Origin of the sequence: Paraburkholderia sp. JPY419, from assembly GCF_050435705.1 — a bacterium.
Classification (GTDB): domain Bacteria; phylum Pseudomonadota; class Gammaproteobacteria; order Burkholderiales; family Burkholderiaceae; genus Paraburkholderia; species Paraburkholderia youngii.
The window spans coordinates 1,898,887-1,955,014 of sequence record NZ_JBNDKV010000004.1 but is presented as its reverse complement, the minus strand read 5'-3'; the positions used below and the strand labels follow the sequence as shown (position 1 = coordinate 1,955,014).

The window sequence follows — 56,128 nt, the reverse complement described above, 5'->3', positions numbered from 1 at the left end:
CCTCTCTCATCACCGCCGGATTGTCGAAGTTCAGATCGGGCTGGTGCGAGTAGAAGCGGTGCCAGTAGTACGCGCCCGCAACCGGATCGTGCGTCCAGTTCGACGGTTCCGAGTCGATGAAGATGATGCGCGTCTCCGCGTACTTCTGATCGGTATCGGACCACACGTAGTAGTTGCGATAGTTCGAGCCGGCCTTCGCGCGCCGTGCGCGCTGGAACCACGGGTGCTGATCCGACGTGTGGTTGATGACGAGCTCGGTGATCACGCGGATGCCGCGCGCGTGTGCTTCCTGGATGAAGCGCCGCACGTCCGCGAGCTGACCGTAGTCGGGATGCACGTTGCGGTAGTCGGCGATGTCGTAGCCGTCGTCACGGCGTGGCGACGGATAGAACGGCAGCAGCCAGATCGCGTTGACGCCGAGCTCGGCGATGTAGTCGAGCTTGGCGATCAGGCCGGGGAAATCGCCGACGCCGTCGTTGTTCGCGTCGAAAAACGACTTGATGTGCACCTGGTAGATGATCGCGTCCTTGTACCACAGCGGATCGTCGCTGAGCGCCGCGGGCTTGCCGCGCCGGCGCGTGCGTACCTTCGCCGCGGTGCCGACGGCCGCGGCCGTTTGCGCCTCGTGCGTGGATTGGGCTGGATCGTCGCGCTTCATGTTCCACCTTCCATCCAGGTTGGGGTGACAGCGTCTGCGGGAAGAGCGCTGTCGTGTTCGTGGTCGCTGTCCTCCGGGCGATCGGCGGGCAGGCCGCCTAGCGGCGCGATGCGCCAGATCGAGAACGGTTGGCCCGAGCCGAGCCGCACGTGCTGCCAGCGTCCGTGCCATTCGAAGTGTGCGCCGGTCATCTGGTCGATCACTTCGAGCGCGGCGTGGTCGTGCAGATGCCAGCGCTGGAACGTGTCCCACGACAACTCGATGTCCGCGCCCTGTTCGTTGAACGGATCGAGATTGATCGCGACGACGATCACGTTGTCGCGCGACTCGGTCGCTTTCTCGAAGAACAGGATGTGATCGTTGTGCGCGGTGAGGAACGTGAGACCGAGATGCGTGTGCAGCGCCGGATTCGCGCGCCGGATGCGATTCAGTGCGGTGATCTCGCCGACGATATTGCCGGGCCGGTGCCAGTCCCACGCGCGCAACTGATACTTTTCGGAGTCCAGGTACTCTTCGCTGTTCGGTAGCGCGGTGGCCTCGCACAGTTCGAAGCCGCTATACACGCCCCACAGACCGGCCAGTGTCGCGGCCAGCGCCGCGCGGATCAGAAAGCCCGTGCGTCCCTGCGATTGCAGATGGCGCGGGTTGATGTCCGGCGTATTGACAAAGAAGTTCGGCCGGTAGAAATCGCGCGCGCCGGTCTGCGTGAGCTCAACCATGTACTCGGTGAAGTCGCGCTTCGACTCGCGCCACGTGAAGTATGTGTACGACTGCGAGAAGCCGATCTTGCCGAGCCGGTTCATCATGCGCGGCCGCGTGAACGCTTCCGCGAGGAAAATGACATCAGGGTGGCGCGCACGCACGTCGGCAATCATCCATTCCCAGAACGGCAGCGGTTTGGTGTGCGGATTGTCGACGCGGAAAATGCGCACACCCGCGTCGACCCAGAACAGGATCACGTCGCGCAACGCGAGCCACAGGTCGGGCTTCGCATCGCGCGCGTAGAAGTCCGGGTTGACGATGTCCTGATACTTCTTCGGCGGATTCTCGGCGTAGCGCAGCGTGCCGTCGGGGCGCCACGCGAACCACGTCGGATGCTCCTTCAGCCACGGGTGATCGGGCGAGCACTGGATCGCGAAGTCGAGCGCGATTTCGAGGCCGTGCGCATGCGCGGCGGCGAGCATCGCCTTGAAATCGTCGAGCGTGCCGAGCTGCGGATGCACGGCGGTGTGGCCGCCTTCGGCCGCGCCGATCGCATACGGACTGCCCACATCGCCCGGCTGCGCGGTCAGCGTGTTGTTGCGGCCCTTGCGGTTCGCGAGGCCGATCGGATGAATCGGCGGGAAGTACAGCACGTCGAAGCCCATGTCGCGGATGCGCGGCAGTTTCGCGGTCACGTCCGCGAACGTGCCGTGGCGCGATTCGTCGTCGCTCATCGAGCGCGGGAAGATTTCGTACCAGCTCGCGAAATAGGCGGCGGTGCGTTCCGCGTCGATCTTGTAGGTCACCTGATCGCGGCTCAGAAACGGCCGGTGGCGCGCGGCGGTCATCGCTGTCGCGGTGGCGGGCGCGAGAATCAGCGCGAGCTTCTGTTCGGCGTCGGCCTTCTGGAAGTCGCGCACGATGTGTTCGAGCTGCTCCTTGTCGGCGCCTTCGGCCGTTTCGACTTCGGCGAGCACGAGCGCGAACAGATGCGCGGCTTCGTCGAGTTCGATCTCGACGGTCTGGTTCGCCTTCAGCTTCTTCTGGATGTGCTCGACGAGCGAAGCAAAGTCGTCGCGCCAAGCGATCACGGTGAATTCGTAGCGGCCGATCCGCTCGAGCGGAATGCGCGCGCTCCACAAGTCGAGACCGGCCGGCGGCGCGGGTGCCATCAGTTCTTCGTGCCACGCGGTTTCGTCGGCCGCGCGCCACAGAACGGCGGCCGCGATCTTGTCGTGACCTTCGGCGAAGATCGCCGCGCGGATCTCCGCGCGCTCGCCGACGCTGCGCTTGGCCGCGAAGCGGCCGTTTTCGACCGACGGCGACACGCTCTCGATCGCGACGCGCGGCGCCTCGATCGCGTCGAGCACGGTCTTGTGGCCGCTGCGCTTGCTGTTCGACTTGTCGATGGGCGGCGCGAGGTAGATCGCCTGTTCCGCGAACGCGCGCAGCAGCCGCACCGCGCCGGGCGCAAGCGCGAACGGCGCGAGGGCCGCGGGTTCGTTTCGGCCGCGTGCATCGAGCGGCACGAAGCGCGTAAAGCTGCCCGGCACGCCCGCGAGGAAGCGCGCGGGATCGACCCGCACTGGCGCGCCGAGTTCGGGATTCACGGCGATCAGGAGTGCTTCGCTGGCGTCGCGCAGATCGGCCGCGTCGGCGCGCAGCAGAACCGCGGCCGATGCCCCGGGTCCGCTCAATTGGCGCAATTCACCGTTGGCGTGCAGCGTCGGCGTATTGCGCGCGAAGTCGTTCGCCTGGGTGACGGCGGCGCTCAGATCGAAGCGGCGTGACTGCACGGCGCGCGCGAACTGCGCGGCGTCGCCGCGCGTTTGCGACATCGGTTCGGCGATGCCGTATTCGAAGCCCATCGGCATCATCCAGCCGCTGCCCACTGCAACCGACGTGAACAGCGCGCGTCGATACGCCCGCTCGACGATCGCCGCATCGTGCACGTCGCTCAACTCGGCGGCGAGGCGCGTGCCGTACGGCGCCTCGGGAAAGGCGATCGGCGCGCCGACGCGCGCGAGCGCCGCATGCTCCTCGGCCATCCAGCTCGAACGGAAGTCCCACCAGCGCACCGACGAAAACGCGCTGTCGAAGCCGGCCGCCTCGAGCCCGGGCAGGTCGCCGCGCGCGAGGCCCGGCGTGGCCGCGAGAAAGCGCACGTGCGGATGCTTCGCACGCACTTCATCGCCGAGCTGACGCCATACGGCAGCCGGCATGCGATGCGGCGAATCGAAACGGAAGCCGCCGACCCCCGCCTCGGCGAGCGCGAGCAGTTGCTGGGTCCACCAGACGCACAGCGAGGCACTCGTCGCGGGGTCGTCGAAATTCGCGTAGGCGACGTTGTCTTCGCGATGCACGTGGCGCGGATCGAGCCGCGCGAGCTCGGACTCGCGCGCGTGAAACCAGTCCGAATGTTCGCTGTACAGCACGCCGTCGGCGGCCACGCGGTCGATCACCAGATCGATCAGCAGCGTCAGATTATTGCGGCGCGCGGCATCGGCGAGCATGCGCACGGCGTCGGGCACCGAATGCTGTGCCTCGAACACCGGATGCAGCCGCGCGTGATTGCCAACCACCTGAGCGTGGCCCGCCTGGCCCGGCTCGAACAGCCCGGCGATCAACGCGTGATCGAAGCCGAGCCCGGCCGCGTGAGCGAACTGCGCGGGCCAGGCATCGAGGGGCCCGACGAGAAGAGAGTGAAAAAAGTAAATCCGCGGCGCGTACCCGTTTGGAGGTTCCATCGGTCGTTTCCAGAGTTGTCCTGCTGCGGTGTGGATGCAGTTGGCATGCGATCACAGCGCTCGTTGGGCTTCCCGAGCCGGATACCGCGCGATGCGTCAGCGGGGGCACGTATTGGTCAATGTAGTGCAAAGATCGTCACCCCGCTGGCCAGTCGCGGGTGCTTTCGCGCCAGACGCCGGTCCGGTGGGACTGGTCGTCACTCGTCGCCGAAAGGGAGCAAACCATGTGCCAACGCGGCGGCCCGCTAGCGGGAAAAGGGGGAGGTTACGTTGAGATGGCGGGTGCCGAAGGTGCGCGCCCGCACGGAGCGCGCGCGATTAAGCGGGCATTGTTACGCACGCTGCGGCTGGCGCGGCATGTAAAACGGGACGACGCGGGTCGGATTTACACAGACGGACGCGCGCAGCCAGGGTGACGCTCGCGTGGCAGCTATGTGGCACGCGCGTGGCATTCGCATGAAATTCATCCGAGCCCCGCGCAATGGCCGAGTCACGAACCCAGCAGCCCCGCCGCGATGTTCACGCACAAGCCGAGCACCGCGACGTTGAAGTAGAACGACAGGACCGATTGCGCCAGTGTCGCGCGACGAATTTCGCGCGAACGCAGCACCACGTCGGAGGTCTGCGACGCGACCGCGATCGTGAACGAGTAGTACAGGAAGTCCCAGTAGTTCGGCAGTAAATGATGATCGGGAAATTTCAACGCGGTCTCTTTCGCGTCGGTGCCGTAGTAGAGGCGCGCGTAGTGCAGCGTGAAGATCGTCGGAATCAGAAACCATGCGCCGATCAGCGTCAGACCGGTCAGCAGGTAGTGCCAGAAGGTCGTTGCGCCGCCCGAGCCCTTGGCCGTCGCGAGTTCGAGCACGATCGCGGCGATGCTTGCGATCGTCGCGACGCAGATCACGACCAGCACGACGCCCGCGTTTTCGTCGTCGCGTATCGCGCGTTCGCGCACGCGGTGCTCGTCGGCGAGAGCCATGTGCACCCAGATCATCAGCAGGTAGCTCCAGATGGCGGCGTCCCAGCCGATCAGTGTGCGCGCCATCGGGCTCGTATGATCGGGCACGAGGAACGCGACGACGATCCCGATCACGAGGCCGATCACCGTGCGGGGCCGATTGCGAAGAACTTGCGGATAGTAGTTGATGGACATGAGTCGAGATGGACGACAAAGTGTAGGGCAGTCGGTGTCGCTGATTCTACGCGTGCAACGAGGACCGATTGTCGAATGGTGGGTCACAGGCTATAGTCTTTCGCAGCGGCCTTGCGCGCCGCTTTCAGTTGAAAGGCGATTGGCAGAAAACGGCAGCACTCGTTGCGCTCATGCATACAGCGCCACACAGGCGGCGCGCGTGAATCGCGCGCACGGATTCGAGACCGCTGAAGCGGCGTCAGACCAGGTTTGGGGAAGAGCAAACGAAGCGGCACGCGAACGGCATCATGCCTTCCCCGCGCAGCTCGTCGAGAACGACTCATCATCTGGAGCCCCCATGACAGATGTTCCTGAGGATAAAGATGCGCATCCCCACATGACGCATCGGCAAGGAGCGAAGTCCTATCGCAGTGCCACGCGTTTCACCGGTTTGTCCCCGTCGTTTTCCGCTTCGCGCAGGGCGTGGGTGCTCGGTTCGTGCGCGGCGGCCGCGGCGCTCGCGTTCGCCGGCGCGAGCCGTTCGCTGTCGTGGATCGCGCCCGCGTTCGCCGCTACGGCGCCAGCCGGCGGCGGACTCGATGCCTTCCTCGCGCTTTCGCAACACCTCACCGGCCGTAGCAGTTTCGACACCGTGCTCGGCCAGCGTGTCTACGATGCGCTGTCGCGTGCCGATAAGCAGTTCGCGCAGAACGTCGCCGCGCTGAACACCTGGCTGCAAGGCCACGGCGGCGTGCCGTCCGATACCGTCACGCAGGCGCTGCAGAGCGACCAGCCCGCGCTCGCAAAAGCGGTCGGCGCGATCATGCGCGCGTGGTATCTCGGACTCGTCGGCGACATGCCGCACGTCCAGGTGATCGCGTATGAAAAGGCGCTGATGTTCGCGCCTGTGCAAGACGTGCTCACGATTCCCTCCTATTGCCGCGACGTGCCGTTCTACTGGACGCAGAAGCCGCTGCAGGCGTAAGCCGCGCGGGCTCGCCAGCGGGCCACGCCAGCAGCGCACGAACCAAGCCCGCAACAGGCAGAGCACCGGAGAGAGAAACGATGGCAAACACACAATCCGCCGATATCGTCGTGGTCGGCTCGGGCGTCGCCGGCAGTCTCGTTGCGCATCAGCTGGCACTGGCGGGCGCGTCGGTGATCCTGCTCGAAGCTGGGCCGCGCATTGCGCGCTGGCAGATCGTCGAGAACTTCCGCAATTCGCCGGCCAAGTCCGACTTCGCGACGCCGTATCCGTCGACGCCTTACGCGCCGCATCCCGAATACGCGCCCGCGAACAACTACCTGATCCAGAAGGGCGATTATCCGTACAACTCACAATACGTGCGGCTCGTCGGCGGCACGACGTGGCACTGGGCGGCCGCCGCGTGGCGGCTGCTGCCGTCGGACTTCCAGTTGCACAAGCTGTATGGCGTCGGGCGCGACTGGCCGTATCCGTACGAAGCGCTCGAGCCGTGGTACGTGGCCGCCGAAGTGCAGCTCGGCGTGTCCGGTCCGGATAGTTCGATCGATCTCGGCTCGCCGCGCTCGAAGCCCTATCCGATGCAGCAGTTGCCGCTGTCGTACATGGATCAGCGTTTCAGCGACGTGCTCAACGCGCAGGGCTTCAAGGTCGTGCCCGAACCGGTTGCGCGCAACAGCCGGCCGTACGATGCGCGGCCGACCTGCTGCGGCAACAACAACTGCATGCCGATCTGCCCGATCGCCGCGATGTACAACGGCGTGATCCATGCGGAGAAAGCCGAGCAGGCCGGTGCGAAGCTGATTCCCGAAGCGGTCGTGTATCGCATCGAAGCGGACGACAAAGGGCACATCAGCGCGGTCCACTACAAGGACCCCAACGGCAATAGCACACGCGTCACCGGCAAGCTGTTCGTGCTCGCGGCGAACGGCATCGAAACGCCGAAGCTGATGCTGATGTCGACCTCGGAAAAATTCCCGCACGGCGTCGGCAACAGCTCCGATCAGGTCGGCCGCAATCTGATGGACCATCCGGGCACCGGCGTCACGTTTCTCGCCAACGAACCGCTGTGGCCCGGCCGCGGCCCGATGGAGATGACCTCGATCGTCAACTTCCGCGACGGTGCGTTCCGCTCCGACTACGCGTCGAAGAAGCTGCATCTGTCGAACGGCGTGCCGACTATGGGCGTTACCGCCGATCTGCTGAAAAAAGGCCTGACCGGCGCCGAGCTCGACCGGCAGATTCGCGACCGCGCGGCACGCACGCTGAGCATCAACAGCTTTCACGAACATCTGCCGGAGCCGCAGAACCGCATCGTGCCGTCGGCGGATCACAAGGACGCGCTCGGCATTGCGCAGCCCGAGATCTACTACTCGATCAACGACTACGTGAAAAAGAGCGCCGCCGATACGCACGAACAGTATGCGAAGATCGCGGCGCTATTCGGCGGCACCGAAGTCTCGTTCGACGACAGCTTCGCGCCGAACAATCACATCATGGGCACGACGATCATGGGCAGCGATGCGGCGAGTTCGGTCGTCGACGCGGACTGCCGCACGCACGATCATGCGAACCTGTTCATCGCCAGCAGCGGCGTGATGCCTACCGCCGCATCGGTGAACTGCACGCTGACGATCGCGGCCTTGTCGCTGAAGCTGGCCGACAAGCTGAAGCGCGAAATTTGAGCGCTGACCGGAGAGCCACAATGCTGAAGAACACCTCTCGCGTACAGCTGGATTCTGCGCGGATGCACTTGGCCCAGCGCCGCCGCTTCGGCGGTGCCGCGCTCGCGGCCGCGTTTTCGCTGTTCGCGCTGTCGATTGCGTGGCACGAGTCGCACGGCCCGGACGCGGTTTCGACCGACGAAATGCCGATCACCCAGGCGCGCGCCGACGACGCGGCGCAGGCGTCGGACGGCGGCCGGGCCACGCTCGACGGCAGCGCCGCGAATGGCGAACTCGTGAAGCGCGGCCAATACCTGACCCGTGCCGCCGATTGCGCGGCCTGTCATACGGCCGACAAGTCGCGCCCATTCGCGGGCGGCCTGCCGATCGGCACACCGTTCGGCACGATCGTGACGCCCAACATCACGCCCGATCCCGACACCGGCATCGGCCGATGGAGCGACGCCGATTTCATGCGCGCGATGCACGAAGGCATCGGCAAGGGCGGCGAGCGGCTCTATCCGGCGTTCCCGTACACGGCCTACACGCGCGTGACCAAGGAGGACGTGCTCGCGATCCGCGCTTATCTGAACACGCTCACGCCGATTCACTACACGCCGCCCGCGAACAGCCTCAAGTTCCCGTTCAATCAGCGCTGGCTGATGGTGTTCTGGAACATGTTCAACTTCACCGAAGGGCGCTTCGTGCCGGACCCGAAGCAGAGCGCCGAATGGAACCGAGGCGCGTATCTGGTCGAAGGGCTCGCGCATTGCGAGGAATGCCATACGCCGCGCAATTTCATGCAGGGTCTGCAGTCCAGCGCGCGTTTCTCCGGTGCGGTGCAGGCCGGCTGGCATGCGTTCAATATCACGCCGGACAAGCTGAGCGGCGTCGGCAGCTGGCGCGACGACGAACTCACGTCATATCTGTCGACCGGCGCGGCGCCGGGCCGCGCGAACGCGGCCGGACCGATGGGCGAAGTGGTCGCGAACAGCACGCAGTATCTGACGCCGGTGGATCTGCGCTCGATCGTCGCATTCTTGCGCTCGGTGCCGGCCGTGAGCGGCGGTGACGCGCGTCCTCGTCATCAATGGGGCAATCCCGCCAACGATGTCGCTGCGCTGCGCGGCACCGCGATCACCGGCGTGAACGGCGCGCAGCTGTTCGTCGCCAATTGCGCGACTTGCCATAACTGGACCGGGCAGGGCGTGGGCGCGAGCGCGCCGGGCGCGTATCCGTCGCTGATCCACAACTCGACGGTCGGCGCGAACGACGCGAACAATCTCGCGTTGGTGATTCTGCACGGCGTGAACCGCACCACCACGCACGCGGACGTGCTGATGCCCGGGTTCGGCGGCCATCTCGACGACGAGCAGATCGCGGCGATCACCAACTACGTGACGAAACAGTTCGGCAATCCGCAGGCGACGATCACGACCGGCCAGGTGGCGAAGCTGCGCACGCTGCAATAACAGGCGAGGCGACTCGGGCGCCGCGGCAGGAGTGACTCGCGAAAATATGCAATCCCGGTAACGCATACCGCGAATGTGTCGTTTCAGCGTCGTTTTTGCGTCGTTCGATGTCTTTCTTGCTCGATGAGGCGTGCGGATACGATAGGCACCCCGCATACGCGGGCGCGTCGGCGGCATTATCATGATGAGATGAATGCCATTCCCGCCAACTTCGTTCAACATCACGACGCCAACGAGGCCGGCCGCGATTTCGTGGTCGGCGATCTGCACGGTTGCGTCGATGCGTTGCGCTACCTCCTGCGTCAGATCGCGTTCGATCCGACGTGCGACCGGTTGTTTTCGGTCGGCGACCTGGTCGATCGGGGCGAGCACTCGGAGCAGGCGCTCGCGCTGCTCGCGAAGCCGTGGTTCTATGCGGTGCTCGGCAATCACGAAGACGCGCTGTGCGCGGTCGCCGACGGCCGCTTGCGGCGGCAGTGGTGGTACGGCATCGGCGGCGGGTGGGCGGCCGACGTGCCCGACGAACGTCTGCGTTACTACGCCGAGCATCTGCGCACGCTGCCGCTCGTGCGCGTGATCGGCAGCGGCAAGACGCGCTTCAACGTTCTGCACGCCGAATTTTTCGGCTCGGATGCCGATCTCGACGCGGGCAATTATTCGGCCGAAACGCGCCAGCAATTGCTGTGGGGTCGCGAGCTCGCGCTCGGTCACGGCGATCCGCTGCGGCAGCGCGGGCTGTCGCTGACCTATTGCGGCCATACGCCGGTACGCGACATCACGCAAATCGGCTCGCAGGTGTTCATCGATACCGGCGCGTTCGGGCCGGACGGCACGCTGACGATCGTGCAGCCGCAGGCGCTGCGTCGCTGGTCGATCTCGGTCGAGGCCGCTCGCGCGGAAGGCGCGGCGGAACTGGCCTTGCCTTGAGCGGCTGAAGTCGCCACGCGGCTGCGCCGCTCCTCTGTCACCCGACCTGGTTCAACTCGAACACCATATCCACGCTCGTGCCGTTCCAGTTGTATTCGAGGTATGCCGCGTGATGGCAGTCGCGCAGCAGCGTCGTGCGGAACGCCGCGAGGCATTCGCCGGCGCTGTCGCGCACCGACGGATAGACGATGCCCGGCGCGCCCGCCTCGCGAACCGCGCGCCCGAGCGCCTGGCCGGCAATGTAGTCGTCGGGCGATAGCACGGCTTCATCGAGCTCGGGGTCGCGACGCAAGTCGACCACGCCGCCTTGCGCGACTACCGTGTAAAGACGCATCTGCTGACGCATCGGCGGCTCGGCGGTCGCTTTGAGGAACTGACCGGTGTGATAGCGCGTTTCGGCGATCGCCGTCTCGCGTGAACGCGCACAGTAGAACACCCCATACGTGCCGTCGGAAAAGCGGCTGCCAAGCGGATTCAGATGCGTAAGCGCGGCCATGATCGGCCCGTAGCCCGGCCCGAAGCGGCGCTCCTCGCGCGGCACCAGATCGAGTTCGCCGATTTCGGTGCGCAGTCGGTCGTTGGTCATCGCTTCGAGCGCGTACAGCGCTTCGAAATCTTCCGGCGACGCGACGCGGTCGAACAGGTTGATGGCCGGAAAGCGCGTCGGAATCACACGATACGCGGGCGTCCAGTCGAGCGCGGCGCTGGTCCAGCGGTCCTGCCATTGCGGTTTTGTCACGCCCAGCCGCCTCGCATTGCGTCGAGATACTGGCGCACGGCCACGAGATCGCTGATGTTGCCCGCCAGCATGCGGTCCAGCGCGCGTTTACCGCCGAACGGCGGCGCGCTGTTGGGGCGTTTGACCCAGGTGTCGGCGGCGCTCGGCTGCGGCAGCAGAATCTGCAGCGCCTTGTAGATGCCAAGCAGCAGCGACAGTCGCTCCAGCGTGTCGTGGCTGAGGCGCGCGGTCTCGGGCGTCGCCCTCCACTTGAAGAACGTCGAGCGGCCCGGCTTGCCGAGCAGCACGATCTGCTCGTCGGCGCTCAGGTCCCAGTCGCGCGCGATGTTGAAGAACGCACGCAGGCCCGCCGCGGACATCTGCGTCAGCGTGGGTTCGGAAAGCGATCGTCGCGGCGATGCCTCGGGCGAGGAAATTCGGGCAGCGTGAGCCATTTCGGGTAAGTCCCTATGTGTACTTTTTAATGATATTAGTCCATAAATGGATTTTTGCAAGAGAATATAATCCCGGCTCGTTTTGGCAGTCGTCGATCAGGAGAGCAGCAGATGCGGGTTCGAGCAGTGGCAGCGGCGCTGGCCGTGTGGTGTGTGTCGGAGGCGGCGTTGGCCGCCGGTTATGCGGAAGTATGGAATCCGCCGGAGGCGAGCGGACACGTTACCAGGCAGGCGCACGCGCGGAACCAGCCCGGAGCGGCGAAGGTGAAGGTGACGGCGGCCACACGGAGCGGCGTCAAGCCCAAGGCCGGTGCGCATGCGCAGCAGGCTACCAGGGTCCGGCACGCGGTGCCTCATGTCGCATCGGCCGGCGCGGGCCACGGCGGCGAGCTCGCGGCGCATGGCGGCGGCGTGAAAGTCGCGGCCTCGAGCCAGTACCGGTCGCACGCCACCGTGACCGCGCGGGCCGCGAAGAACGCGCAGCCGCATGTACAACTGGCGCACGCGAAACCGGCTCCGGGTAAGGTCGTGCATGCCGATTTCGCGGCAGCTCACACCGCGCGTCCGCACGTAGACAAAGTCGCGGCCAAGCCGGCGGTTTCCCGTGCGAATCCGGTCAGGCCCGCGGTGCCGACTTCGCCGGATACGTCCGCAAACGTTAGCGACATTGCGCCGATGGGCTCCGCGCCCAATCCGGCGACTGCCAGCAGCGGTTCGCTGCCGCCGATCATCCACTGAGGCCGCTTCGAGCGGTGCGGCGTGGTCCGGCATCGGTCGCCGTGTCACGCCGCGGCGAGGCCGTTTGCGAGCAGCCGCAGCGTTTCCGCCGAGCGGGCCTCGCGCACGCGCGAATGCAGCGTCACACGCGATTCCGGCAGTGCCGGCAGGCCGAGCCGCGCGCCGACGTCGAGCAGACCGCGCGGCGCGACCCGGCGCGCGAGCGGCGACACGGCGAGCCCGGCGGCCACGGCCGCGCCCACCGCCGCCACACCACCACCCACAAATACCTCCTGCCATGCGACCCCCGCCGCTGTGAGTGTGCGCAGCGCGACGTCGCGCACATTACACGGCGGGCTCAATAGCGCGAGCGCCAGCGGCTCATCGAGTCGCGGTAGCCACGTCGGCGTCGCGAGCCAGCCGAGCGGTTCGCTGAACAGCGTCTGCGCGTCGTCGCGCGGTGGTTCGTCGGCGCCGTAGCGGACGATCGCAGCATCGAGCCGGCGTTCGTCGAACTGCGCGAGCAGCGCCGCCGACGTGCCCATGTGCAACTCGACCACCAGACCGGGATCGTGCGCGTTGAGCCGGCCCAGCAGGTGCGGCAGATCAGGCCCCGCGACGTGCTCGCTGAGCCCGAGCACGAGCCGGCGCCGCTCGACCGACAGCGCGCCGAGCGCGCGCTCGTGCGCGTTCAGCAACTCGCGCGCGGCGCCGAGAAACGCGTGGCCGTCGGCGGACAGACGCACCACGCGCGGCGTGCGCTCCAGCAACTGCTTGCCCAGGTGCGCCTCCAGTCGCTTCAGCTTCAGGCTGACGGCCGATTGCGTGGTGTCGAGCGCGTCGGCGGCGCGCGTGAAGCTGCGCAGATCGGCGACCAGCACGAAGGCCGGCACCGCATCGAGATCGAGGACTTTCATTTCAGATGGAAATGGGTGAAATAGGCATGGATATCTGTTTATTATGGTCTAGCGCGCCTAAGCTGTGTTCAACCCAACACCGCAACAAGGAGCCCGTCATGCCGCTCACCCGAATCTCACTGCGCGCCGGCAAGCAGGCCGACTACCGCCAAGCGCTGACCGCCAGTGTTCAGCGCTCGCTGGTGGACACGTTCAACGTGCCGAAGGACGACATGTTCATGCTGATCACAGAGCACACCGCCGACAACATGATCTACGACCGGCAATACCAGAATATCGAGCGCGGCGACGATCTCGTCGTGATCCAGCTGACCGTCAGCAACACACGCTCGGTCGAGCAGAAGAAGGCGCTGTACCGGCGCATCGTCGATGAACTCGGCAGGTCGCCCGGCGTGCGGCCCGAGGATGTGTTCATCAATCTCGTCGAGGTCGAGAAGGAGAACTGGTCGTTTGGGAATGGGATTGCGCAGTACGCCTCTCCGTTGTAGCCACGCATTGGGCGGGCGCAGATGGCTCACATGGGACGCCCGCCGCTTTAGCGCTGACTGGGCGCTATTCACAGCGAAGTCGCCACCCACCCTTGTTCTCCCGATCCGTCGAGCATCACGATCGACATTTCCACAAATCTTGAAATGTCGAAGCCATTGACGTATGCTCCGCCCATGAACCCGAACCTTGCTGTCCGTGCGCTCGGCGCGCTTGCCCATGACTCGCGACTCGCGATCTTCCGTCTTCTGGTTGTCGCGGGCCGCGAAGGCATGCCCGCCGGCGAAATCGGCCAACAGTTGGGTCTTGCGCCGTCGAGCCTGTCGTTCCACCTGAAGGACCTGTCTCACGCCGACCTGGTGAAGTCTCGTCAGGACGGACGCTTCGTCATTTACACGGCAAATTTCGACGCGATGACGGACCTGATCGGTTTTCTCACGGAAAACTGCTGCGCCGGCGCATCCTGCGCCTCAGGCGATATTCCGAACGTCTGCAGCAGCAGACAATGACCGGAACTCCGTCATGACCACCAACGTTCTGATCCTCTGCACCCACAACCCGGCGCGCAGCGTGCTGGGCGAAGGCATGCTCAATCATTGGGCCCAAAAGCTTGGCAAGGATGTCCGCGCCTACAGCGCAGGCAGCGCACCGAGCGGCCGCCTTAACCCGTTCGCTCTGGAAGCGCTCACGAACGCGGGTATCGATACCGCGGGGTATCGCAGTAAAAGCTGGGATGAGTTCGTGGCCCAAGGCGCTCCGCAAATGCGCGTGGTGATCACCGTGTGCGACAGCGCTGTAGCGGAGGAATGTCCGTACTGGCCCGGTAGTCCCGTCAAGGTGCATTGGGGATACGCCGACCCGTCCAATGCACCGGGAGGCGACGAAGGCAAACGGCGGGCGTTCGAGCTGACGCGCCAGGCGATTGGCTATCGCATGCTGCAACTTCTGGCATTGCCCCTGGATACCTTGAACTATGCCGACCTTCAGCAAGCCCTGAACCGCATCCAGCAAAGCTGATTTCCGTCGAACCGTCGAATGAATACCCCAAACATCGCGTCGCCGACACAAGCGTCGAGGCCCGCCATCAGTTTCTTCGAGCGATATCTGACCGTATGGGTCGCGCTGTGCATCGTCGTGGGCATCCTGCTGGGCCAGGTCTTTCCCGGCGTCTTTCAGCACATCGGGCGGATGGAATACGCCCACGTCAACCTCCTGGTCGGACTGCTGATCTGGGTGATGATCATCCCGATGCTCATCAGGGTCGATTTCGGTTCACTGCATGGGGTCCGTCGGCCCGTTAAGGGAATCGGCGTCACGCTTTTCGTGAACTGGCTCGTCAAGCCGTTCTCGATGGCATTTCTGGGCTGGCTGTTCGTCAAGAATCTGTTCGCGCCCATGCTGCCCGCCGACCAGCTCAATAGTTATGTCGCCGGGCTGATCTTGCTGGCCGCCGCGCCGTGTACGGCGATGGTGTTCGTCTGGAGCCGGCTGACTGGTGGCGATCCGTTGTTTACGCTGTCACAGGTCGCCTTGATCGACAGCATCATGATCATCGCCTTTGCGCCACTGGTCGGGCTGCTGCTTGGCATGTCGGCCATTACCGTGCCGTGGGCGACGCTGCTCACATCCGTCCTGCTCTACATCGTCATTCCGGTCATCCTCGCGCAGTTCTTGCGGAAGGCGCTGCTCGCAAAGGGGCCGCAGACATTCGACGCGTTCATGGCGAAGCTGGGCCCCTGGTCCATTACGGCACTGCTGGTGACGCTCGTGCTGCTGTTCGCATTCCAGGGCGAGGCGATCATCAGGCAGCCGCTGGTCATCGTGCTGCTGGCTGTTCCGATCCTGATCCAGGTGTTTTTCAACTCAGCCCTTGCGTACTGGCTCAATCGTGCGGTTGGTGAAAAGCACAACATTGCCTGCCCGTCCGCGCTGATCGGAGCATCCAACTTCTTCGAGCTGGCTGTCGCGACCGCGATTGGTCTGTTCGGCTTCGAATCGGGTGCTGCGCTCGCAACCGTGGTCGGCGTGCTCGTCGAAGTGCCGGTGATGCTGGTCGTAGTGCGCGTCGTGAACCGTTCCAGGAACTGGTACGAATGTGCCTGAATGGCGCCGGGGAAAGTACATGAACCGCGTTACCCTCTTGCCGAACCCTCAGCGCGGACCGTTCCGCAAGGAAGACGGCGAAGTGGTCATCGATGCCGAGGGCAAACGTGTCTGAGCGCATCGTTGATCTACCCCAACTCGACGCGGCGCTGTTTCGCGTACCCGACATCGACCAGTTGCGGCCCGCGACCGCATCGACTCATCCGCCGCGTATCCTGCTGCTCTACGGCTCGCTTCGCGAGCGTTCGTTCAGCCGCCTGCTGACGGAAGAAGCCGCGCGCCTGCTCACGGCGATGGGCGCCGAGGTACGCACGTTCAACCCGAGCGGTCTGCCGCTGCCGGACGATGCACCGGATACCCACCCGAAGGTGGCCGAACTGCGAGAACTGGTGCAATGGTCGGAGGGCATGGTCTGGTGCTCGCCTGAGCGCCACGGTGCGATGACCGGGATCATGAAGTCGCAGATCGACTGGATTCCTCTTTCGGTCGGGGCTGTCCGTCCGACGCAGGGAAAAACGCTCGCGGTAATGCAGGTGAGCGGCGGATCGCAGTCGTTCAACGCGGTAAACCAGATGCGTGTCCTCGGGCGCTGGATGCGCATGTTGACCATTCCCAACCAGTCGTCTGTCGCGAAGGCGTTCCTTGAGTTTGACGAGGCTGGACGCATGAAGCCTTCCTCCTATTTCGACCGTGTCGTGGATGTGATGGAAGAACTGGTCAAGTTCACCTTGCTGACCCGCGACATTGGCCCGTATCTGGTCGACAGATACAGCGAGCGCAAGGAAAGCGCCGAGGAACTGTCGAAACGCGTGAATCAGACTGGCCACTGACTCCGCCATACGCAATCGCTTTGCTCTCGACTACATAGAAACTACCTACTCAGGAGTTAGCCGTGTCTTCATGCTGCCGCCCGAAGAGCGCCTCTGCGCCCCAGATGTCCAAACAACAGTTCGACTCGTTTTCGCCCGCCGCAATCATCGGTGGAGGCCCAGTTGGTCTCGCTGCGGCCGCTCATCTGATCCAGCAAGGGTTGAATCCGGTCATCTTCGAAGCGGAAGAAACGGCAGGCGCTGCGCCGCTGGCCTGGGGCCATGTTCATATGTTTTCGTCGTGGCAGTACAACATCGACCGCGCTTCGCGTGCGTTGCTCGAACGGCAAGGATGGTCGGCACCTGACGCTGACGCCTATCCGACGGGGCGGGAACTGGCCGAGCAGTATCTGCTGCCGCTCGCGCGCACGCCTGAGATTGCTGGTTGTCTGCGTCTTGGCACGCGCGTCACCGGTATCGCCCGCGTTCGCACGGGCAAAGTCAAGAGCGCGCAGCGCGAGCAGCAGCCGTTCGAAATTCGCTTCGAGGAACGCAATGGCGAAGAAGGGCGCTTCGTTGCGGGCGCCGTCATCGTTGCGACGGGCACGTGGGGGAATCCGGCTCCGGCTGGCGCGTCCGGATTGTCGGCTATCGGTGAAAAGGCGGCTCACGCACATATCCGTTACGGCATGCCCGACGTTCTGGGCTCAGACCGTAGCCGTTACGCGGGCAAAAAGGTGCTGGTCATCGGCTCTGGACACTCGGCTATCGGCACGCTGATCGACCTCGCCAAGCTGGCAACGCAGGAGCCTGGCGCGACGCTCGTCTGGGCGATGCGACGCTCGCAGCCAGGTCAGGTCTACGGCGGGGGCGACGCTGACCAGTTGCCGGAGCGCGGCGCACTGGGTCAGCGGCTCAAGCAACTGGTCAACGCGGGTCGCATCGAACTGCTGATGCCGTTTGCCGTCGACGAAATCAGGGTGAACCGTAGTGCCCTCGAGGTTCGGGACGCTGACGGGCGTGCCGTCGAGGTCGACGAAATGATCGTAGCGACGGGGCTTCGACCGGAACTGCAGATCCTGCGAGAAGTCCGTCTCGATCTCGACGCGGCGCTGGAATGACCTCGCGCCCTCGCCCCGCTGATCGATCCGAATCTCCATTCATGCGGCACGGTGCGGCCGCATGGCGCCGAGATACTGGCGCAGCCCGATGCGGGACTCTACATCGCCGGAATGGCTAGCTATGGCCGCGCTCCGACTTTCCTGATGGCGACGGGCTACGAACAGGTGCGCTCCATTGCGGCATGGCTCGCGGGCGACTTCGAGGCCGCGCGTCGCGTCGAACTCGAACTGCCGGAAACGGGTGTATGCAGTACCGACCGTAACGCGAGCGGGTATGACGGCAGCAAGAGTTCTTGCTGTGCGCCTACATCGGCGCCGGTCGCGGAGAAGGCATGTTGCGCGGCGCCTTAACAGGCAGCGTTAATTCAGGGCAAACCGGGGCACAACGGGGGCATAAGAAGTGACAGCGTTCGCGCAGCAGCAGGATCGAGGTTCGATCGCGACGTGGGCACTAGCCACCGCGCAACTCGTTTCGTGGGGAGCGATCTACTACGCGTTCTCGCTCTTTGTCGTACCGATGGAACATGCGCTCGGTTGGAGCCGGACATCGACCAACGCGGCGCTGTCTGTCGGGTTGCTCGTGTCCGGGCTGGCTGCGTATCCGGTCGGCACCTGGATCGACCACGGACACGGCCGGGCCGTCATGGTGGCGGGATCGCTGCTCGCATCCGCAATGCTCGTGATGTGGTCGCAGGCAAACAGCCTGGCGATGCTATTCGTCGCATGGGTGGGCCTCGGCATCTCGATGGCGGCCACGCTGTACGACCCGGTTTTCGCAGTGATCACGCGAAATTATCCGGGCAGCTTCCGCACGAAGATCACGCTGATAACCCTTGTCGCTGGATTCGCGAGCACCGCATTCATTCCGCTCACGCAGTTGCTCATCAATCTGCTGGGGTGGCGTCACGCGCTGCTCGCGCTAGCGGCGATCAATCTCTGCGTCTGCCTGCCCATTCACGCACTGGCGATCCGCGGAAACGACGCGCGCCATGCTGCTGCCGTCGACAAGGGCGCGGTCAAGGCGGTGAACGCCGCGTCCACCCGGCGCGCGCTACGCTCACCGGTGTTCTGGGCGCTCGCGGTGTGCTTTACCGCCTACTACGTCACGTTCGCGGCATTGACGTTTCACCTCGTTCCGCTGATGGCCGAGCGTCATGTCCAACAGTCCACCATCCTGTTGACGATGGCGCTCATCGGCCCGGCTCAAGTTCTCGCGCGTGTTCTGTGGTTCGCATTTGGACGGAACGTCTCTCCGAAAATCGTCGGCTTGGTCATCACGACAGCATTTCCGGTGTCGGTGGTGATCCTGCTGATTGCCGGGGCATCGCCCGTGCTGCTGATCGTTTTCGCGCTGATCTACGGCGGAGCGAACGGCATGATGACCATCCTGCGTGGAACGATTGTGCAGGACGTAATGTGGGTCGAAGGATTTGGCGCGATCAACGGGCTGCTTTCTACGCCGTCCAATATTGCAAAGGGCGTCGCGCCGATTTCGGCCGCGATGATCTGGACAATCGGGCAGAGCTATTTTCCAGTGGAGTGGGCTGTGCTGTTGGTGTCACTGGTTTCTCTGGCGGCGTTTGGCGTGGCAATGGCTTGCGCGCGTCGAACCAATATTTCCGTGAATCCGGTGACGGAGCGGGCCGGCTAGTCCTTACCCCACCGCCAGCGCGGCGGCTCGCCCTTCAGCCAGCACACGACCGCGAGGGCCACGGTCAACAGCGCGACCAGCAACGCGAACATGAGCGGATGACCCGCGGGTTGAAACCGGAAAGCGACCACCCCGAGCAACACGAGATACGCGAGCAGCGTCACCCATCCTTGCCAGCGCACGGGAAAGCCCCAACCCCAGCCATAGCGTTTGGCCGGGAACCAGTATTTATCAGAGGGTGGCATCGCGGTCTCCTGATTCGGGCGTTTGCTCATTGTCGACGATTCACGGTCGATAAGTGCAAGCATTGGATCTTTCGCGCTGTGTCACGCGTGACTATATTTCGTTGACGGGTTTCAACCCGAGTCCATCGACAGGAAACGCTCCATGCAACCCGCAACCGAACAAAAAACCGTGCTTCTGATCGGCGCCTCGCGCGGCCTCGGCTTCGCAATGGTCGAGGAGTACCTGAAACGCGGCTGGCGAGTCATCGCCACCGGCAGGCAAAATTCCACGACCAGGCTTCTGCAGCTAGCGAAGACGTATGCAGCGCTCGAAGTCGAATCGGTCGACATCACGATTCCCGAACAGGTCATCGCACTGCGCAGCCGCCTTGAAGGACGCCCGATCGACATGCTGTTCGTCAATGCCGGCGTCAAGAACGACGATCGTGAAACGATCGCTGACGTATCGACCGACGAATTCGTGCGCGTGATGGTGACCAATGCGTTGAGTCCGATGCGGGTCGTGGAGGCGCTGCAGGATCTCGTCCGGCCGAGCGGCACGATCGGCGTGATGTCGTCGGGGCAGGGCAGCGTCGCCAACAACGAGAACGGCAACTACGAGGTCTATCGCGGCAGCAAGGCCGCGCTGAATATGTTCATGCGCAGTTTTGCCGCGCGTCATCGAAGCGACACCAAAACCTTGCTGCTGATGGCGCCCGGCTGGGTGCGAACCGATCTGGGCGGGCCGGACGCGCGTCTGAGCATCGACGAAAGCATCCCGAACCTGGTCGGCACGATCGACGCGTACCAAGGCCGCGCCGGTTTGCATTACCTCGACTACCTCGGCAAAGTCGTGCCGTGGTGATCGGCAAGCGCAGCGGCCAGTGGCGCAAGAGCGCGTCGCTATAATGATTTTCCGCCCTACCACGTACTTTCGACCGATGTCAGCCATGACCACCGACCGCCCCGATCCTCCGCGCGACGCCCTCGAACTCGGCGGCTCCGTCTGGTTTCAAGCCGGCACCCAGACGCTCGGCGGCGCGGCCCGTATCGCGCTGCTGGCGGCAATCGGCGAGACCGGCTCGATCACGAGCGCGGCGAAGGCGGTCGGCATCAGCTACAAAGGTGCGTGGGATGCCGTCGATACGATGAACAACCTCGCCGGCGAGCCGCTCGTCGTGCGTCTGACCGGCGGTAAGGGCGGCGGCGGCACGACGCTGACGCCGCGCGCGGTGAAACTGATCGACACGTTTCGCGCGGTCGAGCGCGAGCATCGGCGCTTTCTGGAACGCGCCGGCGCGGCGATCGGCGAGGGCTTCGCGACGGACTGGGACCTGATCGGCCGCATCGGCGTGAAGACGAGCGCGCGCAATCAGTTCTACGGCACGGTGTCGGCAATCGAACGCGGCACCGTCAACGACGAAGTGTCGCTCGCGCTGCCCGGCGGCTACACGATCGTCGCCGTGCTCACGCACGAGAGCACCGAAGCGCTCGGGCTCGCGGTCGGCGTGGCGGCGTTTGCGCTGATCAAGGCGTCGTGGGTCGTGCTGCTCGTGGCGGGCGGCGGCGATGGCGATGCGCCGTTGAAGTTATCGGCGCGCAATCAGTTGCGCGGCACCGTGCAGAGCGTGAAGCGCGGTGCGGTCAACGCGGAAGTGTCGCTCGGGCTCGAAGGCGGCGCGGTGATCACCGCGATCGTCACCAATGGCAGCGTCGACACGCTCGGTTTGCAGGAAGGCGCGAGCGCGGTCGCGGTGTTCAAGGCGTCGAGCGTGATACTCGGCGTGAAGGATTGAGGGTTGCCGGGGCGTAGTGGAGGCGCAAGTTAAGCCGCAAAGCGATGGCGCCAAGCCAGCCGTTCAACGAGGTGACGCTTCGCTGCGCGCATACCCGGTAAAAGGATGATCTTCGCGGCCCCGGCCGTCGCTGATCTGCACGACCTGATCGCCGAATGCGGCAACGTCGTCGGGATCGTGCGTGATCAGCACCATCGGAATATCGAGCCGCGTTTGCAAGTCCGATAGCTCGCGCCGCATGCGCTGGCGCAACTGGCTATCCAGCGCGGAAAACGGCTCGTCGAGCAGCAGCAGGCGCGGCTGCGAAACCAGCGCGCGCGCGAGCGCGACCCGCTGCTTCTGACCGCCCGACAGTTGCGCCGGATGATTGCCCGCCACGCCCCTCAATTCGAGCGCGTCGAGCCAGTAATCGACCTCCGTGCGCGCGCCGCGCGCACGCGGATTGAGCCAGCCCCGGTGCAGCCCGAAGCCGATGTTCTGCCGCACGTTCAGATGCGGAAACAGCGCGTAGTCCTGAAACAGATACGCGATCTTGCGCGCCTGCGGCTTCTGATCGATGCCGACCGCGCTATCGAACAAGATGGTGCCGTGCAGTGTGATGGTCCCTTCATCGGGACGCAGCAAGCCGGCGATCGCCTGCAAGGTCAGGCTCTTACCCGCGCCCGAAGGTCCGAACAGCACGAGCCGCTGCGTGTTCGCGCTGAACGCGATGTCGAGCGTGAAGCGCCGTTCGGCGGTCTCGAAAGTCTTGCGGATGGCGACGTTGAGCGGCATGTCAGCGGGCTCTCAGAAGCGTATGCTGCGGCACGAGGCGTCCCGCGAGCAGCAGGATCGTCACGCACGCGACCGAGGTCACGAGCACGAGGAAGTTGGCGGTGCTGTCGTCGCCGGCCTGCACCGCCGAATAGACCGCGACCGACAGTGTCTGCGTGCGGCCCGGCAGATTGCCTGCGACCATCAGCGTCGCGCCGAATTCGCCGAGCGCGCGCGCGAACGCGAGCAGGCCGCCGGCGAGGATGCCGCGCGCCGCGAGCGGCAGCGTCACGCGGAAAAACACCGCGCCCTCGCTGATCCCGAGCGTGCGCGCCGCGTGCTCCAACTGCGGATCGACGCCTTCAAAGGCGGCGCGCGCCGACTTCAGCACGAGCGGAAACGCGACCACCGTCGACGCGATCACCGCGCCCTGCCACGTGAAGACGAGCTGGATGTCGAAGCGGTCGAGCCACGCGCCGATCATGCCGCGTCGGCCGAGCAGCACGAGCAGGTAGTAGCCGAGCACGGTGGGCGGCAGCACCAGCGGCAGCATCAGCAGCGAATCGATCACGTCGCGCGCGCCGGAGCGCCAGCGCGACAGACCGAGCGCCACCGCGACGCCGAGCACGAGATTGAGCGCGGTGGCCCAGCCCGCGACCTTCAGGGACAGCAGCAGCGGCACCCAAGCCTGTTCCATGAGCGCGTGCTCTCCCGTGAATCAATGCGCCGGCCTGAAGCCGTATTTCGCGAGCACCGCCTGGCCGGCCGGCGACAGCACGAAGTCGATAAATGCCTGAGCGTCGGCCGCGTGATGGCTGCCTTCGACCTGCGCAATCGGATAGGTGATCGGCGTTTGCGTCGGCAGGCTCATCGCGACCTTGACTTTGTCGGGCATGATCGCGGCGTCGGTGCCGAACACGAAGCCGGCGTCGACTTCGCCGCGCGCGACGTAATCGAGGCTCTGACGCACGTTCGACGCAAGCACCGCCTTCGCGTTGACCGCGTCCCACACGCCCGCGGCCTGCAGCGCGCCCTGCGTGTAGCGGCCGACCGGCACCGAGGCCGGATCGCCGAATGCGACGCGCTTGACGTTCGCGGTCGTCAGCGCGTTGAGGTTGGCGGGCGCGAGATGACTGTCGGCCGGTACGATCAGCACCAGCGAGTTGGCCGCGAAGTCGCGCCGCGTCGCCGGCACGATCACCTTTTCGGCGGCGGCCCTGTCCATTGCCTTCTGATCGGCGGACGCGAAAACGTCGACGGGCGCGCCTTTGACGATCTGTTGCATCAGCACGTCGGACGCGCCGAAGTTCAGCAGAACCTTCGTGCCTGGATGCTGCTGCTCGAACGCGTCGCCGACCGCCTTGAACGCATTGGTCAGGCTGGCGGCGGCCGAAACCACCAGTTCATCGGCGTGCGCATTCACGCTGACCATGACGGAGGCGGCGGCTGCAACGCACAGCGCGTATTGCTTCAGATGGCGAGAGAGGGTCATGGCGGACCTGAAGTCGGACTAGAACGGGAAGCAGTGGCCTGAAAACTCTATCGTAATATATGCGCGGTTATAGCGGTGGGCGAAACGACCGATTCGGCGTTGCGTTTCACGCATGGCGCGAGCGCAGGCGAGATGTTACGAAACTGTAAAAGGAAGCTCGAAAACGCGCCGGAAGGGCCGGCGCAGCGTTCAGATGGCCGACCCGCGCATGGGCTCGAGCGTATTGCGCGTTTGCGACAGCGGCGCGGCCGACGGTCGAATGATGCGGGTGGACCGCCATGTTGCGCGGATGAACGGCCGGTCGTGGCCGGACACCTTCAACGCAATATGCGTGACCCAGCGCTGCGTGGGCACGTGCACGCCGTGCATCAAGAGTGCGAGCACCATCATGCTGACGGCGACCGGCAGCGCCGATAGCCGGTCCGCTTCCGCATTCCACGCGATCCGCACGAACACGAGCGCGGCAAGCGCGCCGACGAGGCAGCCAGTCACCGCTTCGGACGGCGAATGCGCACTCAGCACCACACGCGACAAACCCACCGCCAGGCCGGCGGCAAGCCCCGCAAGCACGCCGAGCAGCCGGATGGCGCGGCGCGCGGGCAATAGCATCAAAAATAGCGCGACCGGATAGACGGCCGTGGACAGCATGGAGTGACCGCTGACGCCGGTGAAATCGAACTCGCGCACGCCGACGCCCCAGCCGAGGAAGGCGAGCTTGGTCACGGTCACGACGCCGATCGCCGTACCCAGCAGCGCGAGCCAGCAGGCCGCGAGCCGCCACGAGTAGCCGACCGCCAACCACAGCGCTATGGCGAACGCGAGCGGCAGCGTCAAGCCGGCGCCGCCGAGGCTGGTGATCGAATACCACAGGTGGATCGGTAAATCGGGCATGGGCGAAGCGCGACGGGGTCGCGTGAAATCGGGTTGGTGGAAATCGGCGCGCAGCCGGCATGAAACGCCGATGCGGCCCGGATCGACACGTCGGGAGATCAACCGCCAGTATAGTCGGGTGTCGCGTGAACGGTCTCGCGGCGCGGAGCGCTTTTGCACGCCGAAGTGTGGGCTGCCGAACAGCTATCGACGCAGTTTGACGACAGGCCGCCGGCAAGGTTCGCGGTGGCTGAAATCGGCGAGAAAAGCGGCCCCGTTGTTCAGCAACGCAGGAGGAATGATGTTATTGTGCATTGCACAACTCCATTCTTCCCGCAGTATCTGCGGTCCGCATTTGTCCCTTTTGCGAGGTTATCGCCGATGGCAAAAAGCCTGTCGAAAATCTGGCTGCGCGGTTTCAAGCGCCTGCTCGCGATCCAAACCGAACACGCGCAAAAAACCGCCAAGCGAGCACAGGCGCGACCGGCTCGCGCTGCTACCACCAAACCGTCGAGCAAGGCTCATCCACTGAAGCCGACTGCCGCGCTGCGCGCGCCCGCGAAACGCGAAGCGCCGCGCGAGTCGCGCGTGCGTCCACGCGCGGCCGCATGGGCGAGCGGGGCGTGGACGCGCTCGTTCCATTCCGCGCCGGCCGCACCGGGCCGGCTGGTCAATCATCTGCAGTACGGGCTCTATATACCGTCCGGGCACGCGCACGAGGCGATGCCGCTCGTCGTGATGCTGCACGGCTGCACGCAGTCGATCGACGAGTTCGCCGAAGGCACGCGCATGAACCTGCTCGCCGACCGCTACGGCTTCGCGGTCGTCTACCCCGAGCAATCGAAGCACGCGCACTCGCACCGCTGCTGGCACTGGTACGACGCCGGCGACAACGCGGGCGGCGCGGAAGCGCGTGCGGTCGTATCGCTGGTGGATGCGCTGGTCGAGCAGCACGGCTTTGACCGCGAGCGTGTGTACGTGGCGGGAATTTCGGCAGGCGCGGGGCTGACGGCGCTGTTGGCCGTCAAGTATCCGCAGCATTTCGCCGCTGTCGCGTTGCACTCCGGCCCCGCTTTCGGCGAGGCCCGCTCCGGCGTTACCGCGATGGACGTGATGCGGCGGGGCGCGCGTCGCGAGCCGGTCGAACTCGTCGACGAAACGACCAACGTCGCGCAGTACCCGGGCATGCCGGCTCTGATCATCCACGGTGACGCCGACCATGTGGTCACGCCGGTCAACGCGGATCAGTTGGCGACGCAGTTCGTGCGACTGAACCGCCTCATCGACGCAAACGGCGCGCGCAAAGCGGGCGAGACGCGCGAAGATCGCAAAAATGGCGTCGTGGTACGCGATTATCTGCGCGGCGGCCGGCGTGTGGTACGGGTATGTCGCGTGCAGGGGCTCGGCCACGCATGGGCCGGCGGCGACGATGCGCTGCCGTTTCATTCGTCCAAGGGTCCGGACGCGAGCGCCATGCTGTGGGAGTTTTTCCGGCATCAGCGTCGCACGGACGCGGGCCGCATCGCGGAAGGATTGGCGGCATCGTCGGCCGGCCGGTGACGCCCGAGCAACACCTCGAAAATGAATAGTGGCATGAACTCAGGGTTTTCCCTATAATACGGGTTATCCCTTAGGCGTAAACGCCTAGCTATCATTGCCGAGGTGAACCATGTATCTGCTCAGCCGCCTGTTCCTGTTTTTGACCAAGTCGCCTGACCAGCTCGCAAAAGAGCGCGCTGACGCTTATCTGGCTGAAGCGACCGATCTCTACGACCTCGAATTCCGTATGCGCAAGCTCGATCAGGAATCGAACGTGCGCGCGCCGTCGTGGATGAGTCAGCACTACGGCTAAGCAGCGGGATTCAGCTGCCACAACGCGTAGTTCAATAGCGCTGCATACGCGACCCACACGACGTACGGCGCGAGCAGAACGCCCGCGAGGCGATCGCGCCGCCAGAACACATACGTCAGCATCACGATCAGCAGCAGCAAGATCAAGATGTCGATCAGCGCCATTTCCGGCCGATGCAGGCCGAAAAACAGCCACATCCAAGCAGCGTTGAATAGAAGTTGCACAACCCACAGTACGATCGCCGCACTAGGGCCGTCGCGCTTCCACACGCGCCACGCGGAAAACGCCATCAGCACGTAGAGCACGATCCACACCGGCGGGAAAACCCAGTTCGGCAGATTGAACGCGGGCTTTTGCAGGCTCGTGTACCACGCGTCCGGCAGCGACAGACTCGCGGCCCAGCCGGCCGCCAGCGTCAGAATCAGAAACACGAGCAGCGACGGCAGACGGCGCATCTCCATCCCTCCAGACCTTCTTATTCAATGATGTGAGCGGGCACTCACTTTGCGTATCTGGCCAGTGTGCGCTCGCGGGCCTGGGCGTGATCGACGATCGGCTCGGGATAATTCCCGCCTAGCACCACGCCGAACTCCGCGAGCCGCTCCGCGCCCGCCAGCCACGGCGCGTGAATCCATTTTGCCGGCAACCTGGCGAGCTGGGGTAGATATCGTTTGATAAAGCGTCCGTCGGGGTCGAATTTTTCGGATTGCGTGACTGGATTGAAAATGCGGAAGTAAGGCTGCGCGTCGCAGCCGGTCGAGGCGGCCCACTGCCAGCCGCCGTTGTTGGCCGAGAAATCGAAGTCGTTCAGCAGATCGGCGAAGTAGCGCTCACCGAGCCGCCAGTCAATGCCGAGATCCTTCGCGAGGAAGCTCGCCGTGACCATGCGCAGGCGGTTGTGCATATAGCCGGTCCGGTTCAATTGCAGCATCGCGGCATCGACGAGCGGATAGCCGGTGCGGCCCTCGCACCAGGCGGCGAACGCTGCGTCGGCCGAGGGGCCTTTTTCCCAGCGCAAATGGTCGTATTCCGGTTTGAACGGCGCGCCTTTCGCGATGCGCGGGTGGTGCGCGAGGACCATGAAGTAGAAGTCCCGCCAGATCAGTTCCGACAACCACGTTGCCGCGCCTTTGCCGTCGGGTTGCAGCGACATCTCGTACGCGAGCCGTGCGAGCGTGCGGATCGATACCGTGCCGAAGCGCAAATGCACCGACAGATAGCTCGGCCCCTTCGTGGCGGGGACATCGCGCCGCTCCGCGTAGTTATCAATGCGCGTCAGGAAATCATCGAGCAACTGTTGCGCGCCGTTCATTCCGGCGGGCAGTTGCAAGTCCGTCAGGTTGCTCCGCGCGAAGCCCAGCTGATCGAGTGTGGGCAACCGACGGTCGAGCTTGCGCGGCAGCGCCGCCAGATGCTTCGCGTAGGTCTCCACCGGGTAGGGCTTCAGGTCGAACGCGCTCAATTGCTTGAGCCACGCGTTCCTGTACGGCGTGAAGACCGTGAACGGCTTGCCCTGGCCGTTCAGCAGCTCGTCGCGCTCGAAAATCGTCTGGTCCTTGAACGTCAGCCACTGCCGGCCCGCATCCTTAAGACGCTCGCCCACTGTCGCGTCGCGTTCGATCGCAACCGGCTCATAGTCGTGATTCGCGAACACCGCATCGACGCGCAACTCCGCCGCGAGTTTCGGCACCAGCCCGGCCGGATCGCCGTATTGCACGACGAGGCCGCCGCCGAGCGCGCGCAACGCGCCGTCGAGTTCAGCCAGTGACGCGAGAATGAAGTCGATGCGGCGATCCCGCACCGGCTCGCCGGGTTGGCGCGTCTGCCAGGCATCGACGATCGGCTGCAGGATCGTCGTGTCGAACACGAATACGCACCAGACGCGCTCGCAATGCTTGAGCGCGTAGGAAAGCGCGGCATGATCGGTGCTGCGCAGATCGCGGCGGAACCAGACGAGGCCGGCGTCGAAACTGTCGTGCAGGCGGCGGGCGCGTGTCATCGGGAAGGACAGTCGGGATGAAGGTAGTTGACGACCGGCATCGCACATAGCGTGCCGCACGCGCCAAGAGGATCAGCGCCCGTCCCTGTTGTGCAGAGTGCGGGCGCTGTTCGCGACGGCGCCGGGGAATGCGCCGTCAGCGGTTCTGCCTGGGCATTGCTGATCGGCGCGACGGCCGACCTGACCTCAAGCGACGTGCAGACGAACTGCCACGTTGTTACGCGTGGCGTTCGAGTACGGGCAGACCTGGTGTGCTGCGTCCACCAGTTCCTTCGCTGCTTGCGCAGCGAGGCCCGGCAGCGAGATACGCAGATCGATGTCGAGCGCGAAGCCGCCCTTGTCGTTCGGGCCGATGCCGACGTCGGCGGAAACCTGTGTGTCGGCCGGCAGGGCCTGCTTACGCTGGCCGGCGACGAACTTCATGGCGCTCAGGAAACAGGCCGAGTAGCCGGCCGCAAACAGCTGCTCGGGATTCGTGCCTGCCGCGCCATTGCCACCGAGCTCACGCGGCGCGGCCAGCTTCACGTCCAATGCATTGTCCGACGATACGGCGCGGCCGTCGCGGCCACCGGTGCTCGTTGCGCTTGCCTTGTAGAGGATGTTCATGGTGCAGCTCCTGGTCTTGGGTGTCGGGGTTGGCATGTTTGCCGCTGGCTGCCGGTTCGCCGGTCTGGCGAAGTGCTAGCGAAGCGGCATGTGAGTAAGATAGTACACAAATCATTGGCGTGCAAATGAATTTTGCGGCGAAGCCGGAACTAGTCCGTTTCAGTTATCGCCCTATTGGTCCATGAAGTCGTTGAGCGTCGTGCGCAGGCGTGTGAGGTCGTCGCGCAGACGCAGCAGGAATTCCGGCGACTGCTGCGTCGCGCAGAGGATCTCGCCGGGCACGTCGCGCGCCTGACGCTTGAGCGCCTTGCCCGCGCCCGTCAAGCGAATGTAGACGAGGCGCTCATCGTCAGTGCCGCGCGCGCGCTCGACGAGTCCCTGCGCTTCGAGGCGCTTGAGCAGCGGCGTGACCGTCGCCGGATCGAGATTCAGACGCGTGGCCATGTCCTTGACGGTGACGTCGTCGGTTTCCCACAGCACGAGCATGGCCAGATACTGTGGATACGTGAGTCCGAGCCTTTCGAGCAGCGGCTTGTATGCTTTCGTCATCGCGAGCGAGGTCGAGTAGAGCGCGAAGCACAGTTGCTCGTCGAGCGTGAAGGGGAGAGCGGGGCGCTGGTTCATGATCCACCTCGGCAAAAAAGGAGCGTACAAATGGATTGCACGCAAATTATTGTGCCGCAAATCGATTCGGAATGGCGGGCGTCGAGCAGGTGTTTCGACAGAGAGGCCGGGAAGATGCGTGCGGAACGCGCAGCGCGCGGGCGCCAGAACGGCACCCGCGCGGGAACGAAGGATCAGGCCGCCGGAGTGGTCGGCAGATCCGGCGTTTGCGGCGTCTGCACGCCGAAGCAGCCGCGATAGGTCGCGTAGAACGAGCAGTACAGCATGGTCGTGACGATCATCGTCGCGGGCATCAGGATCGCGAACGCGAAGTCCCCGGCGCCGAGCGCCTGCATCAGCGCGGACAGCCCGATCGACACGACCGTTGCGACTGCGAACCACAGCGCCGCGAACACGATGAAAGCGCCGCGATTCCGCCAGCAACTGACGACGCTGAAGAACATCGCCTTGACGGGCGGCACGTCGTGCCAGGCGGCGAGGATCGGCGAGAACCAGAACAGCATCGCGACCGGCACATAGAACGCGAGCGCGGTGACCACCGCGAGCGGGATATTGCTGTTGGCGATTGCGTTTTCATCCATCGACGCGTTGCCGAGAATCACCTTCAGCAGCATGCCGCCGTCGGCGAGCGCCGAGCCGGCCAGCACGAGCGCCATCGCGATCACATACAGCGCGCCGAGCACGAGCAGCCGCCGCGCAACCACCGAGCCATACGAATGAAAGCCGTCGACGAGAATGGTCGGAAACACCGGTTTGCCCGCGATCGTGTTGCGGCAAGCGGCCATGAAGCCGACCGCGACACCCGGAATGAACAACAGCGGCAACACGCCGCCGACCAACGGAATCTGCGACACGAGCGTCATCACCAGCAAATAGGTGAAGAACAGCGTCAGGAAGGCGAGCGGATTCTTGCGGAACAGCCAGATGCCCTGGCGGAACCACACGTAGCCGGTTTTCGCGGGGACTTCGATCAGTTGCATGGGGTATGGATGCCTGGATTGGCGACGCCCAGCAGGCGCTCGCGCAGAATGCGTTCGAAATGACCGGGGTCGTGCGGCTTCAGCAGTTCCGCCGCGCGCGGCAAATGAAAATCATACAGGCGCGAGACCCAGAAACGGTATGCACCCGCACGCAGCATGTCGCCCCAGTGACGGTTTTCCTCGACGGTGAACGGCCGCACAGTCTGATACGCGCGCAATAGCGCCTCGGTGCGTTCGGAGTCGAGCTTGCCGGTCGCGAGGTCGACGCACCAGTCGTTGACCGTGACCGCGACGTCGAATAGCCACTTGTCGCAGCCGGCGAAATAGAAATCGAAGAAACCGCCGAGACGCACTTCGTGGCCGGTCTCGGGCGCCGCGTGCGCGAACATCGCGTTGTCGCGGAACAGGTCGGCGTGGCACGGACCCGAGGGCATTGCCGCGTAATCGGCGGAGGCGAAGAACGCCTCCTGATGCGCAAGCTCGGACGCCAGCAGATCGCGCTGCTCGCCTTCGAGATACGGCAGGATCGTCGGCACGGTTTCGCGCCACCACGGCAGGCTGCGCAGGTTCGGCTGATAACGCGGATAGTCGCGGCCCGCCAGGTGCATGCGCGCGAGCATGTGGCCGACCTCGGCGCAGTGCTCGACGCCGGGCGCGAGTTCGGGCGCGCCTTCGAGCTTCGTCACGATGGTCGCGGGTTTGCCGAGCAGCATGCCGAACAGCGCGCCATCGAGGCGCGGCATCGGATCCGGTACCGGCACGTGGTGGGCGGCAAGATGACGCATCAGGTCCAGATAGAACGGCAGTTGTTCAGCTGTCAGCTTCTCGAAAATGGTCAGCACGTATTCGCCGCGCGTCGTCGTCAGAAAGAAGTTGCTGTTTTCAATGCCGGACGAAATGCCGCGAAACTCGACGACATCGCCGAGATCGTAGTGACTCATCCATTCTGCGAGTTGGGATTCGTTGACAGCGGTGAAGACGGCCATGCGGAAACGTCGGATCAGGTTGTTGGGGCTGGCGCGGTGCGGCCAGTGCGAGGTGAGACAAGCGAATGGGGTGCAGCGGGCGACGAGTGCGGACCGGCGAAGTGTACGCGTCGCCGCTTTCAGCGCAAGTTCATCGCGCAGCGGCCGCGATCGGTGGAACCGGGGCACGACCGCGCCGCGGCCGCCGTTGCCGGCGTGCCGCTTTCGTAACGATCAATAGTGGAGATTCACCGACGGCAGGCGAGTGCTGGGCTTGCCGCTGTCGTGGACGGTGGGCGACGTGTCGGGCGACGCGCTCATCTGGTAGCGGGTACCGAAATTCGATTGCACGTTGATTTCGACCGGCTTGCCCTTGTCGCGGAATTCAGTGATTTCGGTGCCGTTCGGGCTGACTTCGTGAAAGCTCGGCGTGCGCGGAACGTTGTTGATGTCGACCTTCGAGCTGACCTCTGCGGCTGGACGATTGATCTTGGCGAGATCCGGCAGACCGGCCCGTTCGTTGGCGGACTGGGGCACGCCGGCGGGCGGCGGTTCGTCGACGGGCTGGGCAGCCATCGCGGCGTTGCCGAAGGCGAGAGCCAGCGCAACAGCGATGGGAAGGAGCGGCTTCATGGTGATTCTCCAATTGGGTGCCCGGATTCTAGCAAATCCGGCCTGGCGTACGGGCGCTAAGCCTTATTTTGCGCCGCTTTCGCACAACACGCGCGCGTTCTCGCCTGCGCTGTTGCAAGCGTCGCCGCCGACATTTGGCAACAGCGGGTTCCGTGGTAATGTCGTCTCATCAAAAAGGGTGAACGATGATGATGAACAACGATATCAATCAGCGCACGGTGCAGACTCCCGCCAGCAGCTTCCCGACCGAGGGCTTCGACGACGCGGCCGAAGCCGTCACCCGCCTCGCCGCGATCTACGAGGCGAACACGTCATTCCTGCGCGATGCGTTCGCGCGCTATCGCCGCAACGAGCAGTTCGACCATCGCGTGCGCGCCTGCTATCCGTTCGTGCGCGTGCGTACCGAGGTCAACACGCACATCGATTCGCGCCGCTCGTACGGGTTCGTCGCGGGGCCGGGCGTGTTCGAGACGACCGTCACGCGGCCCGACCTGTTCGGCAACTACTATCGCGAACAATTGCGGCTGCTGGCGAAGAACCATCACGTGCAGATCGAGGTCGGCGTGTCGGACCAGCCGATTCCGATTCATTTCGCATTCGCCGAGGGCATCCACCTCGAAGGCGATCTGGACCGCGAGCGCCTGTTCCTGATGCGCGACATCTTCGATACGCCGGACCTCGCGCTGCTCGACGACCGCATCGTCAACGGCACGTACGAGCCGCTGCCGGGCGAGCCGCATCCGCTCGCGTTGTTCACGGCGGCGCGCGTCGATTTTTCGCTGCATCGGCTGAAGCACTACACAGCGACCTCGCCGACGCATGTGCAGAACTACGTGCTGTACACGAACTATCAGTTCTATATCGACGAATTCGTGAAGCTCGGCCGTGCCATGATGGCCCGTACCGACGACGCGGAGTTGCGCGCCTATCGCAGCGAATACACGTCGTTCGTCGAGCCCGGCGACGTCATCACCTACAACGAGAACCTCGGCGAGCAGGCGCAGGAGGGCACGCCGCCGCCGCGTTTGCCGCAGATGCCCGCGTATCACCTGAAACGCGCGGATGGCAGTGGCATCACGATGGTCAACATCGGGGTCGGGCCGTCGAATGCGAAGACCATCACCGATCACATCGCGGTGCTGCGCCCGCATGCGTGGATCATGCTCGGCCACTGCGCGGGGCTGCGCAATACCCAGCGTCTCGGCGACTACGTGCTCGCGCACGGCTATGTGCGCGAAGATCATGTGCTCGATGCCGATCTGCCGCTGTGGGTGCCGATCCCGGCGCTCGCCGAAGTGCAGGTCGCGCTCGAACGCGCGGTCGCGCAGGTCACGCAGCTCGATGGCGTCGAACTGAAGCGCGTGATGCGCACGGGCACCGTGGCGAGCGTCGACAATCGCAACTGGGAGCTGCGCGATCATCGCGAGCCGGTCCAGCGGCTGTCGCAGAGCCGCGCGATCGCGCTCGATATGGAAAGCGCGACGATCGCGGCGAACGGCTTTCGCTTCCGCGTGCCTTACGGCACGCTGCTGTGCGTGTCGGACAAGCCGCTGCACGGCGAGTTGAAGTTACCGGGCATGGCCGATCAGTTCTATCGCGCGCAGGTCGATCAGCATCTGCAGATCGGCGTGAAGGCGATGGAACTGCTGCGCATGAACGGGCTGCATCGGTTGCATAGCCGCAAGCTGCGGAGTTTCGCGGAAGTCGCGTTTCAGTGACTCGGGCCACTCAGGCCGAAGTGCTGATAACAGCCGGGAGGAGGGTAGTCTTCCTTATCAATCGGTTTCATCAGGTGTCGAGGTGCTACCACCACGGAAGGCCCGGCGGCAACGCGCCCGCCATGTGCGCGACCTGATGTGTGCACAGTGCATCGTGCTACGCGTAATGCGAGGCGCGCAGCGTCATGCGATCACAGGTAGAACATCCGGTCTTCGTCGGACTTGACCGGATGCGCTTCCGCTTCCTCGCGGTCTTCGTAGAACTTGAGCACCGCTTCGAGCACCTGGTCCGGATTGTCGATCACCTGCATCAGATCGATATCGGTCGGATTGATCAAACCCATCGGGATCAGCGAGCTCTTGAACCACGCGAGCAGACCCTCCCAGAACTCGCCGCCTACCAGAATGATCGGCACGTGGCGCGACTTCTTGGTCTGGATCAGCGTGAGTACTTCGGCCAGTTCGTCGAGCGTGCCGAAGCCGCCAGGCATCACGATCACCGCATCCGAGTTCTTTACGAACGTGACCTTGCGCGTGAAGAAATGGCGGAAGCGCAACGAGATGTCCTGCCACTGGTTGCCCGACTGCTCGTGCGGCAACTCGATGTTCAGACCGACCGAGGGAGCCTTGCCCGCATGCGCGCCCTTGTTGGCCGCTTCCATAATGCCGGGGCCGCCGCCGGAGATCACCGCGAAGCCGGCATCCGACAATTTGCGTGCGATCTGCGTGGCGAGTTTGTAGTACGGCGAGTTCGGTTTCAGGCGCGCCGAACCGTAGATGCTGACCGCCGGGCGAATCTCCGACAGGTACTCGGTCGCCTCGATAAACTCTGCCATAATCGTGAACATCTGCCACGATGCGCGGGCTTTTTTGGCCGTTGCGCGCTCTTGATCTGCGAGCGATCGCAGACTCGGAATCACTTTTCTCTTAGTCATAATGCCTGAAGAACGAAGCCTTGAAGGTAAGACCCTGCTGTTGGTCGACGGTTCGAGTTATCTGTACCGGGCCTACCATGCGATGCCTGATCTACGCGGCCCCGAGGGTGGCCCGACGGGTGCGCTCTACGGGATGATCAACATGCTGCGGCGCATGCGCAAGGAAGTCACAGCAGAGTATAGCGCGTGCGTGTTCGACGCCAAGGGCAAAACGTTTCGCGACGACTGGTATCCGGAGTACAAGGCGAACCGTCCATCGATGCCGGAAGATCTTGCCCGTCAGATCGAGCCGATTCACGTCGCGGTGCGTGCGCTCGGCTGGCCGCTGCTGATGATCGATCGTGTCGAAGCGGACGACGTGATCGGCACGCTGTGCACCGAGGCGGAAAAGCTCGGCATGAACGTGGTCGTATCGACCGGTGACAAAGACCTCGCGCAGCTCGTGTCGAACCGCGTCACGCTCGTCAATACGATGACCAACGAAACGCTCGACCGCGACGGCGTGGTCGCGAAGTTCGGTGTGCCGCCGGAGCGCATCATCGACTATCTGTCGCTGATCGGCGATACCGTCGACAACGTGCCGGGCGTCGAGAAATGCGGTCCGAAAACCGCGGTCAAATGGCTGACGCAGTATGAGTCGCTGGATGGCATCGTCGAGCATGCGAGCGAGATCAAGGGCGCGGTCGGCGATAATCTGCGCCGCGCGTTGGACTTCTTGCCGATGGCGCGCAAGCTCGTCACAGTCGAGCGCCATTGCGATCTGACCGGGCACATCGTGTCGATCGAAGCAAGCTTGCCGAGCCTTCCCGAGTCGCGCGAAGAGTTGCGAGATCTGTTCACGCGCCACGGCTTCAAGACGTGGCTGCGCGAAGTCGAGATTGCCGACGCGGTCGAAGGTCCGGAAACCGATGTGCCGCCCGCGTTGTCCGTCGATCACGAGCGCCACTACGAGACCGTGCAAACATGGGAGCAGCTCGACGCGTGGCTGGACAAGATCAACGCGGCCGAGATGACTTCGTTCGATTCCGAAACCACGTCGCTCGACCCGATGATTGCGCGGATCGTCGGCTTGTCGCTGTCGGTGGAAGCAGGCCGCGCCGCGTATGTGCCGCTCGCGCATCGCGGCCCCGACGCGCCGGTGCAGCTGCCGCTCGACGAAGTGCTCGCGAAGCTCAAGCCGTGGCTCGAAAGCGCGGACCACAAGAAGGTCGGCCAGCATCTGAAGTACGACGAACAGGTGCTCGCGAATTACGGCATCGAAATGCGCGGCGTCGAGCATGACACGCTGCTCGAATCGTACGTGCTCGAATCGCATCGCACGCACGACATGGACAGCCTCGCGCTGCGTCATCTCGGCGTGAAGACGATCAAGTATGAAGATGTCGCGGGCAAGGGCGCGCAGCAGATCGGCTTCGACGAAGTCGCGCTCGACAAAGCCGCCGAATATGCGGCCGAAGACGCAGACATCACGCTGCGTTTGCATCAGGCCTTGTATCCGCAAATCGCCGCGGAGAAGTCGCTCAATCACGTGTATCGCGAGATCGAAGTACCGACTTCGCGCGTGCTGCGCAAGATGGAGCGCACCGGCGTGCTGATCGACGCGGAGAAGCTGCGTCAGCAGAGCAGCGAGATCGCCACGCGTCTGATCGAGCTCGAAGGCAAGGCATACGAACTGGCCGGCGGTGAATTCAACCTCGGCTCGCCGAAGCAGATCGGGCAGATTTTCTTCGAGAAGCTCGAACTGCCGGTCATCAAGAAGACGCCGAGCGGCGCGCCGTCCACCGACGAAGAAGTGCTCCAGAAGCTCGCCGAAGACTACCCGCTGCCGAAGATCCTGCTCGAACATCGCGGCTTGTCGAAGCTGAAGTCGACGTATACCGACAAGCTGCCGCGCATGGTCAATTCGCAAACCGGCCGCGTGCATACGAACTACGCGCAGGCCGTCGCGGTGACGGGGCGGCTCGCTTCGAACGATCCGAACCTGCAGAACATTCCGGTGCGTACCGGCGAAGGCCGGCGCATCCGCGAAGCGTTCATCGCGCCGCCGGGCCACAAGCTCGTATCCGCCGATTACTCGCAGATCGAATTGCGCATCATGGCGCACATCTCCGGCGACGAATCGCTGATGCGCGCTTTCTCGCAGGGCGAAGACATTCACCGCGCCACGGCATCGGAAATCTTCAACGTGACGCCGCTCGAAGTGTCGAGCGATCAGCGGCGCGTCGCGAAGGTCATCAACTTTGGTCTCATCTACGGCATGAGCGCGTTCGGCCTCGCGTCGAATCTCGGCATCACGCGCGATGCGGCGAAGATGTATATCGACCGCTATTTCGCGCGCTATCCCGGCGTCGCTCGCTATATGGACGAGACGCGCTTGAGCGCGAAGGCGAAGGGCTACGTCGAAACGGTGTTCGGCCGCCGTCTGTGGCTGCCCGAGATCAACGGCGGCAACGGTCCGCGCCGCCAGGCCGCGGAGCGGGCCGCGATCAACGCGCCGATGCAGGGCACCGCTGCCGACCTGATCAAGATGTCGATGATCGCCGTGCAGAACTGGATCGAAGACTCGAAGATCGGCACGCGCATGATCATGCAGGTGCACGACGAACTGATTCTCGAAGTGCCCGACGCCGAGTTGTCCGAAGTCCGCAAGCGTCTGCCAGAACTGATGTGCGGCGTCGCCGCGCTGAAGGTGCCGCTGGTCGCCGAAGTCGGCGCGGGGCTGAACTGGGAGGAGGCGCATTGACATGCCCGTGACACCCGCACGATAACGTCGTGCGCATGTCACACATGAGTATTGGCCACTTGTGACTTCCCAGCCGGGTCGAGGACAATCGATTCAGGACGGCGCATTCATGCGCCGCGTCGCGACAGATAATTCATCGGCAACACGGAGAAGTGCAATGCATCGATTTATCGTCGTTGGCGGGGGTGCGGGAGGACTGGAACTGGCAACGCGTCTTGGCGATCGCTATGGGGCCGGCAAGAAAGGGCGCAGCGCGCAGGCCCAGGTCACGCTGGTCGACCGCTTTCCGACGCATATCTGGAAACCGCTGCTGCACGAGGTGGCGGCGGGCAGCATGGACCCGTTCACGCAGGAGCTTCCTTACGCGGCGCAGGCGCGCTGGCATGGCTTCGAGTTCCAGCAAGGCGATCTGACCGCACTCGACCGCGCGAACCGGCGCATTACGCTCGGCATCGTGCTCGACGACGACGGCGCTGAACTGCTGCCCCAACGCGTGCTCGAGTACGACACGCTGGTCATCGCGATCGGCAGTACCACGGCGTTCTTCGGCGTCAAGGGAGCGGCCGAATTCTCGATTGCACTGGATACGGTTAGCGAGGCGGAGCGTTTCCGCAAGCGCCTGATCGCGGCGTGCATGCGCGCCGAACATCAGGCGCACGAGCCCGTCGAGTCGCGACCGGGACCCGGCACGTGGACGTCCAGCGAGCCGCGCATTCAGGTGGCGATCGTCGGCGGCGGCGCGACGGGGGTCGAGTTATCGGCGGAATTGCGCAATACCGCGCAAGTGTTGTCCGCGTATGGCTTGCACAAGCTCGATCCGCGGCATGACGTCGGCATCGTGCTGATCGAGGCGGGGCCGCGCATCCTGCCCGCGTTGCAGGAACGCGTTTCCACGGCCACCGCCGAATTGCTGACCAAGCTCGGCGTGAAGCTGATGATCGGCGAGACCGTGGCCGAGGTTGCGCCGGGCTACATCCGCACCGCCAGCGGTCACACGGTGCGAGCCGATCTGACCGTGTGGGCGGCGGGCATCAAGGCGCCGGCGGTGCTCACTCAACTCGACGGCTTGCCGGTCAACCGGCTCGGTCAGCTGATCGTGCGCCGTACGCTGCAAACCGAGATCGACGACAACATCTTCGCGCTCGGCGACTGCGCGGCCTGCGAGTGGCCGGGCAACGAGCGCAACGTGCCCCCGCGCGCGCAGGCCGCGCATCAGCAGGCGAGCTTTCTGATGAAGGGACTGGCGGCGCGCCTCGAGAACAGGCCGCTACCAGAGTTCACTTATCGCGACTTCGGCTCGCTGGTCTCGCTCGGACACTTCAGTGCGGTCGGCAATCTGATGGGCGGGGTGATCGGCGGCAATATGCTGATCGAAGGGCTGTTCGCGCGCTTCATGTACATGTCGCTGTACCGGCTGCATATCGCGGCGCTGCACGGCTATCCGCGCATGGTGCTGGACACCTTTGCGCATTGGTTGCGCCGTACCGCGCTGCCGCGCGTCAAGCTGCACTGACTGCATCGGCGCGTGCGGACAATCTCCTCAGTTGAATCTGCAACGGGGTGCGCGCAAGGCGTATCCTGTTGCCTCTAACAATTCTTCGAGGAGCGCCCCATGCTGAAGCCTGAAGTTGATTGTCTGATTCCGCACGTTCCCTTCGATCGGCGCACCTTCATGAAGGCGGCACTCGGCACTGGTTTCGCGGCAGCGGTGCTGCCCGTCTCGGCGCAGACCATCCATACCGACAGCGACGGCCTCGAAGCAGGGGAAGTGGCGTTCCATTCGGGCGGTACGCTGATACCGGCCTATCGCGCGCAGCCGAAGGGCAAGACGCATCTGCCGGTGATCCTCGTCGTGCATGAAATCTTCGGCGTCCACGAGCATATCGCCGACGTGTGCCGGCGCTTCGCGAAGCAGGGCTATCTGGCGATCGCGCCGAACCTGTACGAGCGCGAGGGCGACCCGACCGCTTACCCGAGCATGCAGCAACTCAACGAGCAGTTGGTCAGCAAAGTGCCCGACGAGCAGGTGCTTGCCGACCTCGACTCGGCCGCCGCGTGGGCCGGCGAGAACGGCGGCGACCTGAACCGGCTCGGCGTCAACGGCTTTTGCTGGGGCGGGCGCATCTCGTGGCTGTATGCCGAGCACAATCCGCGCGTGAAGGCGGGCGTTGCCTGGTATGGTCGCGTGACCGGCGCGAAGAATGCGATGACGCCGGCCAATCCGCTCGATCTCGTCGCCGACCTGCATGCGCCCGTACTCGGCTTGTATGGGCGCCAGGATCAAAGCATTCCGCAGGACACGCTCGAACAGATGAAGCAGGCGATCGCGCAAGGGCCGCAGGCGGGACGTGGCTCGCAGTTCGTCGTTTATGACGACGCGGGTCACGCGTTTTTCGCAGATTACCGTCCAAGCTACAAGAAGGCCGATGCCGAGGATGGCTGGCGTCGCACGCTCGTGTGGTTCAAGCAACATGGGGTTGCTTGAAATCCTCATGTGTTTGTTTGGCTAGCGATAAATCCGATGAAAAAGGCCGTTGCCGCTTCAACGCGGCAACGGCCTTTTTGTCTGATTACGACTCGCCGGGGCAAGTGCTCAGGGGTTCGCCCCGGTCGCCACCGGCCGTTTCGGATCGGAACTCCACTCGCTCCACGAGCCCGGGTACAGGGCTGAGCCATGCAGGCCGGCAACCTCCATCGCGAGCGAATTCACGCAGGCGGTCACGCCCGAGCCGCATTGCAGCACCACGTGCTCCGGCGACGTGTCGCCGAGCAGCGCATGGAATTCCTCGCGCAGAGTGTGGGCCGGCTTGAAGCGGCCGTCGGCGGTCAGGTTGTCCTTGAAGAAGCGGTTCAGCGCGCCCGGAATATGGCCGCCGACGCGGTCGAGTGTCTCGTTTTCGCCGCGATAGCGATCGGGCGCGCGCGCATCGACGACGACCCGCTCCTTCGAGACAAGGTTGCGCTCGACCGCCTGGCTATCGATGGTCACCGCGAGCGGCGCGGCCGCCTTGAAGTCGCCGGTGTTCTGCGCGGGCACGGCCTGCGTCAGCGGCTGGCCGGCCGCTTCCCATGCCTGGAGGCCGCCGTCGAGCAGCGCGACCGCGTCGTGGCCGAGCCAGCGCAACAGCCACCAGACGCGCGCCGCGTACATGCCGCCTTGCGCGTCGTATGCGACGACCTGTTGACCTTGCTTCAGACCTCGCGACTCGAGCGTTTCGACGAGCCGCGCGCGATCGGGCAGCGGATGCCGGCCGTTCGAGCCGTTCTTCGGCCCGGACAGATCGCGATCGAGATGCAGATAATGCGCGCCCGGCAGATGGCCGGCCAGCCAGGCTTTCTCCCCGGCGTCGGTATCGGCGAGGTCGAACCGGCAGTCGATCACGAACACGCTGCCCGGCGCGGCCGTGAGCAGCTCGGCAAGATTGGTCGCGGAGATCAGGGTGGTGTAATGAGTGTGGGGCATGAGCGTCTCCTCGATACGGGCGATGGCGGCTACGGGCCGCGTCGTTCACACGGCTGGCGCGATCGCCGGTCTATGTTGTTAGTCTAAACAAAAAAAGACGGGTCGAAGCCCGTCTTTCCTTGAGTCGATCGATGCGCCACGCGGCGCGGATCAGATCGTGCCGAGTTCGCGTCGCAGAAACTCGTGGAAGTGCTGCATGCCGTCTTCCATCGGGCTCTGATACGGACCGACCTGCGATTCGCCTCGCTCCATCAGCGCGAGACGGCCGGCGTCCATGCGCTCGGCGATCTCGTCGTCTTCGCGGGCCGTCTCCATATAGGCGGCGCGCTCGGCTTCGACGAAATCGCGCTCGAACAGCGCGATTTCCTCGGGGTAATAAAACTCCACCACGTTGGTGGTCTTCTGCGGACCGCGCGGAATCAGCCACGACACGACCAGCACGTGCGGATACCACTCGATCATGATGCCCGGGTAGTACACCATCCAGATCGCGCCGAACTCGGGCGGATTGCCGTCGCGAAAGCGCAGCACTTGGTCGTGCCACTTGCGATACGTCGGGCTTCCCGGTTGCTCGAGCGCCTTGTGCACGCCGACCGTCTGCACGCTGTACCAGTCGCCGAACTCCCACGTCAGATCATCGCAATTGACGAAGCTGCCGAGGCCCGGATGGAACGGCGCGACATGATAGTCCTCCAGATAGACCTCGATGAAGGTCTTCCAGTTGTAGTTGCACTCGTGGACTTCCACGTGATCGAACATGAAGCCCGAGAAGTCGAAGTGGCGCCTGGTGCCGAGGCGTGCGAGATCTTTCGCGACGTTGCGACCTTGTGCCTCGAACAACAGACCCTGCCAGTTCTGCAGCGGCGTGGCGCCGAGATTCAGGCACGGGTTGTCGGCGAAATGGGGCGCGCCGAGCAGCTCGCCCTTCAGGTCGTACGTCCAGCGATGCAGCGGACAGACGATGTTCTGCGTCTGCCCGCGGCCGTTGAGCATGATGGCTTGCCGGTGGCGGCACACGTTCGACAGCAACTCGACTTGCGACTGCTGGTTACGGACGAGTACCCGCCCCTCGCGTTCGCTGGGCAAGGCAAAATAATCCCCCGCTTCGGGCACCATGAGATCGTGGCCGATGTAGCGAGGACCTTTCTTGAAAAGGGTGTCGATTTCGCGCGTAAGAAGCGCTTCGTCAAAGTAAGCCGTGACTGGCAGCTGGCTGTGAACAGACCGCAACTGCAATGCATTGCTCAGATTGGACATTCCCACTCCCGATGAAGACGTGAAAGCAGTGAACAACCCAACCATCGAAGATTCGATTTAGGGAGCCCGCGATTATACCCGTTTCCCTGTGACAGGGACACTTAAGTCCCTGATTTGGGTTAAAAATGTCAAGAAAGTTCGGCATTTTCGCCGCAGACCTCGAGCTTTTTTTCTGCGAGACTTCAGGGTCGAAGCGGGGCAAAGGTGGGCATCGGACAGGCTCGAAGCAACGTCGCTAGGCGGGGCGCGGGCCTTCGAGCGGATCGAAAATGTCGCTTTTGCCGTAGAATGTCCGACTTGTTTTAATTTTGCGACTATTCATGGCGAAGACCGCATCGAACGATTCCGCCGCCGCGCCAGCCGAAAGCGGCGATAGCGCGCCGCTGCCGGAGAATTACGAGGCAGCGCAGACGGAGCTGGAAGAGCTCGTCGCGCGCATGGAAGGCGGCAGCCTGAGCCTCGAGGAATCGCTGGCCGCGTACCGTCGCGGGGCGGCACTTGTCGCATTCTGTCAACAGCAGCTCGAAAAGGTCGAGCAGCAGGTGCGGGTCCTCGATGGCGAGACCCTCAAGCCTCTGCCCATGAATACCGCAGGCACAGCCGCGACTGAGAGCGGGGACGACCTATGACATTCGAACAATGGACGCGCTCGGTGCTCGAACGCGTCGAAACGGCTCTGGAACACTATCTGCCGGCCGAGACGACCGAACCCGCCAAGCTGCACGAGGCGATGCGCTATGCGGTGCTCGGTGGCGGCAAGCGGGTGCGGCCGCTCCTGTGCCACGCGGCCGGCGAACTGACCGGCGCGTGCGCCGAATGCCTCGATGCGGCGGCGGCGGCGCTGGAAATGATCCACGTCTACTCGCTCGTGCACGACGACATGCCCTGCATGGACGACGACGAACTGCGCCGCGGCAAGCCGACGGTCCACGTCAAGTATGACGAAGCGACCGCGCTTTTGGTCGGCGACGCTTTGCAATCGCAGGCATTCGTCGTGCTCACGTCCGACGTATTGGGCCAGCCGCAGCAGGCCTCGCTCGTGCGCGAACTCGCGCTCGCCAGCGGCTCGATCGGCATGTGCGGCGGTCAGGCCATCGATCTGGCGAGCGTCGGTCACACGCTGACCCGCCCGCAGCTCGAGACCATGCATCGCATGAAGACCGGCGCGCTGCTGCGCGCGGCCGTGCGCATGGGCGCGCTGGCCGGCGAGACGCCGGACGCGCAGGCTCTGGCTTCGCTCGACGCCTACGCCGCCGCGGTCGGTCTCGCGTTTCAGGTCGTCGACGACATTCTCGACGTCACGACCGACTCCGCAACGCTCGGCAAGACCGCCGGCAAGGACGCGAAGGACGGCAAGCCGACCTACGTGTCGATTATCGGGCTCGACGCGTCGCGCGCGCTCGCGGCGCAACTGCGCAGCGACGCTCACGCCGCGCTTGCACCGTTCGGCGCTCGCGCACAGCGCCTTGCCGAACTGGCCGACCTGGTGGTGAACCGGGTCAGCTGAACGCGAAAGCCCGCCGCCGCGCACCCTCCATCCCCGGGGTGCATGTATGAAGTGCGGGCGCGTAAGTTTTCCTACAATGGAACGACGATGTACGACTTGCTGAAAACCATCGACGACCCGGCAGCCCTGCGCCGCCTCGATCGCCGTCAATTGCAACCGCTTGCCGACGAGTTGCGCGCCTTTGTGCTCGACAGCGTATCGCAGACGGGCGGCCATCTCTCGTCCAACCTCGGCACGGTCGAGTTGACCATCGCGCTGCATTATGTGTTCGATACGCCGCACGACCGGATCGTCTGGGACGTAGGCCATCAGACCTATCCGCACAAGATCCTGACCGGTCGTCGCGACCAGATGCATACGCTGCGTCAGTTGGGCGGCATCTCGGGCTTCCCGAAACGCGACGAATCGGAATACGACACTTTCGGCACGGCGCACTCGAGCACGTCGATTTCGGCCGCGCTCGGCATGGCGATCGCGAGCAAGCTGCAGGGCGACAACCGCATGGGTATCGCCGTGATCGGCGACGGCGCGATGACGGCCGGCATGGCCTTCGAGGCCATGAACAACGCGGGCGTCGAAGACGACGTGCCGCTGCTCGTGATCCTCAACGACAACGACATGTCGATCTCGCCGCCGGTCGGCGCGCTCAATCGCCATCTCGCGCGTCTGATGTCGGGGCGCTTCTATGCGGCCGCGCGCGCGGGCGTCGAGCGCGTGCTGCGCGTCGCGCCGCCGGTGCTCGATCTCGCGCGCAAGCTCGAGGAGCACGCGAAGGGCATGATCGTGCCGGCCACGCTGTTCGAGGAGTTCGGCTTCAACTACATCGGGCCGATCGACGGTCACGATCTCGATTCGCTGATTCCGACGCTGCAAAACATCAAGGAACTGCGCGGGCCGCAATTCCTGCACGTGGTCACGAAGAAAGGCCAGGGCTACAAGCTGGCCGAGGCCGATCCGGTGCTTTACCACGGCCCGGGCAAGTTCAATCCGGCCGAGGGCATCAAGCCGGCCGCGACGCCGTCGAAGAAGACCTACACGCAGGTGTTCGGCGAATGGCTGTGCGATGCGGCCGAGCTCGACTCGCGCGTGGTCGGCATTACACCGGCGATGCGTGAAGGCTCGGGCATGGTCGAGTTCGAAAAGCGCTTCCCGGATCGTTACTTCGACGTCGGCATTGCCGAGCAGCACGCGGTGACGTTCGCGGGCGGCCTCGCCGCGGACGGCATGAAGCCGGTCGTCGCAATCTATTCGACCTTCCTGCAACGCGCGTATGACCAATTGATTCACGACATCGCGCTGCAAAACCTGCCGGTGGTTTTCGCCATCGATCGCGCGGGTCTCGTCGGTGCGGACGGCGCGACGCATGCGGGCGCGTACGACCTCGCGTTCATGCGTTGTATCCCGAACATGACCGTGATGGCGCCGTCGGACGAAAACGAGTGCCGTCAGATGCTCTACACCGCGTTGCAGCAGTCGCATCCCACCGCTGTGCGCTACCCGCGCGGCGCGGGTACCGGTGTCGCGACCGTCAAGCAGATGGCCGCGTTGCCGCTCGGCAAGGGCGAAGTGCGTCGCGAGACGTCGGCGCCGTCCGGCAAGCGCATTGCAATTCTCGCGTTTGGCACGATGGTCGCGCCGTCGCTCGCGGCGGCCGAGCAATTCGACGCCACCGTGGCGAACATGCGCTTCGTGAAGCCGCTCGACACCGAACTCGTGCGCAAGCTCGCCGAGACGCACGACGCGATCGTCACCGTCGAGGAAGGCTGCATCATGGGTGGCGCGGGTTCGGCCTGCGTCGAAGCCCTGCTCGCAAGTGGGGTTATGCGCCCCGTACTACAATTGGGCCTCCCCGATCGGTTCATCGATCATGGGGACCCGGCCAAGCTGCTCGCCGCGTGCGGTCTCGACGCCGCGGGTATTGCCCGGTCGATCCGCGAACGCTTCCTCGCAAGCGGCGCGGTCGGCGGTCAGTCGTCGGTGAAGCGCGTCGCTTAAAGCGCTGTCGCCTGTCGTGCCGCCGTGGGTACGACTCATGCCGCCGTCATGCGACGGCGGCTTCGGCAATCTCCAGTTTGAACCGACGGGTCCTGCGGCCCGTCACCCAACGCCGGCGGCAGCCGGCGTTCGCCATTGCGCGCGCTGATCTGCACGGCCGCTGGGCGCTTCGAGCTCGCTGCGCGATCGTCGCCGATGCAGCGAGACCTGGACGCAGCCCGGCGCTTTCCAGAAAGGACAAAAGAATGAATCAGATGAATCCCGCCTTCGTGATGCCCGACGTGCAAAGCACCCCCGACACGCGCCAGATTCCGATCCAGCGGGTCGGCGTGAAGGGCGTACGTCATCCGTTGACGGTTCGCACACAAGCCGATGAAGTGCAGCCGACGGTCGGCACGTGGAATCTCGACGTGCATCTGCCGGCCGAGCAGAAGGGCACGCACATGTCGCGCTTCGTCGCGTTGCTCGAAGAGAACAAGGCGCCGCTCGAACCGGCCACGTTCCGCACGATGCTCGCGGCCATGCTCGATAAGCTCGAGGCCGAGGCGGGCCGCATCGAAGTGTCATTCCCGTACTTCGTGAATAAGACCGCGCCGGTGTCGGGCGTGCAGAGCCTGCTCGACTATGAAGTTACGCTGACCGGCGAGACCCGCCATGGCGCGACGCGGCTGTTTCTGAAGGTGCTGGTGCCGGTCACGAGCCTGTGCCCGTGCTCGAAGAAAATCTCGCAGTACGGCGCGCACAACCAGCGCTCGCACGTAACGATCGATGCCGAGCTGATCGGCGACGTCGCTGTCGAAGAGTTGATCCGCATCGCCGAGGAAGAAGCGTCGTGCGAACTCTGGGGTCTGCTCAAGCGTCCGGACGAGAAGTTCGTTACCGAGCGCGCGTACGAAAATCCGAAGTTCGTCGAAGACCTCGTGCGCGACGTTGCCCAGCGTCTGAATGCCGACGAGCGCATCGTCGCGTATGTGCTCGAAGCCGAGAACTTCGAGTCGATTCACAATCACAGCGCTTATGCGGTAATCGAGCAGGACAAGCGCCTCGCCTGATACGTTCTGCGTCGGTCCACGCCGTTTCGTTGCAAAAGCATTGAACCCATGAAAAAGCCGCTTTTAAAGCGGCTTTTTATCGTCTTGCGGCGGCGGTTCAGTGCGCGAGCGACGTCAGATCCCACCGCGGCTTCACGGTGAACGCGTAGTCGTTGACGGCCTGTTCGGGCCAGCGTTGCAGACGCAGCGCGCCGGCCAGCGCGATCATCGCCCCATTGTCCGTGCACAGCGACAGGTCGGGATAGTGCACGTAAAAATTGCGCTTCTGCGCGGCGGCCGACAGCGCTTCGCGCAACTGCCGGTTCGCGCCGACGCCGCCCGCCACCACCAGCCGGTTCAGCTTCGTGCGCTTGAGCGCCGCGAGCGATTTCGCGGCCAGCACTTCGACGGCGGCATCGACGAAACCGCGCGCGAGATCGGCCTTGGCCTGTTCGCAAATGTTCGCGCCGCCCAGCCGGTTTGCGTGCGTGAGCACGGCGGTCTTCAGGCCGCTGAAGCTGAAATCGAGGTCGCCGGAATGCAGCATCGGGCGCGGCAGCACGACTGCGCCGGGGGTGCCGAACTCGGCCATGCGCGAGACTTCCGGGCCGCCCGGATAGCCGAGGCCCAGCAGCTTGGCGGTTTTGTCGAAGGCTTCGCCCGCGGCGTCGTCGAGCGTTTCGCCGAGCGTCTCGTAGACGCCCACGTCCGTCACGCGCATCAGTTGCGTATGGCCGCCCGACACCAGCAGCGCGACGAACGGAAACGGCGGCGGCTCATCGACGAGCAGCGGCGACAGCAAATGCCCTTCGAGATGGTGAATGCCGACGGTCGGCTTGTTCCACGCCATCGCCAGCGAATTGGCGACGCTCGCGCCGACCAGCAGCGCGCCCGCGAGCCCAGGGCCTTGTGTGTAGGCGATCGCGTCGATGTCACCGCGCGCGACGCTGGCGCGCTCCATCACCTCTTCTAGCAGCGGCAGCGCACGGCGGATGTGGTCGCGCGATGCAAGCTCCGGCACGACGCCGCCGTACTCGCGATGCATCGCAATCTGCGAATGCAGCGCGTGCGCGAGCAGGCCGCGCTCCGTATCGTAGAGCGCGAGACCGGTTTCGTCGCAGGAGCTTTCGATGCCGAGAACGAGCATGATGAATCGCTTGAGACGGGCGCGCGCAATGCGCGTCCGAAAGTAAAAGGTAAGCCTGAAAGTATACCAGCGCGGACCAGCAGCCGCTGGCGGTCGGCAGCGCACGGGCATGGACCTGAGGGCCCGGCAGGTACAATGCGGCCCCATGGAATCCTTCGATATCGCGGTGATCGGCGCGGGCGCGGCCGGCATGATGTGCGCGGCCGTTGCCGGTCAACTCGGGCGACGGGTGGCGCTGATCGACCACTCGCAGCGTCTCGCGGAAAAAATCCGCATTTCCGGCGGCGGCCGCTGCAACTTCACGAATCTGTATGCGGGGCCGGCCAATTATCTGTCGGCGAATCCGCATTTTTGCCGCTCGGCGCTGGCACGCTATACGCCGCGCGACTTCATGGCGCTGCTCAAGCAACATCGCGTGACGTGGCATGAGAAGCACAAGGGCCAGCTGTTTTGCGATCAGTCGAGCGACGCGGTCATCGACGTGCTCAAAAAAGAGTGCGACGCCGGTGGCGTTGCATGGCGCACGCCGCTGTCGGTCGAACAAGTGCGCCAGGATGCCGACGGACGGTTCCTGCTCGGCACGACGGCGGGCACGATCGCCGCCCGTGCGCTCGTGATCGCGACGGGCGGTCTGTCGATCCCGAAGATCGGCGCGACCGATTTCGCATACCGGATCGCCAAGCAGTTCGGCCACAAGCTGATCGACACGCGCCCCGCGCTGGTGCCGCTGACCTTCGCGCCGGCCGACTGGGAGCCGTTTGCGGCGCTGTCGGGCGTGTCGCTCGAAGTCCAGCTATCGACTGGCAACAAGAAGACCGGCGCCGAGTTCACCGAAGATCTGCTGCTCACGCACCGCGGCCTGTCGGGCCCGGGGGTGCTGCAGATATCGAGCTTCTGGCAGCCCGGCGAGCCGATTCACATCAATCTGCTGCCGGAGCGCGACGCCGCGGCCGCGCTCATCGACGCGAAAAACGGCACGAAGCGGCAGATCGCCAATCTGCTATCGGAATGGGTGCCGCAACGGCTCGCGCACGTGTGGCTCGACACTCATCAGGTGGCGGCCGAAGCCCGCGTCGCCGATCTGCCGGACAAGTCGCTGCGCCGCATCGGTGAGGCGCTGTCGCGCTGGACGCTCACGCCGAACGGCACCGAGGGTTATCGCAAGGCCGAAGTGACGCGCGGCGGCGTCGATACGCGGGGTTTGTCATCGACGACGATGATGAGCGCGCGCGTGCCGGGTCTCTACTTCATCGGCGAGGCGGTCGACGTGACCGGCTGGCTCGGCGGCTACAACTTCCAGTGGGCGTGGGCGTCGGGTGTCGCGGCGGGGGAGGCGGCCGCCGAATATGCCCGGGGGGCTTGACGGCGCAATGGCTTTGTGAGAAAGCTCTGGTATACTCCTGAACCTTTACAAAGTTCCGTTATTGAAAAATGACGACCATCCGCGTAAAAGACAATGAGCCGTTCGAAGTCGCCATGCGCCGTTTCAAGCGCACCATGGAGAAAAACGGCTTACTGACGGAACTTCGCGCTCGCGAGTTTTACGAGAAACCCACAGCCGAACGCAAGCGCAAGAAAGCGGCGGCGGTGAAGCGTCATTTCAAGCGTCTGCGTGGCCAGATGCTGCCAAAAAAGCTCTACTGATTCTGGCGTTGCCCCGCTGTACGCGGCGCGGCAGCATCCCAGCCGATGGCGGCACCAAAGTGCCATCACGGCAAACCCGGCCCATCGGGCCAGCCGGCAGGGTCGCATCCACTACGCATATTGCGCCAACCCGCTTGAGGAAGAAGTCCCAAGCGGGTTTTCGTGCTGATGCGGCGGTATCGCCGCCATCGACCGGCCGGTTTTTCAACTTTTCAACGCAATTCAGGTGAGTGATGAGTCTCAAGGACCGGATCAACGACGATATGAAAGCTGCCATGCGGGCGCGCGAGACCGAGCGTCTCGGCACGATCCGCCTGCTGCTCGCCGCGGTCAAGCAGCGTGAAGTCGATGAGCGGGTCACGCTCGACGATGCCGGCATAACCGCCGTGGTCGACAAGATGATCAAGCAGCGCAAGGATTCGATCAGCCAGTTCGAGGCCGCCGGACGCACGGATCTCGCGGACAAGGAAAAGGCCGAGCTGGCGATTCTTTCCGCCTATATGCCTGAGCAGATGTCCGAAGCGGAAATCGTTGCCGAAGTGCAGGCGGCGGTCGCGCAAACCGGTGCTGCCGGCCCGCAGGACATGGGCAAAGTGATGGGCGTGCTGAAGCCGAAGCTGGCCGGCCGCGCCGACATGACCGCCGTCTCCGCGCAGGTCAAAGCCGCGCTCGCGAAGTAACCCTGTCGATTTGTCCGGGTCGCGCGCGCCTCGTAAAGACGGGGCGCGGGGCCCGGTCGCGGTGTCGGGCCCGGACTCCGGGCTTGGATTTTGAAGCTTTCCAGGCAGCGTTAATTACTGTGATCCCACCGTCATTCCTGCAGGACCTGCTCAACCGCGTCGATATCGTCGACGTGGTCGGCCGGTATGTGCAGCTGAAAAAGGGCGGCGCGAACTTCATGGGGCTGTGCCCGTTTCACAACGAGAAGAGCCCCTCGTTTACGGTTAGTCCGACTAAGCAGTTTTATCACTGCTTCGGCTGCGGTGCGCATGGCACGGCCATCGGGTTCCTGATGGAACACGTGGGCGCATCGTTTCCCGAAGCGGTCAACGAGCTCGCGCAATCGGTGGGTCTAACTGTGCCGAACGAGCCTTCGCCCGGATATGGCGGTGGCGGCGGAGCTGGCGGCGGCTACGTGCCGGCGGCGTCGAAGGCCGTCACCACGGCGCTGTCCGATCTCATGCAGACCGCCTGCGACTACTACCGGAAGCAGCTGCGCGGTGCGCCGGGCGCGATCCAATATTTGAAAAAGCGCGGTCTGACCGGCGAAATCGCCGCGCGCTTCGGTCTCGGCTACGCGCCCGAAGGCTGGCAAAACCTCGAGGCGGCGTTCCCGAACTACCGCGACGACGCGCTGGTCGAAGCGGGTCTCGTGATCGTCAGCGAAAAGTCCGACGCGCAGGGTCAGAACCGCCGCTACGACCGCTTCCGCGAGCGGATCATGTTCCCGATCCGCAATGTCAAAGGGCAGGTGATCGGCTTCGGCGGCCGCGTGCTCGACGGCGGCGAGCCAAAGTATTTGAATTCGCCGGAAACGCCGCTATTTAACAAGGGCAGCGAGCTGTACGGGCTGTTCGAGGCGCGTCTGGCGATTCGAGAGCAGCACTACGTGCTGGTCGTCGAAGGTTATATGGACGTGGTCGCGCTGGCCCAATTGGGCTTCCAGAACGCGGTCGCGACGCTCGGCACCGCTTGCACACCGATTCATGTGCAGAAACTGATGCGCCAGACCGATACGGTTATTTTCAGTTTCGACGGCGACGCGGCCGGCCGGCGTGCAGCACGCCGCGCGCTCGATGCGTGCCTGCCGCATGCCGCCGACAACCGGACGATCCGTTTCCTGTTCCTGCCGAGCGAGCACGATCCCGACAGCTACGTGCGCGAGTTCGGCACCGAGGCTTTCGCCGAGCAGGTCGAACGGGCGATGCCGTTGTCGCAGTTCATGCTCAACGAGGTGCTGACCGGCAAGGAGCTCGATCAGCCCGAGGGCAAAGCCCGCGCGCTGTTCGACGCAAAGCCGCTGCTGCAGGCATTGCCGGCGAATGCGCTGCGCGCGCAGATCATGCATATGTTTGCGGACCGGCTCGATGTGCCGTTCAGCGAAGTCGCGGCGCTTTGCGAGGTCGATGCGCGGATCGCGGCCGCCGCGCGCGAGGCGCCGGCCCGCAAGGATCGCCGCAGCGTGACCGGCATCGAGGAAAAGACGCTGCGCAACCTGGTGATGTATCCGCGCACGGTCGCGATGCTCGACGAAGAGGCCGAAGAGGCGCTGCTCACCGTGACCCGGCACGGCGAACTGTTCGCGGAAGTGACGACGCACGCACGCGCCCTCGGCGATTCGGCGGCGTTCCAGTTGTTGTCAGATCTCTTGCGAAATGGTGCGAACGCCCCAACTTTCGAGGAAATCTTTCGCAAAATTCTAGACTATGATGAAAACGTCCGGGATTTGCTGCTGAAAGACCCGCAGGACGCGGCCGTCATCGAGGAACGGCGCGAGCAGGAACGAATCGTCGGCGAGGAGTTGAAAGCCGCGATTTTGAAGATGCGATACGACGCTTATTGCGATCGTCTCGATCAGCTTTCGCGACAGTCACGACATACGCCGGAAGAGTTTGCCGAGTTTTCGGAGCTCAACCGGAAGCGGGCCGATATGAAGCGTCAACTCGGCCTGTAGCGGAGAGGCGAAAACCTCGGGTGCTATAATCAAAAGTTTCTAGCGGTTTGTTTTTTCAAGGGTTTTCCTAGCAAAGGCGAAAGGCGATGCGATGGCAAAGACGACAGGCGGAAATCAGACAACTGGCTCACGCGCTAAAGAGCGCACCGGAAAAGTTACCGAAGCCAGGCTGACTGCATCCGCCAGAAAAACGTCGGCTGTCAGCGTTGCGCCAGCTGCCGGGAAGAAGTCGTCGACCACTGCGGCCGCGCAGGCCGCACCGGTTCGGGCGGCGAAAGCTGTAGCACCGCCGGCTGCCAAGCGGGCGGGTGTCAGAAGCGCAAGGGAAGCGGCTGCCGTTCAGGACGATGCGGCAGCGCGCGTGACTTCAGTATCCACGGTTCATCCGGCTGTTGTCCAACAGCCGGGGGTCGAGACTACAGCCAGTACGGCGAACTCCATGACGAAAAAGCTGAATGAAGTACCCGTCGATGACGATGCAACCCAGACCGAAGAAAGCGCTGCCGCCGCACCGGGCAAGGTGGAAAAGGTCAAGGCTCGCGACCGTCGTGCAAAGGAAAAAGCGCTGCTGAAGGATGCGTTCGCGTCGTCGCAGCCTGGCACGGTGGAGGAACTCGAGGAGCGTCGCTCCAAGCTGCGCGCGCTGATCAAGCTCGGCAAGGAGCGCGGCTTCCTCACGTACGCTGAAATCAACGATCACCTGCCGGACAACTTCACCGAGACCGAGGCGATCGAAGGCATCATCAGCACGTTCAACGACATGGGCGTCGCGGTCTACGAACAGGCCCCGGACGCTGAAACGCTGCTGCTTAACGACAACGCGCCCGCGGCTTCGTCGGACGATGAAGTCGAAGAGGAAGCCGAAGTCGCGCTGTCCACCGTCGACTCCGAATTCGGCCGCACTACCGACCCCGTGCGCATGTACATGCGCGAAATGGGCACGGTCGAGCTGCTTACGCGCGAAGGCGAAATCGAAATTGCGAAGCGCATCGAAGACGGCCTGAAGCACATGGTGATGGCCATCTCCGCGTGCCCGACCACGATCGCCGACATCCTCGCGATGGCCGAGCGCGTCGCCAACGACGAAGTGCGCATCGACGAACTCGTCGACGGTCTGATCGACGCCGACGCGGAAGACGCCGACGGCTTCTCCGCGCAGGAAGCGGAAGCGATCGAGAACGAAGACGAGGAAGCCGAGGAAGAGGACGAAGAGGACGAGGAAGAGGACGATGGCTCGGCGCAAGCCACCGCCAACGCCGCGCAGCTCGAAGCGCTGCGGCGCGCGTCGCTCGAAAAATTCGCGTTGATCAGCGAATGGTTCGACAAGATGCGTCGCGCGTTCGAGAAGGAAGGCTACAAGTCCAAGTCGTACCTGAAGGCGCAGGAAACCATCCAGAACGAGCTGATGACGATCCGCTTCACCGCGCGTACCGTCGAGCGTCTGTGCGACACGCTGCGCGCGCAGGTCGATGAAGTGCGCCAGGTCGAGCGTCAGATCCTGCATACGGTAGTCGACAAGTGCGGCATGCCGCGCGCGGAATTCATCGCGCGTTTCCCGGGCAGCGAGACGGACCTCGAATGGGCCGACAAGATCGTCTCGGAGGGGCATGTATATAGCGCGATCCTCACGCGCAACATTCCAGCGATCCGCGAACAGCAGCAGCGTCTGCTCGATCTGCAGGCACGCGTGGTACTGCCGCTGAAGGACCTGAAGGAAACCAACCGTCAGATGGCGGCCGGCGAACTGAAGGCGCGTCAGGCAAAGCGTGAGATGACCGAGGCGAACCTGCGTCTCGTGATCTCGATCGCGAAGAAGTACACGAACCGCGGTCTGCAGTTCCTCGACCTGATTCAGGAAGGCAACATCGGCCTGATGAAGGCGGTGGACAAGTTCGAATACCGTCGTGGCTACAAGTTCTCCACGTATGCGACGTGGTGGATTCGCCAGGCCATTACGCGTTCGATCGCCGACCAAGCGCGCACGATCCGGATTCCGGTTCACATGATCGAAACGATCAACAAGATGAACCGCATCTCGCGTCAGATCCTGCAGGAAACCGGTCTCGAGCCGGATCCCGCAACGCTGGCCGAGAAGATGGAAATGCCGGAAGACAAGATCCGCAAGATCATGAAGATCGCGAAGGAGCCGATCTCGATGGAAACGCCGATCGGCGACGACGACGATTCTCATCTGGGCGATTTCATCGAAGATACGAACACGGTCGCCCCGGCGGATGCCGCGTTGCACGCGAGCATGCGTGACGTCGTGAAGGACGTGCTCGACTCGCTGACGCCGCGCGAAGCGAAGGTGTTGCGCATGCGTTTCGGTATCGAGATGAGCACCGATCACACGCTTGAAGAAGTCGGTAAACAGTTCGACGTGACGCGTGAGCGGATTCGTCAGATCGAGGCGAAGGCGCTGCGCAAGCTGCGTCATCCGAGCCGTTCGGACAAGCTGAAGTCGTTCCTCGAAGGGAATTGACGGCGGCGGCCGCGGCTGGCCGCACATGATGCGATAGAAGGGGCCGCCCGGTCGTTTCGCGGAAGCGAAGCGGTTGCGCAGGCCCCTTTTTCGTGTAGTATGTCGGCCAATCGACGAAACGGGCCCGGCCTTCACGACCGGGTCTTTTTTCTTGGGCTGGACGCCGTGTTGGTTGCAGGCAGTGGACTCATAATCCACCTCCGAAAGGACATCGTGGGTTCGAACCCCACCCGGCCCACCAAAGTATCGAAAAAGGGTTCCGATTCCGGAACCCTTTTTGTTTTTGGGGCGGCCTTCGTCGGGCGTGGCGTTGCAAGTTCGGTTTCGAGCCAGCGCAATTTCTACAGGCGCCGCAGCGGGCGAACTGCCAGCGATCGCAGGAATAGCCGTTGCGCATCCAGCGTAGGGAGCTGTTCCCATCTGCCTGGAGGCCGTCATGCAAACCGACCCAACCATCGACCCCGCCGCGCCCCCGAATCAGCCGCTGGAGGAATCCGACGGCGAGCCGCGTCCATTGCCCGACACGCCGCCCGACACCGACCCGCTCGCGCCGGGTTCCTCGCCCGAGGACGAGGAGGCGCTCGAGCGCGCTCCCCGCAAGACATAAGCGGTGCTCGCGCGTAATCAGGGAAAGTCCGTGTAAATGCGGGTGCCGCCCGGCCGTTAATTGAATGAGGAAGGCTTGTTGATGCACGCCGTCCGCTTTCAGCACGGGTCTTGTCACACGGCGGCCGGCGCCGCAATTCACCTCCGGGCAATGCCCGTGCTGAAGGCTTCTTCGTTTAGTCGCGAGCGCATCTTATAGAGACGTGACAAAGCGTGAAATAGAAGACCGTCGCAATGGCGGTTTCTGAAAAGTGAATGCTGATTCGACGAGGCAGGCTGGATCCGAGGTGCTGCCGGGGAGTGGCAGCAACTGCTTAAGCTGGCCAATAAAGATCGAGTGAATAAGCGGTCTTGTCGATTCGACAAGTTAATCAGCCCGCCCGAAACGATTAATTGCCAGCACGCGAGGAAGACTGCATTAACTCCATTAAGTTCCGGCCATCGAAAAATAAATTTCAAACAACGCGGAAAACCATCATTCGAACCCTTCGATTCCAAGAAATATCAACGTCTTTTCGTCAGTTTGCTCCGACCCGATTACGTCACGCGTATTAAAACACTGTTGCAAACGCACAACTTCGAATATTGGAGCGTTGCAAATTCGTTTTGGCTGGGGCTGGCGATCCGGCACTTAGATCTTGCGATAACCGGTGGAAAAACAATAAGTTATCGCCACTGGCCCCAACATTGTTGCGAAATTCGAAAAATCCTGTTGCGTGAATTGTCGGCGTCGATACCAGGGTGTCCCCCTACACTCACGCTTCGCTTCAAGGGTGCCCGGTCGATCCGAACGGGTCGGCCAAGCGGGCGGCGGCGGATGCGATGCATCGGCTGCTGAGGCAGGTCCTGCTCCCCGTATAAATTTTTCGAA

At 64.0% G+C, this 56,128-nt stretch carries 53 protein-coding genes, 1 tRNA gene and 1 pseudogene (1 of these 55 cut by a window edge); 33 read left to right on the top strand and 22 right to left on the bottom strand.

Annotation, left to right across the window (positions count from 1 at the left end; translation table 11 throughout):
- The 3 genes from treS to QFZ91_RS37435 form a co-directional block, all read right to left on the bottom strand.
- Positions 1-658 carry the 5' portion of a maltose alpha-D-glucosyltransferase gene (gene treS, locus QFZ91_RS37445; RefSeq protein ID WP_429570360.1) on the bottom strand. Its footprint begins 2,810 nt before the window's first position, so 658 of the gene's 3,468 nt are visible here — the first part of the coding sequence; the start codon lies at positions 656-658; the stop codon falls past the left edge of the window.
- On the bottom strand, positions 655-4,107 hold the full coding sequence (locus QFZ91_RS37440; protein ID WP_429570359.1) for a maltotransferase domain-containing protein: 3,453 nt from the start codon (positions 4,105-4,107) through the stop codon (positions 655-657). The genes treS and QFZ91_RS37440 overlap by 4 nt, the downstream gene beginning before the upstream one ends.
- Before the next feature lie 490 nt (positions 4,108-4,597).
- Entirely contained in the window at positions 4,598-5,260 is a 663-nt protein-coding gene (locus tag QFZ91_RS37435) for a DUF1345 domain-containing protein (protein WP_176123338.1), read from the bottom strand.
- Between the two features lie 337 nt (positions 5,261-5,597).
- On the opposite strand from QFZ91_RS37435, the gene QFZ91_RS37430 reads away from it, so the two are divergent.
- The 4 genes from QFZ91_RS37430 (at position 5,598) to QFZ91_RS37415 (ending at position 10,284) form a co-directional block, all read left to right on the top strand.
- Positions 5,598-6,224, top strand: coding sequence for a sugar dehydrogenase complex small subunit (locus QFZ91_RS37430; RefSeq protein WP_429570358.1), 627 nt, complete (start codon positions 5,598-5,600; stop codon positions 6,222-6,224).
- Positions 6,225-6,304: 80 nt separating this feature from the next.
- Positions 6,305-7,906 carry a GMC family oxidoreductase gene (locus QFZ91_RS37425; protein WP_429570357.1) on the top strand — a complete coding sequence of 534 codons (1,602 nt, stop codon included), beginning with the start codon at positions 6,305-6,307 and terminating at the stop codon, positions 7,904-7,906.
- A 20-nt stretch (positions 7,907-7,926) separates the two neighbouring features.
- A complete protein-coding gene (locus QFZ91_RS37420; RefSeq protein WP_429570356.1) occupies positions 7,927-9,357 on the top strand; it encodes a cytochrome c in 1,431 nt (476 codons plus the stop codon).
- 189 nt (positions 9,358-9,546) lie between these two features.
- The gene (locus QFZ91_RS37415) at positions 9,547-10,284 is read left to right on the top strand and encodes a metallophosphoesterase (RefSeq protein ID WP_255208723.1); all 738 of its coding nucleotides are present in this window, start codon (positions 9,547-9,549) and stop codon (positions 10,282-10,284) included.
- Between the two features lie 37 nt (positions 10,285-10,321).
- Here the strand turns inward: QFZ91_RS37415 and QFZ91_RS37410 are convergent, their stop codons facing one another.
- Positions 10,322-11,023, bottom strand: coding sequence for an RES family NAD+ phosphorylase (locus QFZ91_RS37410; RefSeq protein WP_429570355.1), 702 nt, complete (start codon positions 11,021-11,023; stop codon positions 10,322-10,324).
- Complete coding sequence (locus QFZ91_RS37405) at positions 11,020-11,382, bottom strand: MbcA/ParS/Xre antitoxin family protein (RefSeq protein ID WP_018424156.1); 363 nt, start codon at positions 11,380-11,382, stop codon at positions 11,020-11,022. The genes QFZ91_RS37410 and QFZ91_RS37405 overlap by 4 nt, the downstream gene beginning before the upstream one ends.
- Positions 11,383-11,568: 186 nt before the next feature.
- Between QFZ91_RS37405 and QFZ91_RS37400 the strand changes: the two genes are divergently transcribed.
- Positions 11,569-12,195, top strand: a complete 627-nt coding sequence (locus QFZ91_RS37400; RefSeq protein ID WP_429570354.1) for a hypothetical protein — start codon at positions 11,569-11,571, stop codon at positions 12,193-12,195.
- Between the two features lie 44 nt (positions 12,196-12,239).
- Here the strand turns inward: QFZ91_RS37400 and QFZ91_RS37395 are convergent, their stop codons facing one another.
- Positions 12,240-13,091, bottom strand: a complete 852-nt coding sequence (locus QFZ91_RS37395; protein WP_429570353.1) for a LysR family transcriptional regulator — start codon at positions 13,089-13,091, stop codon at positions 12,240-12,242.
- 98 nt (positions 13,092-13,189) lie between these two features.
- On the opposite strand from QFZ91_RS37395, the gene QFZ91_RS37390 reads away from it, so the two are divergent.
- The 9 genes and pseudogenes from QFZ91_RS37390 (at position 13,190) to QFZ91_RS37350 (ending at position 19,261) form a co-directional block, all read left to right on the top strand.
- The gene (locus QFZ91_RS37390) at positions 13,190-13,579 is read left to right on the top strand and encodes a tautomerase family protein (protein WP_429570352.1); all 390 of its coding nucleotides are present in this window, start codon (positions 13,190-13,192) and stop codon (positions 13,577-13,579) included.
- A 174-nt stretch (positions 13,580-13,753) separates the two neighbouring features.
- Positions 13,754-14,086: an ArsR/SmtB family transcription factor gene (locus QFZ91_RS37385; protein WP_176378893.1), complete on the top strand. Its 333-nt coding sequence runs from the start codon at positions 13,754-13,756 to the stop codon at positions 14,084-14,086.
- Between the two features lie 13 nt (positions 14,087-14,099).
- Positions 14,100-14,594, top strand: coding sequence for an arsenate reductase ArsC (locus QFZ91_RS37380; protein WP_429570351.1), 495 nt, complete (start codon positions 14,100-14,102; stop codon positions 14,592-14,594).
- A gap of 18 nt (positions 14,595-14,612) precedes the next feature.
- Complete coding sequence (gene arsB, locus QFZ91_RS37375) at positions 14,613-15,680, top strand: ACR3 family arsenite efflux transporter (RefSeq protein ID WP_429570350.1); 1,068 nt, start codon at positions 14,613-14,615, stop codon at positions 15,678-15,680.
- A gap of 34 nt (positions 15,681-15,714) precedes the next feature.
- Positions 15,715-15,795 (top strand): annotated as a pseudogene (locus tag QFZ91_RS37370) (arsenate reductase (glutaredoxin)); the annotation flags it as partial.
- Positions 15,773-16,510: an arsenical resistance protein ArsH gene (gene arsH / locus QFZ91_RS37365; protein ID WP_429570349.1), complete on the top strand. Its 738-nt coding sequence runs from the start codon at positions 15,773-15,775 to the stop codon at positions 16,508-16,510. The pseudogene QFZ91_RS37370 and the gene arsH, both read left to right, overlap by 23 nt.
- 104 nt (positions 16,511-16,614) lie before the next feature.
- Positions 16,615-17,610, top strand: coding sequence for an FAD-dependent oxidoreductase (locus tag QFZ91_RS37360; RefSeq protein ID WP_429570348.1), 996 nt, complete (start codon positions 16,615-16,617; stop codon positions 17,608-17,610).
- A 51-nt stretch (positions 17,611-17,661) separates the two neighbouring features.
- Entirely contained in the window at positions 17,662-17,961 is a 300-nt protein-coding gene (locus QFZ91_RS37355; RefSeq protein WP_429570347.1) for a hypothetical protein, read from the top strand.
- Between the two features lie 49 nt (positions 17,962-18,010).
- Positions 18,011-19,261 carry an MFS transporter gene (locus QFZ91_RS37350; RefSeq protein ID WP_429570346.1) on the top strand — a complete coding sequence of 417 codons (1,251 nt, stop codon included), beginning with the start codon at positions 18,011-18,013 and terminating at the stop codon, positions 19,259-19,261.
- Here QFZ91_RS37350 and QFZ91_RS37345 read toward each other — a convergent pair.
- Positions 19,258-19,506 (bottom strand): hypothetical protein, encoded by a 249-nt coding sequence (locus QFZ91_RS37345; RefSeq protein ID WP_429570345.1) that lies wholly within the window; start codon positions 19,504-19,506, stop codon positions 19,258-19,260. The two genes, QFZ91_RS37350 and QFZ91_RS37345, sit on opposite strands and share 4 nt — an antisense overlap.
- A gap of 142 nt (positions 19,507-19,648) precedes the next feature.
- On the opposite strand from QFZ91_RS37345, the gene QFZ91_RS37340 reads away from it, so the two are divergent.
- Together QFZ91_RS37340 and QFZ91_RS37335 are read left to right on the top strand one after the other, a co-directional pair.
- Entirely contained in the window at positions 19,649-20,350 is a 702-nt protein-coding gene (locus QFZ91_RS37340; RefSeq protein ID WP_429570344.1) for an SDR family NAD(P)-dependent oxidoreductase, read from the top strand.
- Between the two features lie 85 nt (positions 20,351-20,435).
- Entirely contained in the window at positions 20,436-21,281 is an 846-nt protein-coding gene (locus QFZ91_RS37335; RefSeq protein ID WP_429570343.1) for a TOBE domain-containing protein, read from the top strand.
- Between the two features lie 63 nt (positions 21,282-21,344).
- Here QFZ91_RS37335 and QFZ91_RS37330 read toward each other — a convergent pair whose 3' ends face one another.
- The 4 genes from QFZ91_RS37330 to QFZ91_RS37315 form a co-directional block, all read right to left on the bottom strand.
- Complete coding sequence (locus tag QFZ91_RS37330; protein WP_429570342.1) at positions 21,345-22,055, bottom strand: sulfate/molybdate ABC transporter ATP-binding protein; 711 nt, start codon at positions 22,053-22,055, stop codon at positions 21,345-21,347.
- A 1-nt stretch (position 22,056) separates the two neighbouring features.
- On the bottom strand, positions 22,057-22,731 hold the full coding sequence (gene modB / locus QFZ91_RS37325; protein WP_429570341.1) for a molybdate ABC transporter permease subunit: 675 nt from the start codon (positions 22,729-22,731) through the stop codon (positions 22,057-22,059).
- Between the two features lie 21 nt (positions 22,732-22,752).
- Entirely contained in the window at positions 22,753-23,526 is a 774-nt protein-coding gene (gene modA, locus QFZ91_RS37320) for a molybdate ABC transporter substrate-binding protein (RefSeq protein WP_429570340.1), read from the bottom strand.
- A gap of 189 nt (positions 23,527-23,715) precedes the next feature.
- On the bottom strand, positions 23,716-24,417 hold the full coding sequence (locus QFZ91_RS37315; RefSeq protein WP_429570339.1) for a phosphatase PAP2 family protein: 702 nt from the start codon (positions 24,415-24,417) through the stop codon (positions 23,716-23,718).
- A 360-nt stretch (positions 24,418-24,777) separates the two neighbouring features.
- Here QFZ91_RS37315 and QFZ91_RS37310 point away from each other — a divergent pair, with 360 nt between their 5' ends.
- Positions 24,778-25,956 carry an extracellular catalytic domain type 1 short-chain-length polyhydroxyalkanoate depolymerase gene (locus QFZ91_RS37310; protein ID WP_429570338.1) on the top strand — a complete coding sequence of 393 codons (1,179 nt, stop codon included), beginning with the start codon at positions 24,778-24,780 and terminating at the stop codon, positions 25,954-25,956.
- 109 nt (positions 25,957-26,065) lie between these two features.
- Positions 26,066-26,248, top strand: coding sequence for a DUF3563 family protein (locus QFZ91_RS37305; RefSeq protein ID WP_176107213.1), 183 nt, complete (start codon positions 26,066-26,068; stop codon positions 26,246-26,248).
- On the opposite strand, the gene QFZ91_RS37300 is transcribed toward QFZ91_RS37305, so the two are convergent.
- The 7 genes from QFZ91_RS37300 to QFZ91_RS37270 form a co-directional block, all read right to left on the bottom strand.
- Positions 26,245-26,703 (bottom strand): TspO/MBR family protein, encoded by a 459-nt coding sequence (locus QFZ91_RS37300; protein ID WP_176123317.1) that lies wholly within the window; start codon positions 26,701-26,703, stop codon positions 26,245-26,247. The genes QFZ91_RS37305 and QFZ91_RS37300 overlap by 4 nt on opposite strands.
- A 44-nt stretch (positions 26,704-26,747) precedes the next feature.
- Complete coding sequence (locus QFZ91_RS37295) at positions 26,748-28,247, bottom strand: cryptochrome/photolyase family protein (RefSeq protein ID WP_429570337.1); 1,500 nt, start codon at positions 28,245-28,247, stop codon at positions 26,748-26,750.
- Positions 28,248-28,433: 186 nt separating this feature from the next.
- Complete coding sequence (locus QFZ91_RS37290; protein WP_176123315.1) at positions 28,434-28,853, bottom strand: organic hydroperoxide resistance protein; 420 nt, start codon at positions 28,851-28,853, stop codon at positions 28,434-28,436.
- Between the two features lie 171 nt (positions 28,854-29,024).
- Entirely contained in the window at positions 29,025-29,477 is a 453-nt protein-coding gene (locus QFZ91_RS37285; RefSeq protein ID WP_429570336.1) for a MarR family winged helix-turn-helix transcriptional regulator, read from the bottom strand.
- A gap of 173 nt (positions 29,478-29,650) precedes the next feature.
- Complete coding sequence (locus QFZ91_RS37280; RefSeq protein ID WP_429570335.1) at positions 29,651-30,457, bottom strand: BPSS1780 family membrane protein; 807 nt, start codon at positions 30,455-30,457, stop codon at positions 29,651-29,653.
- A complete protein-coding gene (locus QFZ91_RS37275; protein WP_429570334.1) occupies positions 30,448-31,443 on the bottom strand; it encodes a homoserine kinase in 996 nt (331 codons plus the stop codon). The genes QFZ91_RS37280 and QFZ91_RS37275 overlap by 10 nt, the downstream gene beginning before the upstream one ends.
- Before the next feature lie 213 nt (positions 31,444-31,656).
- Positions 31,657-32,055 carry a hypothetical protein gene (locus QFZ91_RS37270; RefSeq protein WP_176107220.1) on the bottom strand — a complete coding sequence of 133 codons (399 nt, stop codon included), beginning with the start codon at positions 32,053-32,055 and terminating at the stop codon, positions 31,657-31,659.
- 191 nt (positions 32,056-32,246) lie between these two features.
- Here QFZ91_RS37270 and QFZ91_RS37265 point away from each other — a divergent pair, with 191 nt between their 5' ends.
- Positions 32,247-33,773 (top strand): AMP nucleosidase, encoded by a 1,527-nt coding sequence (locus tag QFZ91_RS37265; RefSeq protein ID WP_176378968.1) that lies wholly within the window; start codon positions 32,247-32,249, stop codon positions 33,771-33,773.
- 191 nt (positions 33,774-33,964) lie between these two features.
- Here QFZ91_RS37265 and QFZ91_RS37260 read toward each other — a convergent pair whose 3' ends face one another.
- A complete protein-coding gene (locus QFZ91_RS37260) occupies positions 33,965-34,708 on the bottom strand; it encodes a TIGR00730 family Rossman fold protein (RefSeq protein WP_429570333.1) in 744 nt (247 codons plus the stop codon).
- A 1-nt stretch (position 34,709) separates the two neighbouring features.
- On the opposite strand from QFZ91_RS37260, the gene polA reads away from it, so the two are divergent.
- From polA to QFZ91_RS37245, 3 genes are all read left to right on the top strand, one after another.
- Positions 34,710-37,451 (top strand): DNA polymerase I, encoded by a 2,742-nt coding sequence (polA, locus tag QFZ91_RS37255; RefSeq protein WP_429570332.1) that lies wholly within the window; start codon positions 34,710-34,712, stop codon positions 37,449-37,451.
- A 157-nt stretch (positions 37,452-37,608) separates the two neighbouring features.
- Positions 37,609-38,964 carry an NAD(P)/FAD-dependent oxidoreductase gene (locus QFZ91_RS37250; protein ID WP_429570331.1) on the top strand — a complete coding sequence of 452 codons (1,356 nt, stop codon included), beginning with the start codon at positions 37,609-37,611 and terminating at the stop codon, positions 38,962-38,964.
- Positions 38,965-39,063: 99 nt separating this feature from the next.
- A complete protein-coding gene (locus QFZ91_RS37245) occupies positions 39,064-39,936 on the top strand; it encodes a dienelactone hydrolase family protein (RefSeq protein WP_429570330.1) in 873 nt (290 codons plus the stop codon).
- 108 nt (positions 39,937-40,044) lie between these two features.
- Here QFZ91_RS37245 and QFZ91_RS37240 read toward each other — a convergent pair whose 3' ends face one another.
- Together QFZ91_RS37240 and QFZ91_RS37235 are read right to left on the bottom strand one after the other, a co-directional pair.
- Complete coding sequence (locus QFZ91_RS37240) at positions 40,045-40,914, bottom strand: sulfurtransferase (protein WP_429500774.1); 870 nt, start codon at positions 40,912-40,914, stop codon at positions 40,045-40,047.
- A gap of 150 nt (positions 40,915-41,064) precedes the next feature.
- Positions 41,065-42,171: an aromatic ring-hydroxylating dioxygenase subunit alpha gene (locus tag QFZ91_RS37235; RefSeq protein WP_368595518.1), complete on the bottom strand. Its 1,107-nt coding sequence runs from the start codon at positions 42,169-42,171 to the stop codon at positions 41,065-41,067.
- A 320-nt stretch (positions 42,172-42,491) separates the two neighbouring features.
- On the opposite strand from QFZ91_RS37235, the gene QFZ91_RS37230 reads away from it, so the two are divergent.
- The 4 genes from QFZ91_RS37230 (at position 42,492) to folE2 (ending at position 46,725) form a co-directional block, all read left to right on the top strand.
- A complete protein-coding gene (locus tag QFZ91_RS37230; RefSeq protein WP_090808406.1) occupies positions 42,492-42,800 on the top strand; it encodes an exodeoxyribonuclease VII small subunit in 309 nt (102 codons plus the stop codon).
- Complete coding sequence (locus QFZ91_RS37225; protein WP_429570329.1) at positions 42,797-43,678, top strand: polyprenyl synthetase family protein; 882 nt, start codon at positions 42,797-42,799, stop codon at positions 43,676-43,678. The genes QFZ91_RS37230 and QFZ91_RS37225 overlap by 4 nt, the downstream gene beginning before the upstream one ends.
- Positions 43,679-43,765: 87 nt before the next feature.
- Positions 43,766-45,673 (top strand): 1-deoxy-D-xylulose-5-phosphate synthase, encoded by a 1,908-nt coding sequence (dxs, locus tag QFZ91_RS37220; RefSeq protein WP_368589523.1) that lies wholly within the window; start codon positions 43,766-43,768, stop codon positions 45,671-45,673.
- A 245-nt stretch (positions 45,674-45,918) separates the two neighbouring features.
- The gene (gene folE2 / locus QFZ91_RS37215; RefSeq protein ID WP_176107229.1) at positions 45,919-46,725 is read left to right on the top strand and encodes a GTP cyclohydrolase FolE2; all 807 of its coding nucleotides are present in this window, start codon (positions 45,919-45,921) and stop codon (positions 46,723-46,725) included.
- A 97-nt stretch (positions 46,726-46,822) separates the two neighbouring features.
- On the opposite strand, the gene tsaD is transcribed toward folE2, so the two are convergent.
- On the bottom strand, positions 46,823-47,851 hold the full coding sequence (tsaD, locus tag QFZ91_RS37210) for a tRNA (adenosine(37)-N6)-threonylcarbamoyltransferase complex transferase subunit TsaD (protein ID WP_176107230.1): 1,029 nt from the start codon (positions 47,849-47,851) through the stop codon (positions 46,823-46,825).
- Positions 47,852-47,996: 145 nt separating this feature from the next.
- Here tsaD and QFZ91_RS37205 point away from each other — a divergent pair, with 145 nt between their 5' ends.
- The 7 genes from QFZ91_RS37205 to QFZ91_RS37175 all read left to right on the top strand — a co-directional run bounded on the left by QFZ91_RS37205 (position 47,997) and on the right by QFZ91_RS37175 (position 55,258).
- Positions 47,997-49,214 carry an NAD(P)/FAD-dependent oxidoreductase gene (locus QFZ91_RS37205; protein ID WP_429570328.1) on the top strand — a complete coding sequence of 406 codons (1,218 nt, stop codon included), beginning with the start codon at positions 47,997-47,999 and terminating at the stop codon, positions 49,212-49,214.
- Positions 49,215-49,282: 68 nt separating this feature from the next.
- Entirely contained in the window at positions 49,283-49,495 is a 213-nt protein-coding gene (rpsU, locus tag QFZ91_RS37200; protein ID WP_008919901.1) for a 30S ribosomal protein S21, read from the top strand.
- Positions 49,496-49,728: 233 nt separating this feature from the next.
- On the top strand, positions 49,729-50,175 hold the full coding sequence (locus QFZ91_RS37195; protein WP_176107232.1) for a GatB/YqeY domain-containing protein: 447 nt from the start codon (positions 49,729-49,731) through the stop codon (positions 50,173-50,175).
- Positions 50,176-50,294: 119 nt separating this feature from the next.
- Complete coding sequence (gene dnaG, locus QFZ91_RS37190; protein WP_429570957.1) at positions 50,295-52,169, top strand: DNA primase; 1,875 nt, start codon at positions 50,295-50,297, stop codon at positions 52,167-52,169.
- Between the two features lie 91 nt (positions 52,170-52,260).
- The gene (gene rpoD / locus QFZ91_RS37185; protein WP_429570327.1) at positions 52,261-54,651 is read left to right on the top strand and encodes an RNA polymerase sigma factor RpoD; all 2,391 of its coding nucleotides are present in this window, start codon (positions 52,261-52,263) and stop codon (positions 54,649-54,651) included.
- A gap of 153 nt (positions 54,652-54,804) precedes the next feature.
- Positions 54,805-54,892: transfer RNA gene (locus QFZ91_RS37180), tRNA-Ile, on the top strand.
- 195 nt (positions 54,893-55,087) lie between these two features.
- Positions 55,088-55,258, top strand: coding sequence for a hypothetical protein (locus QFZ91_RS37175; protein ID WP_429570326.1), 171 nt, complete (start codon positions 55,088-55,090; stop codon positions 55,256-55,258).
- Positions 55,259-56,128: the final 870 nt, after the last annotated feature.

Bases quoted from the DNA above. Each gene is read 5' to 3' on its own strand.
- QFZ91_RS37440 (WP_429570359.1), bottom strand. From the start codon at position 4,107: ATGGAACCTCCAAACGGGTACGCGCCGCGGATTTACTTTTTTCACTCT.
- QFZ91_RS37435 (WP_176123338.1), bottom strand. From the start codon at position 5,260: ATGTCCATCAACTACTATCCGCAAGTTCTTCGCAATCGGCCCCGCACG.
- QFZ91_RS37430 (WP_429570358.1), top strand. From the start codon at position 5,598: ATGACAGATGTTCCTGAGGATAAAGATGCGCATCCCCACATGACGCAT.
- QFZ91_RS37425 (WP_429570357.1), top strand. From the start codon at position 6,305: ATGGCAAACACACAATCCGCCGATATCGTCGTGGTCGGCTCGGGCGTC.
- QFZ91_RS37420 (WP_429570356.1), top strand. From the start codon at position 7,927: ATGCTGAAGAACACCTCTCGCGTACAGCTGGATTCTGCGCGGATGCAC.
- QFZ91_RS37415 (WP_255208723.1), top strand. From the start codon at position 9,547: ATGAATGCCATTCCCGCCAACTTCGTTCAACATCACGACGCCAACGAG.
- QFZ91_RS37405 (WP_018424156.1), bottom strand. From the start codon at position 11,382: ATGTCCGCGGCGGGCCTGCGTGCGTTCTTCAACATCGCGCGCGACTGG.
- QFZ91_RS37400 (WP_429570354.1), top strand. From the start codon at position 11,569: ATGCGGGTTCGAGCAGTGGCAGCGGCGCTGGCCGTGTGGTGTGTGTCG.
- QFZ91_RS37395 (WP_429570353.1), bottom strand. From the start codon at position 13,091: ATGAAAGTCCTCGATCTCGATGCGGTGCCGGCCTTCGTGCTGGTCGCC.
- QFZ91_RS37390 (WP_429570352.1), top strand. From the start codon at position 13,190: ATGCCGCTCACCCGAATCTCACTGCGCGCCGGCAAGCAGGCCGACTAC.
- QFZ91_RS37385 (WP_176378893.1), top strand. From the start codon at position 13,754: ATGAACCCGAACCTTGCTGTCCGTGCGCTCGGCGCGCTTGCCCATGAC.
- QFZ91_RS37380 (WP_429570351.1), top strand. From the start codon at position 14,100: ATGACCACCAACGTTCTGATCCTCTGCACCCACAACCCGGCGCGCAGC.
- arsB (WP_429570350.1), top strand. From the start codon at position 14,613: ATGAATACCCCAAACATCGCGTCGCCGACACAAGCGTCGAGGCCCGCC.
- arsH (WP_429570349.1), top strand. From the start codon at position 15,773: ATGCCGAGGGCAAACGTGTCTGAGCGCATCGTTGATCTACCCCAACTC.
- QFZ91_RS37360 (WP_429570348.1), top strand. From the start codon at position 16,615: ATGTCCAAACAACAGTTCGACTCGTTTTCGCCCGCCGCAATCATCGGT.
- QFZ91_RS37345 (WP_429570345.1), bottom strand. From the start codon at position 19,506: ATGCCACCCTCTGATAAATACTGGTTCCCGGCCAAACGCTATGGCTGG.
- QFZ91_RS37340 (WP_429570344.1), top strand. From the start codon at position 19,649: ATGCAACCCGCAACCGAACAAAAAACCGTGCTTCTGATCGGCGCCTCG.
- QFZ91_RS37335 (WP_429570343.1), top strand. From the start codon at position 20,436: ATGACCACCGACCGCCCCGATCCTCCGCGCGACGCCCTCGAACTCGGC.
- QFZ91_RS37330 (WP_429570342.1), bottom strand. From the start codon at position 22,055: ATGCCGCTCAACGTCGCCATCCGCAAGACTTTCGAGACCGCCGAACGG.
- modB (WP_429570341.1), bottom strand. From the start codon at position 22,731: ATGGAACAGGCTTGGGTGCCGCTGCTGCTGTCCCTGAAGGTCGCGGGC.
- modA (WP_429570340.1), bottom strand. From the start codon at position 23,526: ATGACCCTCTCTCGCCATCTGAAGCAATACGCGCTGTGCGTTGCAGCC.
- QFZ91_RS37315 (WP_429570339.1), bottom strand. From the start codon at position 24,417: ATGCCCGATTTACCGATCCACCTGTGGTATTCGATCACCAGCCTCGGC.
- QFZ91_RS37310 (WP_429570338.1), top strand. From the start codon at position 24,778: ATGGCAAAAAGCCTGTCGAAAATCTGGCTGCGCGGTTTCAAGCGCCTG.
- QFZ91_RS37305 (WP_176107213.1), top strand. From the start codon at position 26,066: ATGTATCTGCTCAGCCGCCTGTTCCTGTTTTTGACCAAGTCGCCTGAC.
- QFZ91_RS37300 (WP_176123317.1), bottom strand. From the start codon at position 26,703: ATGCGCCGTCTGCCGTCGCTGCTCGTGTTTCTGATTCTGACGCTGGCG.
- QFZ91_RS37295 (WP_429570337.1), bottom strand. From the start codon at position 28,247: ATGACACGCGCCCGCCGCCTGCACGACAGTTTCGACGCCGGCCTCGTC.
- QFZ91_RS37290 (WP_176123315.1), bottom strand. From the start codon at position 28,853: ATGAACATCCTCTACAAGGCAAGCGCAACGAGCACCGGTGGCCGCGAC.
- QFZ91_RS37285 (WP_429570336.1), bottom strand. From the start codon at position 29,477: ATGAACCAGCGCCCCGCTCTCCCCTTCACGCTCGACGAGCAACTGTGC.
- QFZ91_RS37280 (WP_429570335.1), bottom strand. From the start codon at position 30,457: ATGCAACTGATCGAAGTCCCCGCGAAAACCGGCTACGTGTGGTTCCGC.
- QFZ91_RS37275 (WP_429570334.1), bottom strand. From the start codon at position 31,443: ATGGCCGTCTTCACCGCTGTCAACGAATCCCAACTCGCAGAATGGATG.
- QFZ91_RS37270 (WP_176107220.1), bottom strand. From the start codon at position 32,055: ATGAAGCCGCTCCTTCCCATCGCTGTTGCGCTGGCTCTCGCCTTCGGC.
- QFZ91_RS37265 (WP_176378968.1), top strand. From the start codon at position 32,247: ATGAACAACGATATCAATCAGCGCACGGTGCAGACTCCCGCCAGCAGC.
- QFZ91_RS37260 (WP_429570333.1), bottom strand. From the start codon at position 34,708: ATGACTAAGAGAAAAGTGATTCCGAGTCTGCGATCGCTCGCAGATCAA.
- polA (WP_429570332.1), top strand. From the start codon at position 34,710: ATGCCTGAAGAACGAAGCCTTGAAGGTAAGACCCTGCTGTTGGTCGAC.
- QFZ91_RS37250 (WP_429570331.1), top strand. From the start codon at position 37,609: ATGCATCGATTTATCGTCGTTGGCGGGGGTGCGGGAGGACTGGAACTG.
- QFZ91_RS37245 (WP_429570330.1), top strand. From the start codon at position 39,064: ATGCTGAAGCCTGAAGTTGATTGTCTGATTCCGCACGTTCCCTTCGAT.
- QFZ91_RS37240 (WP_429500774.1), bottom strand. From the start codon at position 40,914: ATGCCCCACACTCATTACACCACCCTGATCTCCGCGACCAATCTTGCC.
- QFZ91_RS37235 (WP_368595518.1), bottom strand. From the start codon at position 42,171: ATGTCCAATCTGAGCAATGCATTGCAGTTGCGGTCTGTTCACAGCCAG.
- QFZ91_RS37230 (WP_090808406.1), top strand. From the start codon at position 42,492: ATGGCGAAGACCGCATCGAACGATTCCGCCGCCGCGCCAGCCGAAAGC.
- QFZ91_RS37225 (WP_429570329.1), top strand. From the start codon at position 42,797: ATGACATTCGAACAATGGACGCGCTCGGTGCTCGAACGCGTCGAAACG.
- dxs (WP_368589523.1), top strand. From the start codon at position 43,766: ATGTACGACTTGCTGAAAACCATCGACGACCCGGCAGCCCTGCGCCGC.
- folE2 (WP_176107229.1), top strand. From the start codon at position 45,919: ATGAATCAGATGAATCCCGCCTTCGTGATGCCCGACGTGCAAAGCACC.
- tsaD (WP_176107230.1), bottom strand. From the start codon at position 47,851: ATGCTCGTTCTCGGCATCGAAAGCTCCTGCGACGAAACCGGTCTCGCG.
- QFZ91_RS37205 (WP_429570328.1), top strand. From the start codon at position 47,997: ATGGAATCCTTCGATATCGCGGTGATCGGCGCGGGCGCGGCCGGCATG.
- rpsU (WP_008919901.1), top strand. From the start codon at position 49,283: ATGACGACCATCCGCGTAAAAGACAATGAGCCGTTCGAAGTCGCCATG.
- QFZ91_RS37195 (WP_176107232.1), top strand. From the start codon at position 49,729: ATGAGTCTCAAGGACCGGATCAACGACGATATGAAAGCTGCCATGCGG.
- rpoD (WP_429570327.1), top strand. From the start codon at position 52,261: ATGGCAAAGACGACAGGCGGAAATCAGACAACTGGCTCACGCGCTAAA.
- QFZ91_RS37175 (WP_429570326.1), top strand. From the start codon at position 55,088: ATGCAAACCGACCCAACCATCGACCCCGCCGCGCCCCCGAATCAGCCG.